Source organism: Agrobacterium burrii, assembly GCF_017313405.1.
Lineage (GTDB): Bacteria > Pseudomonadota > Alphaproteobacteria > Rhizobiales > Rhizobiaceae > Agrobacterium > Agrobacterium burrii.
Map to the genome: position 1 here is coordinate 1 of NZ_JAFLNA010000016.1, position 54,274 is coordinate 54,274.

At 60.1% G+C, this 54,274-nt stretch carries 59 protein-coding genes and 1 pseudogene (1 of these 60 cut by a window edge); 26 read left to right on the top strand and 34 right to left on the bottom strand.

Features of this window, described 5'->3' with window-relative positions; translation table 11 throughout:
* The first annotated feature begins 265 nt into the window (after nt 1-265).
* A complete protein-coding gene (locus JZX89_RS23790) occupies nt 266-580 on the top strand; it encodes a hypothetical protein (protein WP_207135527.1) in 315 nt (104 codons plus the stop codon).
* On the opposite strand, the gene JZX89_RS23795 is transcribed toward JZX89_RS23790, so the two are convergent.
* Together JZX89_RS23795 and JZX89_RS23800 are read right to left on the bottom strand one after the other, a co-directional pair.
* On the bottom strand, nt 581-1,831 hold the full coding sequence (locus JZX89_RS23795; RefSeq protein WP_207135528.1) for a class I SAM-dependent RNA methyltransferase: 1,251 nt from the start codon (nt 1,829-1,831) through the stop codon (nt 581-583).
* Nucleotides 1,828-2,580 carry a TlyA family RNA methyltransferase gene (locus JZX89_RS23800; protein WP_149898704.1) on the bottom strand — a complete coding sequence of 251 codons (753 nt, stop codon included), beginning with the start codon at nt 2,578-2,580 and terminating at the stop codon, nt 1,828-1,830. Before JZX89_RS23800 ends, JZX89_RS23795 begins: the two co-directional genes overlap by 4 nt.
* Before the next feature lie 270 nt (nt 2,581-2,850).
* On the opposite strand from JZX89_RS23800, the gene JZX89_RS23805 reads away from it, so the two are divergent.
* Nucleotides 2,851-4,875 (top strand): methyl-accepting chemotaxis protein, encoded by a 2,025-nt coding sequence (locus JZX89_RS23805; RefSeq protein ID WP_153513279.1) that lies wholly within the window; start codon nt 2,851-2,853, stop codon nt 4,873-4,875.
* Between the two features lie 93 nt (nt 4,876-4,968).
* Here JZX89_RS23805 and JZX89_RS23810 read toward each other — a convergent pair whose 3' ends face one another.
* On the bottom strand, nt 4,969-5,931 hold the full coding sequence (locus JZX89_RS23810; RefSeq protein ID WP_153513280.1) for a nucleoside recognition domain-containing protein: 963 nt from the start codon (nt 5,929-5,931) through the stop codon (nt 4,969-4,971).
* A 119-nt stretch (nt 5,932-6,050) separates the two neighbouring features.
* On the opposite strand from JZX89_RS23810, the gene JZX89_RS23815 reads away from it, so the two are divergent.
* Nucleotides 6,051-6,503 carry an Lrp/AsnC family transcriptional regulator gene (locus tag JZX89_RS23815; RefSeq protein WP_149898707.1) on the top strand — a complete coding sequence of 151 codons (453 nt, stop codon included), beginning with the start codon at nt 6,051-6,053 and terminating at the stop codon, nt 6,501-6,503.
* 31 nt (nt 6,504-6,534) lie between these two features.
* Here JZX89_RS23815 and JZX89_RS23820 read toward each other — a convergent pair whose 3' ends face one another.
* Entirely contained in the window at nt 6,535-6,843 is a 309-nt protein-coding gene (locus JZX89_RS23820; protein WP_149898708.1) for a putative quinol monooxygenase, read from the bottom strand.
* A 5-nt stretch (nt 6,844-6,848) separates the two neighbouring features.
* Nucleotides 6,849-7,643, bottom strand: a complete 795-nt coding sequence (locus JZX89_RS23825; RefSeq protein ID WP_207135529.1) for a helix-turn-helix domain-containing protein — start codon at nt 7,641-7,643, stop codon at nt 6,849-6,851.
* 107 nt (nt 7,644-7,750) lie between these two features.
* Between JZX89_RS23825 and JZX89_RS23830 the strand changes: the two genes are divergently transcribed.
* Complete coding sequence (locus tag JZX89_RS23830) at nt 7,751-8,113, top strand: nuclear transport factor 2 family protein (protein ID WP_207135530.1); 363 nt, start codon at nt 7,751-7,753, stop codon at nt 8,111-8,113.
* 42 nt (nt 8,114-8,155) lie between these two features.
* Here JZX89_RS23830 and dxs read toward each other — a convergent pair whose 3' ends face one another.
* The 7 genes from dxs to JZX89_RS23865 form a co-directional block, all read right to left on the bottom strand.
* On the bottom strand, nt 8,156-10,075 hold the full coding sequence (dxs, locus tag JZX89_RS23835; protein ID WP_207135531.1) for a 1-deoxy-D-xylulose-5-phosphate synthase: 1,920 nt from the start codon (nt 10,073-10,075) through the stop codon (nt 8,156-8,158).
* A gap of 99 nt (nt 10,076-10,174) precedes the next feature.
* Nucleotides 10,175-11,098, bottom strand: a complete 924-nt coding sequence (locus JZX89_RS23840) for a pirin family protein (RefSeq protein WP_207135532.1) — start codon at nt 11,096-11,098, stop codon at nt 10,175-10,177.
* A 312-nt stretch (nt 11,099-11,410) separates the two neighbouring features.
* On the bottom strand, nt 11,411-11,665 hold the full coding sequence (locus tag JZX89_RS23845) for an exodeoxyribonuclease VII small subunit (RefSeq protein ID WP_003503059.1): 255 nt from the start codon (nt 11,663-11,665) through the stop codon (nt 11,411-11,413).
* 2 nt (nt 11,666-11,667) lie between these two features.
* Nucleotides 11,668-12,603 carry a histone deacetylase family protein gene (locus JZX89_RS23850; RefSeq protein ID WP_207135533.1) on the bottom strand — a complete coding sequence of 312 codons (936 nt, stop codon included), beginning with the start codon at nt 12,601-12,603 and terminating at the stop codon, nt 11,668-11,670.
* Between the two features lie 25 nt (nt 12,604-12,628).
* Nucleotides 12,629-13,192, bottom strand: a complete 564-nt coding sequence (locus tag JZX89_RS23855; protein WP_207135534.1) for a biotin transporter BioY — start codon at nt 13,190-13,192, stop codon at nt 12,629-12,631.
* Between the two features lie 5 nt (nt 13,193-13,197).
* On the bottom strand, nt 13,198-13,830 hold the full coding sequence (locus JZX89_RS23860) for a CbiQ family ECF transporter T component (protein ID WP_207135535.1): 633 nt from the start codon (nt 13,828-13,830) through the stop codon (nt 13,198-13,200).
* Nucleotides 13,827-14,507, bottom strand: a complete 681-nt coding sequence (locus JZX89_RS23865) for an energy-coupling factor ABC transporter ATP-binding protein (RefSeq protein ID WP_207135536.1) — start codon at nt 14,505-14,507, stop codon at nt 13,827-13,829. Before JZX89_RS23865 ends, JZX89_RS23860 begins: the two co-directional genes overlap by 4 nt.
* A gap of 113 nt (nt 14,508-14,620) precedes the next feature.
* Here JZX89_RS23865 and JZX89_RS23870 point away from each other — a divergent pair, with 113 nt between their 5' ends.
* Nucleotides 14,621-15,817 (top strand): winged helix-turn-helix domain-containing protein, encoded by a 1,197-nt coding sequence (locus JZX89_RS23870; RefSeq protein WP_207135537.1) that lies wholly within the window; start codon nt 14,621-14,623, stop codon nt 15,815-15,817.
* 263 nt (nt 15,818-16,080) lie between these two features.
* Here JZX89_RS23870 and ribB read toward each other — a convergent pair whose 3' ends face one another.
* Both ribB and aroC read right to left on the bottom strand, forming a co-directional pair.
* Nucleotides 16,081-17,181 carry a 3,4-dihydroxy-2-butanone-4-phosphate synthase gene (ribB, locus tag JZX89_RS23875; RefSeq protein ID WP_149898718.1) on the bottom strand — a complete coding sequence of 367 codons (1,101 nt, stop codon included), beginning with the start codon at nt 17,179-17,181 and terminating at the stop codon, nt 16,081-16,083.
* Between the two features lie 12 nt (nt 17,182-17,193).
* Nucleotides 17,194-18,291 carry a chorismate synthase gene (aroC, locus tag JZX89_RS23880; protein WP_207135538.1) on the bottom strand — a complete coding sequence of 366 codons (1,098 nt, stop codon included), beginning with the start codon at nt 18,289-18,291 and terminating at the stop codon, nt 17,194-17,196.
* 435 nt (nt 18,292-18,726) lie between these two features.
* Here aroC and JZX89_RS23885 point away from each other — a divergent pair, with 435 nt between their 5' ends.
* Nucleotides 18,727-18,987 carry a DUF1344 domain-containing protein gene (locus JZX89_RS23885; RefSeq protein ID WP_006309807.1) on the top strand — a complete coding sequence of 87 codons (261 nt, stop codon included), beginning with the start codon at nt 18,727-18,729 and terminating at the stop codon, nt 18,985-18,987.
* A gap of 257 nt (nt 18,988-19,244) precedes the next feature.
* On the opposite strand, the gene JZX89_RS23890 is transcribed toward JZX89_RS23885, so the two are convergent.
* From JZX89_RS23890 to JZX89_RS23905, 4 genes are all read right to left on the bottom strand, one after another.
* On the bottom strand, nt 19,245-19,838 hold the full coding sequence (locus JZX89_RS23890) for a histidine phosphatase family protein (RefSeq protein ID WP_207135539.1): 594 nt from the start codon (nt 19,836-19,838) through the stop codon (nt 19,245-19,247).
* Between the two features lie 32 nt (nt 19,839-19,870).
* Nucleotides 19,871-20,689, bottom strand: a complete 819-nt coding sequence (fabI, locus tag JZX89_RS23895; RefSeq protein WP_207135540.1) for an enoyl-ACP reductase FabI — start codon at nt 20,687-20,689, stop codon at nt 19,871-19,873.
* Between the two features lie 131 nt (nt 20,690-20,820).
* On the bottom strand, nt 20,821-21,936 hold the full coding sequence (locus tag JZX89_RS23900) for a DnaJ C-terminal domain-containing protein (protein WP_207135541.1): 1,116 nt from the start codon (nt 21,934-21,936) through the stop codon (nt 20,821-20,823).
* Between the two features lie 212 nt (nt 21,937-22,148).
* Nucleotides 22,149-22,598 carry an RT0821/Lpp0805 family surface protein gene (locus JZX89_RS23905; protein WP_246746791.1) on the bottom strand — a complete coding sequence of 150 codons (450 nt, stop codon included), beginning with the start codon at nt 22,596-22,598 and terminating at the stop codon, nt 22,149-22,151.
* Between the two features lie 56 nt (nt 22,599-22,654).
* On the opposite strand from JZX89_RS23905, the gene pdxH reads away from it, so the two are divergent.
* Nucleotides 22,655-23,275 carry a pyridoxamine 5'-phosphate oxidase gene (pdxH, locus tag JZX89_RS23910; protein ID WP_174372981.1) on the top strand — a complete coding sequence of 207 codons (621 nt, stop codon included), beginning with the start codon at nt 22,655-22,657 and terminating at the stop codon, nt 23,273-23,275.
* 30 nt (nt 23,276-23,305) lie between these two features.
* On the opposite strand, the gene JZX89_RS23915 is transcribed toward pdxH, so the two are convergent.
* Complete coding sequence (locus JZX89_RS23915; RefSeq protein ID WP_207135542.1) at nt 23,306-24,085, bottom strand: sulfite exporter TauE/SafE family protein; 780 nt, start codon at nt 24,083-24,085, stop codon at nt 23,306-23,308.
* A gap of 154 nt (nt 24,086-24,239) precedes the next feature.
* Here JZX89_RS23915 and JZX89_RS23920 point away from each other — a divergent pair, with 154 nt between their 5' ends.
* Nucleotides 24,240-24,545 carry a pyrophosphohydrolase domain-containing protein gene (locus JZX89_RS23920; protein ID WP_153513295.1) on the top strand — a complete coding sequence of 102 codons (306 nt, stop codon included), beginning with the start codon at nt 24,240-24,242 and terminating at the stop codon, nt 24,543-24,545.
* A gap of 43 nt (nt 24,546-24,588) precedes the next feature.
* Here JZX89_RS23920 and JZX89_RS23925 read toward each other — a convergent pair whose 3' ends face one another.
* From JZX89_RS23925 to JZX89_RS23945, 5 genes are all read right to left on the bottom strand, one after another.
* Nucleotides 24,589-24,966 carry a hypothetical protein gene (locus JZX89_RS23925; RefSeq protein ID WP_149898725.1) on the bottom strand — a complete coding sequence of 126 codons (378 nt, stop codon included), beginning with the start codon at nt 24,964-24,966 and terminating at the stop codon, nt 24,589-24,591.
* A 129-nt stretch (nt 24,967-25,095) separates the two neighbouring features.
* A complete protein-coding gene (locus JZX89_RS23930; RefSeq protein ID WP_153513296.1) occupies nt 25,096-25,770 on the bottom strand; it encodes an HAD family hydrolase in 675 nt (224 codons plus the stop codon).
* A 5-nt stretch (nt 25,771-25,775) separates the two neighbouring features.
* Nucleotides 25,776-26,261 carry a bleomycin resistance protein gene (locus JZX89_RS23935; protein WP_149898727.1) on the bottom strand — a complete coding sequence of 162 codons (486 nt, stop codon included), beginning with the start codon at nt 26,259-26,261 and terminating at the stop codon, nt 25,776-25,778.
* A gap of 301 nt (nt 26,262-26,562) precedes the next feature.
* Nucleotides 26,563-27,978, bottom strand: a complete 1,416-nt coding sequence (gene tldD, locus JZX89_RS23940; protein ID WP_207135543.1) for a metalloprotease TldD — start codon at nt 27,976-27,978, stop codon at nt 26,563-26,565.
* Between the two features lie 83 nt (nt 27,979-28,061).
* The gene (locus tag JZX89_RS23945) at nt 28,062-28,586 is read right to left on the bottom strand and encodes an invasion associated locus B family protein (RefSeq protein ID WP_003494243.1); all 525 of its coding nucleotides are present in this window, start codon (nt 28,584-28,586) and stop codon (nt 28,062-28,064) included.
* A 446-nt stretch (nt 28,587-29,032) separates the two neighbouring features.
* Here JZX89_RS23945 and coxB point away from each other — a divergent pair, with 446 nt between their 5' ends.
* The 12 genes from coxB (at nt 29,033) to JZX89_RS24000 (ending at nt 39,288) form a co-directional block, all read left to right on the top strand.
* A complete protein-coding gene (coxB, locus tag JZX89_RS23950) occupies nt 29,033-29,896 on the top strand; it encodes a cytochrome c oxidase subunit II (protein WP_210348616.1) in 864 nt (287 codons plus the stop codon).
* Between the two features lie 17 nt (nt 29,897-29,913).
* On the top strand, nt 29,914-31,629 hold the full coding sequence (ctaD, locus tag JZX89_RS23955) for a cytochrome c oxidase subunit I (RefSeq protein ID WP_149898730.1): 1,716 nt from the start codon (nt 29,914-29,916) through the stop codon (nt 31,627-31,629).
* A gap of 391 nt (nt 31,630-32,020) precedes the next feature.
* Nucleotides 32,021-32,974, top strand: coding sequence for a heme o synthase (locus JZX89_RS23960; protein WP_153513299.1), 954 nt, complete (start codon nt 32,021-32,023; stop codon nt 32,972-32,974).
* Nucleotides 32,974-33,105 (top strand): cytochrome c oxidase system small membrane protein, encoded by a 132-nt coding sequence (locus JZX89_RS28800; protein ID WP_149898732.1) that lies wholly within the window; start codon nt 32,974-32,976, stop codon nt 33,103-33,105. Before JZX89_RS23960 ends, JZX89_RS28800 begins: the two co-directional genes overlap by 1 nt.
* Before the next feature lie 29 nt (nt 33,106-33,134).
* Complete coding sequence (locus tag JZX89_RS23965) at nt 33,135-33,767, top strand: cytochrome c oxidase assembly protein (RefSeq protein WP_174372974.1); 633 nt, start codon at nt 33,135-33,137, stop codon at nt 33,765-33,767.
* Between the two features lie 58 nt (nt 33,768-33,825).
* Nucleotides 33,826-34,701 (top strand): cytochrome c oxidase subunit 3, encoded by an 876-nt coding sequence (locus JZX89_RS23970; protein ID WP_174372973.1) that lies wholly within the window; start codon nt 33,826-33,828, stop codon nt 34,699-34,701.
* A gap of 352 nt (nt 34,702-35,053) precedes the next feature.
* Nucleotides 35,054-35,470 (top strand): DUF983 domain-containing protein, encoded by a 417-nt coding sequence (locus JZX89_RS23975; protein ID WP_207135545.1) that lies wholly within the window; start codon nt 35,054-35,056, stop codon nt 35,468-35,470.
* Nucleotides 35,471-35,480: 10 nt separating this feature from the next.
* Complete coding sequence (locus JZX89_RS23980; RefSeq protein ID WP_207135623.1) at nt 35,481-36,215, top strand: SURF1 family protein; 735 nt, start codon at nt 35,481-35,483, stop codon at nt 36,213-36,215.
* 75 nt (nt 36,216-36,290) lie between these two features.
* Nucleotides 36,291-37,337 carry a 4-hydroxy-3-methylbut-2-enyl diphosphate reductase gene (ispH, locus tag JZX89_RS23985; RefSeq protein WP_207135546.1) on the top strand — a complete coding sequence of 349 codons (1,047 nt, stop codon included), beginning with the start codon at nt 36,291-36,293 and terminating at the stop codon, nt 37,335-37,337.
* 93 nt (nt 37,338-37,430) lie between these two features.
* Nucleotides 37,431-38,399 (top strand): homoserine kinase, encoded by a 969-nt coding sequence (locus tag JZX89_RS23990; RefSeq protein WP_149898737.1) that lies wholly within the window; start codon nt 37,431-37,433, stop codon nt 38,397-38,399.
* Nucleotides 38,396-38,836, top strand: coding sequence for a ribonuclease HI (gene rnhA, locus JZX89_RS23995; RefSeq protein WP_003511799.1), 441 nt, complete (start codon nt 38,396-38,398; stop codon nt 38,834-38,836). Before JZX89_RS23990 ends, rnhA begins: the two co-directional genes overlap by 4 nt.
* A 143-nt stretch (nt 38,837-38,979) precedes the next feature.
* A complete protein-coding gene (locus JZX89_RS24000) occupies nt 38,980-39,288 on the top strand; it encodes a Dabb family protein (protein WP_149898738.1) in 309 nt (102 codons plus the stop codon).
* A 147-nt stretch (nt 39,289-39,435) separates the two neighbouring features.
* Here JZX89_RS24000 and JZX89_RS24005 read toward each other — a convergent pair whose 3' ends face one another.
* Nucleotides 39,436-39,921, bottom strand: a complete 486-nt coding sequence (locus JZX89_RS24005; RefSeq protein WP_149898739.1) for a peroxiredoxin — start codon at nt 39,919-39,921, stop codon at nt 39,436-39,438.
* Nucleotides 39,922-40,042: 121 nt separating this feature from the next.
* Entirely contained in the window at nt 40,043-40,891 is an 849-nt protein-coding gene (locus JZX89_RS24010) for a protein-disulfide reductase DsbD domain-containing protein (RefSeq protein WP_207135547.1), read from the bottom strand.
* A 161-nt stretch (nt 40,892-41,052) separates the two neighbouring features.
* Here JZX89_RS24010 and JZX89_RS24015 point away from each other — a divergent pair, with 161 nt between their 5' ends.
* From JZX89_RS24015 to JZX89_RS24025, 3 genes are all read left to right on the top strand, one after another.
* On the top strand, nt 41,053-41,658 hold the full coding sequence (locus tag JZX89_RS24015) for a YqgE/AlgH family protein (RefSeq protein ID WP_149898741.1): 606 nt from the start codon (nt 41,053-41,055) through the stop codon (nt 41,656-41,658).
* A 122-nt stretch (nt 41,659-41,780) separates the two neighbouring features.
* On the top strand, nt 41,781-41,972 hold the full coding sequence (locus JZX89_RS24020; RefSeq protein ID WP_046798516.1) for a CsbD family protein: 192 nt from the start codon (nt 41,781-41,783) through the stop codon (nt 41,970-41,972).
* A 169-nt stretch (nt 41,973-42,141) separates the two neighbouring features.
* Complete coding sequence (locus JZX89_RS24025) at nt 42,142-43,236, top strand: zinc-binding metallopeptidase family protein (RefSeq protein WP_207135548.1); 1,095 nt, start codon at nt 42,142-42,144, stop codon at nt 43,234-43,236.
* Nucleotides 43,237-43,424: 188 nt separating this feature from the next.
* Here JZX89_RS24025 and JZX89_RS24030 read toward each other — a convergent pair whose 3' ends face one another.
* Genes JZX89_RS24030 through thrC form a run of 4 tightly spaced genes read right to left on the bottom strand, consistent with a single transcriptional unit; the run spans nt 43,425 to nt 49,686 of the window.
* Entirely contained in the window at nt 43,425-46,340 is a 2,916-nt protein-coding gene (locus tag JZX89_RS24030) for a sensor domain-containing phosphodiesterase (protein ID WP_174372967.1), read from the bottom strand.
* The gene (locus JZX89_RS24035) at nt 46,337-46,936 is read right to left on the bottom strand and encodes a GNAT family N-acetyltransferase (protein ID WP_149898744.1); all 600 of its coding nucleotides are present in this window, start codon (nt 46,934-46,936) and stop codon (nt 46,337-46,339) included. The genes JZX89_RS24030 and JZX89_RS24035 overlap by 4 nt, the downstream gene beginning before the upstream one ends.
* Nucleotides 46,937-46,968: 32 nt before the next feature.
* A complete protein-coding gene (locus JZX89_RS24040; protein ID WP_149899014.1) occupies nt 46,969-48,267 on the bottom strand; it encodes a M16 family metallopeptidase in 1,299 nt (432 codons plus the stop codon).
* A 21-nt stretch (nt 48,268-48,288) separates the two neighbouring features.
* Nucleotides 48,289-49,686, bottom strand: coding sequence for a threonine synthase (gene thrC / locus JZX89_RS24045; protein ID WP_207135549.1), 1,398 nt, complete (start codon nt 49,684-49,686; stop codon nt 48,289-48,291).
* A 264-nt stretch (nt 49,687-49,950) separates the two neighbouring features.
* Here thrC and JZX89_RS24050 point away from each other — a divergent pair, with 264 nt between their 5' ends.
* Nucleotides 49,951-50,490, top strand: coding sequence for a PilZ domain-containing protein (locus JZX89_RS24050; protein WP_153514139.1), 540 nt, complete (start codon nt 49,951-49,953; stop codon nt 50,488-50,490).
* A gap of 71 nt (nt 50,491-50,561) precedes the next feature.
* Here the strand turns inward: JZX89_RS24050 and JZX89_RS24055 are convergent, their stop codons facing one another.
* The 3 genes and pseudogenes from JZX89_RS24055 to JZX89_RS24065 all read right to left on the bottom strand — a co-directional run bounded on the left by JZX89_RS24055 (nt 50,562) and on the right by JZX89_RS24065 (nt 51,811).
* Nucleotides 50,562-50,876, bottom strand: a complete 315-nt coding sequence (locus JZX89_RS24055) for a BrnA antitoxin family protein (RefSeq protein ID WP_194287589.1) — start codon at nt 50,874-50,876, stop codon at nt 50,562-50,564.
* Nucleotides 50,877-50,888: 12 nt separating this feature from the next.
* Nucleotides 50,889-51,050: pseudogene (locus JZX89_RS28680) on the bottom strand (BrnT family toxin); the annotation flags it as partial.
* A gap of 71 nt (nt 51,051-51,121) precedes the next feature.
* Entirely contained in the window at nt 51,122-51,811 is a 690-nt protein-coding gene (locus JZX89_RS24065; RefSeq protein WP_207135550.1) for an HAD family hydrolase, read from the bottom strand.
* A gap of 221 nt (nt 51,812-52,032) precedes the next feature.
* Between JZX89_RS24065 and JZX89_RS24070 the strand changes: the two genes are divergently transcribed.
* Complete coding sequence (locus JZX89_RS24070; RefSeq protein WP_207135551.1) at nt 52,033-52,713, top strand: GntR family transcriptional regulator; 681 nt, start codon at nt 52,033-52,035, stop codon at nt 52,711-52,713.
* A 46-nt stretch (nt 52,714-52,759) separates the two neighbouring features.
* Nucleotides 52,760-53,221 carry a DUF1284 domain-containing protein gene (locus JZX89_RS24075; RefSeq protein ID WP_207135624.1) on the top strand — a complete coding sequence of 154 codons (462 nt, stop codon included), beginning with the start codon at nt 52,760-52,762 and terminating at the stop codon, nt 53,219-53,221.
* On the opposite strand, the gene JZX89_RS24080 is transcribed toward JZX89_RS24075, so the two are convergent.
* Nucleotides 53,181-54,274 carry the 3' portion of a hypothetical protein gene (locus JZX89_RS24080; RefSeq protein ID WP_207135552.1) on the bottom strand. It continues 7 nt past the right edge of the window, so only the last 1,094 of its 1,101 coding nucleotides appear in the window; its start codon lies off the right edge, out of view; it ends in the stop codon at nt 53,181-53,183. The two genes, JZX89_RS24075 and JZX89_RS24080, sit on opposite strands and share 41 nt — an antisense overlap.

The following is a 54,274-nucleotide window of genomic DNA, read 5'->3' on the forward strand; positions in this document are numbered from 1 at the left end:
GGGTCCCGGTCTTCCATCCGCCACCGCAGCTGGAACAATAGCACAGCGCGGCGAAGGCAAGTTACAAGGGGGCAAGCTCTCCGAAATCCGGCAACGTCACCCCCTCATCCGACCCTTCGGGCCACCTTCTCCCCGGCGGGGAGAAGAAACGAGCGGCATCGTGGAGTTTGGAAGCCTCTGTGCTTTTGAATACGGATTATATATCGTCCATCAAACCGGTCCGGCAAAAACGGATCGCGCAAACTCTCCATCCGAAGGCACCCGCATGCGTCACCTCGTTTTCGCCCTGTCCGTCTTTCTCTCCGCCGCAACTATTGCAGAGGCAGCAGCGATCACGCCATTGCCGGTTTCGAGCAGCAACATCATTCTGGCGCAGTCCAACGACGACGATAGCCCGAACTTCAATTCCGGCAACAGCCGCAGTCACCAGCGCCGCGCGCGTTTCGTCTGCGTCATCACCCCGCCGGAAAGCGCCAATCGCCGCCGCCCTTATATCTGCCCGATCGAGCAGGGCCGCGTCGGCGGTTCCTGCCGTTGCTCCGGCGTGGTCGGCAACGGTACGGTTGATACCGCCTGGTGATTATTTCTCCAGCACCGCCACCGCTTCCACATGCGGCGACCACAGGAACTGGTCGACCGGTGTGACGCGGGTGACGCGATAGCCGCCCTCAACCAGAAGCGCGAGATCGCGGGCCAGCGTCAGCGGATTGCAGCTGACAGCGACGATTTTCTTTACCGTGCTGCGCGCCAGCTCCTTGCACTGGACTTCCGCCCCGGCACGCGGCGGATCGAACACGACAGCGTCGTAATTCTTCAATTCGCTGGTCATCAACGGCCGGCGGAATAGATCGCGTTTTTCGACGCTGACCGGTTTCAGGCCCTGCGTATTGCGGGCAGCAAAATCCAATGCCTTCAGTGCCTTGTCTTCGGCTTCCACCGCATGCACCTTGCCGATGCGGGCGAGTCTCAGCGCAAATGTACCGGAACCGCAGAAGAGATCGGCAATGCGTTTGGATTTGCCGATATGGGCAAGCACCAGTTCCGCCATGGCGTCTTCGGCCTGTTTCGTCGCCTGCGTGAAACCGCCGGCGGGCGGTGAGACCGGAACGCCGCCGAATTCGATGATCGGTTTTTGCGGCTCGATCAGGATTTCACCCGACAGCGAGACGCGGGCGATGCCGCGCATGGCCAGCACCGTTTCCGTCAGCGTCCGCCGCTGCTTGTCGTTGACCGACTTGATGCCCTCGACGGAAATATCGAGACCCGAGAGCGTTTCGAGAACGGTCATGCGGAACGGCTCGGCATTCGCCGCCATCGAAAGCCCGATGGCGCGGATGGCATCGAGGCGCGAGACGATGCCCGGCGATGTGACGGGACATTCCTCGATGGCGACGATGTGATGGCTGCTCGCCTGGCTGAAGCCCAGCAGCAGGCCCTTTTCCGTCCTGCGGGCGGCAAACACCGCGCGGCGGCGCTCGCCGGGGCGACAGATGACGAGATCATCCACGGGCGGTGTCAGACCCTTGGATTTCAGCGCTGAAACCACCAGTTCCCGCTTGAAAACATGGTAGGGCTGGTCGGCCAGATGCTGGAGCGAACAGCCACCGCAGGTGCCGTTGACGCCTTCAAGGCCGAAGTGCCGGCAGACGGGTTCGCGGCGGTCCGCAGAGGCTTCCGCAATCGACATGACCGTGCCGTGGTCCTTCACTTTGGCGATGGCCACCGTCTCGCCGGGCAGGGCGAAGGGCACATAGACCGGGCCGTCGGGACAGTGCGCGATGCCATCGCCCTGCGCACCGAGGCTCTTGATGCTGACGGTCTGGGTGCTCATGGCTTTTCGCCTCCGAGAAGAAATTCAACATTGCCATCGCCGCCGGCAATCGGCGAGGGAATGAGCCCGAGGCTCTTCCAGCCCATGTCTTCGACGAGCCAGCGTTCCAGTTCGGCGGCAACCGCAGGCGCCGTTTCCGGCTCCTTCAACAGCCCGGCCTTGCTGATCGCATCGCGGCCCGCTTCGAATTGCGGCTTCACCAGCAGGATCGCCAGAGCACCCGGTTCCGCAAGCTCAAGTGCCGGGGCAAGCGCCAGCTTGATGGAAATGAACGACACGTCGGAAACGATGAAGCCGATTGCCCGGTCATCGATATCTTCAGTGGTGAGGAACCGCGCATTCAGCCCTTCGAGACTGGTGACGCGCGGATCGTTCTCGATCCTTGGATGGATCTGCCCGTGGCCGACATCGATGGCGACGACATGTTTCGCGCCACGGTGCAGCAGCACCTCGGTGAAACCGCCGGTGGATGCGCCGACATCGAGACACTCAAGGCCCTTGGGATCGAGATTGAAATGATCGAGCGCGGCCGTGAGTTTGAGGGCGGCGCGAGAGACGTAAGCCTGCGCCGGATCGGTAATAGCGATCTTGACGTTTGCAGCGACGGTCTGGCTCGGTTTGGTGACGATTTTGCCGTTCACGCTCACGGTGCCGCGCGAAACCGCGTCGCGCGCACGCGAGCGGCTGGCGAAGTGGCCGAGCGACACGAGAAGCTGGTCAAGCCGTTCATTTTCAGGTGTTTTGGACATGGTTCCGTTCAATGACCGCCAAACCCCGCCGATGCAAGCGATTTATCGCTGAAATGGCCCGGAATGCCGCTGTCGTCGGTCAAGGTTGTGTTGCACCGCAAAGTCAGAATGTTCGATTAATCCAATATAAAGGCTTGTATTGCACTTTGTGCCCAAGGCCCGTGCGGCCACCGGAACCTGCCATGACGGCATCTCCTCCCATTCACAGAATTGCGACCGTTGCAGCGCAGACGCTTGCTCCGAGGCATCGGGTCGCCGAGAGAGTTTGCGATGTCGCTGAAAAATCTCCCCATTAACATAAAGCTCATTGTCACCTTCTGTGCCTTGATGAGCGTGTGCCTGCTCGCCTCTGCGGTCGTATTCTGGCAGACGCTGGGGAGCGAGCGTGTCACGATCGAAAACAACCGGACCAAGGACATCATCCAGGCAGTGGATGGTGCGACGGCCGCCATGCTGGAACAGGCCGTTAACCAGCGCGGCTTCCTGTTGTTTCGCAGCGACAGCACATACAACGATGTTTTCGCCCAGCGCGACATCATGTTGAAGAAGCTTGACGAAGCCCGCGCGCTCGCCGCCGGCCAGCCGGATATCCTGCAATCCATCGATGACATGCAGAAATCCGCCACCGTGTTCTTCAAGGAACTGGCGGAACCGCAGATCGCTGCCCGCAAGACCACGGAAGCGCCGATTTCCGACATCATCGAGATTGGCCGCAATCAGGCCAAGGGCCAGCTCGACGGTTTCCGCGCCGCCGCCGCCAAGATCAAGGAACAGCTGAACGGCCTGTCGACCGCCTATGCGGCTGAACAGCAGGCGGCAGCGCTGAACCTCAAATATGCGCTTCTGGGTGGCGGTGCCGTCGCCGGTCTTCTGGCCGTTGCCCTCATCTGGGCGCTGTCGCGCTCGATCGTCACGCCGATCGTCGGCATGACGGCGGCAATGAGCAGGCTTGCAGATGGTGACATGACTACCGAAGTTCCAGCCGTTGATCGCGGTGACGAAGTCGGCAAGATGGCGAAGGCCGTTCTCGTCTTCAAGCAGGCCGGACTGGAAAAGTCCCGCCTTGCCGGTGAAACCGAGCGCATGCGCTCCGCAACCGAGACCGAGCGCCGCCGGAACGAAGAAGAGAAGGCGCAGGACGAAGCCGCCAACACGCTTGCGCGCGACGAGCTGGGCAAGGGTCTTGCGGCTCTGGCCGAAGGCGATCTCGCCTACCGCATCGAAACACCTTTCGCTTCCTACATCGATCCCATCCGTATCGATTTCAACAGCGCAGTTGAAAAGCTGCAGCAGGCCCTGCGCACCGTTGGTGAGAACGCCGCCGCGATCAATGCAGGCGCTTCGGAAATGCTGTCGGCCGCCGACGATCTGTCGCGCCGCACCGAACAGCAGGCTGCCTCCATCGAAGAAACCGCCGCAGCATTGGAAGAAGTCACCACCACCGTGCGTGACAGTGCGCGCGGTGCGGAAGATGCCGGCAATCTGGTTCAGCGCGCCCGCGCCGGTGCGGAAAAATCAGGTGTTGTCGTGCGCAATGCGGTTTCCGCCATGCGCGAAATCGAGAAGTCCTCGGGCGAAATCGGCAACATTATCGGCGTCATCGACGATATTGCCTTCCAGACCAACCTGCTGGCGCTGAATGCCGGCGTGGAAGCTGCCCGCGCCGGTGATGCCGGCAAGGGTTTTGCGGTCGTCGCGCAGGAAGTCCGCGAACTCGCCCAGCGTTCCGCCAATGCCGCCAAGGAAATCAAGACGCTGATCAGCGCTTCCAGCCGTCAGGTGGAGAACGGTGTCAATCTCGTTGATGAGACGGGCAAGGCGCTGGAACTCATCGTTTCGGAAGTCGAAGAGATCAACGCCCATGTCAGCGCCATCGTCGTCGCGTCACGCGAACAGGCGACCGGCCTTCAGGAAATCAACACGGCCGTAAACACCATGGATCAGGGCACGCAGCAGAATGCCGCCATGGTGGAGCAGCAGACCGCCGCCAGCCATTCGCTCGCCCGTGAAGCGGAAGCCTTGAACAGCCTGCTTGGGCAGTTCCGGGTAGGCGGCGCTCACGGTGCGGTCGCCAGCGCCGGCGGTTATGCCGCCCCGCGCCAGTCTTCCTCCAGGCCCGCTTTCCAGCCTGCACCGCAGGCAGCGATGAAAAGAGCAGCGCCCGTGAAATCGGCGTCCGCCACCGCACGGCCAGTCAAATCACCGGCACGCGCCCTCGGCCAGAGCCTCGCCCGCGCCTTTGGCGGCGCTGCGGAAGCCCCGGCCGCGAAGGATCAGGACTGGACGGAATTCTGAGTCGGTTCTTTTGGATTGAACCCAAGGAAGGGGCCGTGAGGCCCCTTTTTGCATCAGCTTTTCAGATGAGATCGACGGCGTGCGCCGATCCGCCTACGTACTCTGTGGCCTGAATATCCGCTGGAAAAACACCTCATCGGACAGGCGGTGCAGCAAGGCGGCAATAGCTGCGGTTGCCGCGATGGCAAAAACCAGCCGTCCGACCAGGACGCCGTAAATATCGGCCCCCAGCGCCATCACCACAAGGGTGTCTTCGATCACGCTATGGGCAAAACCCATGAACACGCAGGACAGGAAGACCTGACGCGGCGAGATTGCCCCTGATTGCGCTTCGCGGATGAGAAAACCCGCGCCATAAGAAATACCGAGGAATAATCCGATGGCGGTGAGATGTTCGGCCTCGCCGCGAATGCCGGCAAGCCGCAGCAGGGGTGACAGCGCTTTCATCATCAGTGCCAGAAGGCCAGTCAGTCTGAGAATTTCCAGTCCGAGGGACAGCACGAGGAGGATGACAAGCATCCAGATCATGGTTTCACCGAGGCCCAGAAAATAGTCTCCCCATTCAGGCGTGGCGCCCATGGCAATCCAGGCGGGATTCACCGGGGTCGATAGCCACCCGGTCACGTCCAGAAGCTGGTGCAGGAGAAAGGCATAGAGCAATCCACCGCCGATGCGCAGCGCCGTGGTGACGAGCATGCCCGGTCCTGCCTTTTCGATGATTTTCTGCTCGATTGGCAGGCCATGCGCGAAGAGGATGAGCGCCGAAAAGACCGTGATATCGGCGACATCAAGCGAAGACGCGGGAACAAGCGTGAAGATAAGCGGCACCGCACCCCATATGCCGACCAGCATTGCCGTCAGCCATGCCAGACCGAGTTCCGGCGGCAGCCCGACGAGGTTCATCACCGGCGCAAAGGCCGGCGCCACCGCCTCGATCGCACCCATCCTCGACAATAGCTCGGTCAGGATGGCGATCGGAACGGTGATCCGCACCAGCACCCAGTAGATATCAAGCGTTTCCCGGGTTTTCTGCCAGATGGTGACGAAAATGGGCATGTGAGGCTCCTCGAAGGTTGTCCTCCTCCACTAGGCCGAACCCGTTCGCATTTGCGGTCAAAGGTTGCATGTTTGTGCAATTTTATTGCAAATTTATCCGCGAGAGATATGCTTCCAGCATGGATCGGATCGACCGGAAACTTCTGAACCTTTTGCAGGGCGATGCGTCGCGCACCAATGTGGATATGGCCGACGAGGTGGGGCTATCCCCTTCCAGCTGCCTGCGCCGCCTGCAGCGGCTGCGCAAATCGGGGGTGATCGACCGTATCGTCGCGATCCTCAATCCCGCAAAGGCCGGGCGCGTGATCAAGGCTTTGGTGACGGTGGAGCTGAAACTGCATGGCGAGCAGCATATGCGCCGCTTTCTGGATATTGCCAGTGCCGAAGAGGCCGTGTCACATGCCTATGCCGTGACAGGCGCAAGCGATGTCGTGCTGATGCTGCGCCTGCGTGACATGGAGGAATTCGACGCCCTCTGCGACAGGTTGTTCGATGACCAGCACAATGTCGCGCGCTTCTTCACGATGGTCGTCATCAAGACGGCAAAAGAGGAAACGGCCATTCGGCTTTGATCCAATGCTGCTATATTTTCCGCTGTCCCGCCTATGTGGCGTGATCCGCCCGCATGGGGTGCCAGACGGAGATATCCCGTGGGGCCTCCAGAAGGTCGGGCAGGGCATCGTGCCATGCCTGACGATACGGGCGACGTATCTGGACATCGAGCACGTCCTGATGGTCGCTCCAGGTCTCGTGCAGCAGGAAGCGGTTGTCGTTTTCACCGTCCCGATGCAGGGTGGCGTTCACGAACGTCCTTTCATGCCGCATGGCGTCGAGAAGTGCATTCAGCAATTCCAAAAAGCGCTCGCGCTGGCCGTCACGGACCTGGAAGCCGATGAGATAGGTGGTGTGCACGGGGCTTACTCCTTTGTGCCTGTCATCAGGGCGGCGCGGGTTGCCGCATCGGCGGGGTAGAAACATTCCAGCACCAGTTCGGACAGCGTGACATCGGTTGCGGTTCCGAAAACCGTGGTGGTGGAAATGAAACTCAGAACGGCGCCCGATGCCGGATCGCGCAGTTGCAATGGTATGGCCAGCGGATCGGCCTCGGCAGCATGGGGCGAGGCCTTCGGCGCGGGATAGGCGGAAAGCTCCGCATGCAACCGGCAAAGCACCTCGTCTCCCGTTTCCTCGACCTGACGGCGCAGACGCTCCAGCAGATGATGCCGCCATTCGGCGAGGTTGGCGATGCGGGAGCTTAATCCATCAGGATGCAGGCTCAGCCGCAGTGCATTGAGCGGCGCATGCAGCAGTTCCCCGGACACACCGACCAGAAGCGATGTGATCGCCTCATTGGCGAGAACGACGTTCCAGTGCCGGTCGACGGCAAGGGCGGGAAAGGGCATGTGGCCCTGCACCACTGTTTCGACGGCCTGTCGGGCCGCCGCCATGTCGGGCGCATCCAGCGAGCGTTCAGAATGGACGGGCGCATAACCCGCCGCCAGCATCAGCCGGTTGGCGGCGCGGGCGGGCATGGAAAGCTGCTCCGCCAGTTTCGCAAGCATCTCGCGGCTGGGGGATGATCGCCCGCTTTCAACGAAGCTCAGATGGCGTGCGGATATTTCCGCCTCCATCGCCAGATCGAGCTGGCTCAGCCTGCGGCGGGCACGCCATTCCTTCAGCACCTGGCCGACGTGTTCTCGATGATGTGTCATGCCCCGCAGCCTAGCAGAACATATCGGCAATGCGATTACCTCGCAGGTAATTGTTTCGCCTATCGACCCCCGGCATGTTTGGGCCGTCAACCAGAAGGAGCGCAATCATGACGCAACATCTCGCAATCGCCCGGACCTATCTCGCAGCCTGGAACGAAGAAGACAATGAACGCCGCAGGCATCTCGTCGGTCAGGCGTGGGCAGAAAACACACGCTACGTCGACCCGCTGATGCAAGGCGAAGGACAGCAGGGGATTGCCGCGATGATCGAGGCGGCGCGGCAGAAATTTCCGGGATATCGCTTCGCTCTTGCCGGCACCCCTGACGGACACGGCAACTTCACCCGGTTCTCATGGCGTCTCATTTCACCTGACGGAGACGATGTCGCTGGTGGCACAGACGTCGTCAGCCGTGATGCCGAGGGGCGGATCGACAATGTCGTCGGTTTTCTCGATGGCGCTGCATCCTGAGACAGAGGCGGGATAGTCCCGCCTCCTGTCCCGGCAATCTTGTCAGCCGGCGAAACCGACGCCGGCCTGACGCTGGCCGAGCGCATTGAACACGGTGGAAACGATGCCGGCACGGTCGAGGCCGGCATTGGCATACATGGTCTCGGGCTTGGCCTGCTCCACCCACTGGTCGGGCAGCGTCAGCGTCCGGACCTTCGGGCCATGGTCGAGCAGGCCGGCGCTTGCCATGAAATGCAGCACATGCGCGCCAAAACCGCCAACAGAGCCTTCCTCGATCGTCACCAGAACCTCGTGATGGCTGGCCAGCTGGCGGATGAGATCGAGATCGAGCGGCTTGGCGAAGCGTGCGTCGGCAACCGTGGTGGAAAGTCCGGCCGCTTCAAGGTCTTCGGCCGCCGCCAGGCATTCCGCAAGACGCGTACCGAAGGAGAGGAGCGCAACTTTGGTGCCTTCCTTGATGATGCGGCCTTTGCCGATTGCAAGAATCTCACCACGCGCGGGCATCTCGACGCCCACGCCTTCACCGCGCGGGTAGCGGAAGGAAATCGGGCCTTCATCATAGGCCGCCGCCGTGCGCACCATATGTTTCAGCTCCGCCTCGTCAGCTGCCGCCATCACCACCATGCCGGGCAGGGTAGCAAGGAAGGTGGTGTCGAAGGAGCCGGCATGGGTCGGCCCGTCCGCGCCGACAAAACCGGCGCGGTCGATCGGGAAACGCACGGGCAGGCTCTGGATCGCCACATCATGCACCAGCTGGTCGTAACCGCGTTGCAGGAAGGTGGAATAAAGCGCGCAGAACGGCTTGTACCCGTCAGCCGCAAGCCCCGCCGCAAAGGTGACGGCATGCTGCTCGGCAATGCCGACATCGAAGGTGCGGGACGGGAAAAGCTCGGCCATCTTGTCGAGGCCTGTACCGTTCGGCATGGCGGCGGTGACGCCAATGATCTTGTCGTCGAGCGTCGCTTCCTGGATCAGGGCTTCGGCGAAGACGCTGGTATAGCTCGGCGCATTCGGCTTGGCTTTCGCCTGCGCGCCGGTGATGACGTCGAACTTGTTGACGCCGTGATATTTGTCCGCAGCGGCCTCCGCCGGCGCATAACCCTTGCCCTTCTGCGTCACCACATGAATGAGAACAGGGCCTTTCTGGTTGTCGCGCACATTGCGCAGCACCGGCAAAAGGTGATCGAAGGAATGACCGTCGATCGGGCCGATGTGGTAGAAGCCAAGCTCCTCGAACAGCGTGCCGCCGGTCACATAGCCGCGCGCATGGGTGACTGCGCGGGTAATGGCGCGGTCGATGGTCTTGCCGAGATAGGCCGTGAGTTTCTTGCCGAAATCGCGAAAGCCCATATAGGTGCGGCCGGAGGCCAGCCGTGCCAGATAGGCGCTCATAGCGCCCGTCGGCGGCGCAATCGACATGTCGTTGTCGTTGAGGATGACGATCAGCCGCGCGTCGAGCGCACCGGCATTGTTCAGCGCCTCAAACGCCATACCCGCCGACATGGAACCGTCGCCGATGACGGAAATGACCTTGCGGTCGCTGCCGTCAAGACCCGCCGCAACCGCCATGCCGAGGCCGGCGGAAATGGAGGTGGAGGAATGGCCGGCGCCAAAATCGTCATATTCGCTTTCGGCCCGTCTTGTGAAGCCGGAAAGCCCGTCTTCCTGGCGCAGCGTGCGGATACGGTCGCGCCGACCAGTCAGGATCTTGTGCGGATAACATTGGTGGCCGACATCGAAGATCAGCCGGTCTTCCGGCGTGTTGAACACCTTGTGAATGGCAATCGTCAGTTCCACCACACCGAGGCCGGCACCCAGATGGCCACCGGTTTTCGACACCGCGTCGATCATCTCGTCGCGCAGTTCCCGTGCCAGTTCCGGCAGGTCGCGATCATCGATCTCCTTGAGATCGGAGGGAAAATTCACCCGGTCGAGCAATGGTGTCTGTGGCATTCCGGTCAATCGTTCGGCCTTTTCTTGTCGTCAGCAGGGCGTGCCAGAGCGTCTTTCATGTCGAAAGCCGACGGTGCAGCCATGCATGTCGTACACTTCTATAGAATTTCAACCTTCCGGCAAAGGGACAAACTCTTCTTCGTCGCCGGGAACGATGTCGAAGCGTCCGGTTCTCCACTCCTGTTTGGCCTGTTCTATGCGTTCTTTTGATGACGAAACGAAGTTCCACCAGATGTAGCGGCGTTGATTAAGTGCCGCCCCGCCGAAGATCATGATGTGACAGCCATTGCTGCCGGCCTGCAGCGTGATGTCATCGCCGGGCCGGAAGACGAGCAGCTGGTCGGCGGCAAAGATATCGCCCGCCACATCCAGCGAACCGGACAGAATATAGATCGCCCGCTCCTCATGATCAGCGGAGAAGGGGAATTTTACCCCCGGCTCCAGCGAAAGATCGACATAAAGCGTATCGGTAAAGGCCGAAACGGGGGAGGTGAGGCCTTCGAATTCGCCGATCACCACCCGGCCGGTCGCGCCCTTGAGGTCGATCAGCGGCATGTCTTCTTTCGCCGTGTGGGCAAAGGCGGGGGCGATTTCTTCCATGTTGTCGGGCAGCGCCAGCCAGGTCTGCAGGCCGGACATGGAAAGCGGATGGCCACGCAGATTTTCCGGCGTGCGTTCCGAATGCACGATACCACGCCCGGCCGTCATCAGGTTGATATCGCCGGGGCGAATGACGAGTTCGGTGCCGAGACTGTCTCGGTGCTTGATTTCGCCGTCGAACAGATAGGTAACGGTGGAAAGCCCGATATGCGGATGCGGTTTGACGTCGAGCGCCTCACCCGCCTTCAGGATCGCCGGTCCCATACGGTCGAAAAAGATGAACGGCCCCACAAGCCGCCGCTGCCGCGTCGGCAGCGCCCGCCGCACGGCAAAACCGCCGATGTCGCTGGTACGCGGGATGATGAGGTTTTCGATGGCGTCGCAGGCAAAGGCATCACCCGCATCGGGATCGTTGCCGGGAAAGAAGGACATTGCAAGCTCCTCGTATCGTCTGCGTGGAGTTTAGCATAACCGAGGGTGAGGGGGAGCACGGCGATATCGAACGCAGTGTTATCGAACCGTTGAAACACGGAATTGTGAGAAGGCCAACTCCATGCGGTCACTGCTGACAGAGGGTTTCAAACCTCTCCTCCGTCATCCTCGGGCTTGTCCCGAGGATCTAAACACGTTCGAAAAATCAATGCGTTGTGGATCCTCGGGACAAGCCCGAGGATGACGTCGAGTGTTTGAAGCGGGAGGTGACTACTCTATCGAATCACGTCCAAACGCTCCCGCTAAACGCAATCATTCCCCGTCGAGCGGCTCCACGCCCTGCGGTTTTCCGGCCCGGTCGAGACGGATTTTTTCGATTCGCTTTTCGGCGGCGTTCAACAGCGTCTCGCAGTGCTTCTTCAGGGCTTCGCCGCGCTCATAGATGGCAATTGATTCGTCCAGCGCAACGTCTCCGCGTTCCAGGCGTGCGACAATGCTTTCCAGCTCGGCGACGGCCTTTTCGAAGGAATAACCGCTGACATCGGCTGTGTTGGCATTTTCCGTCATGTTCAACCCTTCATCATTCTCAAAATATGCATGGCTGCCGATTCCGCCAGCCCTTCCAGATCATAACCACCTTCAAGCAGGCTGACGACCCGGTTCGATGCGTATTTGTCGGCCATTTCCAGAAGCCGGCCCGTCGCCCAGTCGAAATCTTCGCCGACCAGATTGATCTGTGCCAGCGGATCGCGGTGATGCGCGTCGAACCCGGCGGAGATGAGGATGAGATCAGGCGAAAAATCGGCAATTGCCGGCAGCACGCGGGATTTGAAGGCCTCACGAAAATGGTCGCTGCCGGTATTGGGCGAAAGCGGGGCGTTGACGACGTTGTTCTTGACGCCGGTTTCGTTCTTGTCGCCGCTCCACGGGTAAAGCGGCATCTGGTGGGTGGAACAGAACAGCACGGAAGTATCGTTCCAGAAGATGTCCTGCGTGCCGTTGCCGTGATGCACGTCCCAGTCGATGATGGCGATGCGCTCCGCTCCATGTTTTCTCTGAGCATGGCGGGCGGCGATTGCCACATTGTTGAAAAGACAGAAACCCATGGCCTTGGCGGTTTCCGCATGGTGGCCCGGCGGGCGGGCAGCGACGAAGACATTATCGGCAGCACCGGTAAACACGTCGTCCACCGCAGCCATTGCCGCACCGATGCCGGTCAGCGCCGCCTGCAGGCTTTTCGGCGAGACGTAAGTGTCGGCCTCGATACGGTTGATCTCGCCATCCTCTTGCGGGATCTGGCGCATGACGGCAAGCAGATGCTCTTCCGGATGCGCCAGCAGCACCGCATCCTCATTGGCCTGCGGCGCTTCTTTCCGTTCCAGCCGCTCGAAATTCGGATGTTCGAGCGCGATGTTCAGCGACCGCAGGCGGTCCGGCCGCTCCGGGTGACCTTCGGGCGTGATATGCTCGAGGAAGATCGGGTGTTCGTATAAACGCGTCGCCATGCTTTTCCTCCTGAAGAAAGTCTGTTCAGGCGCGCTGCGGCAGAAGCGGATAACCCGCCATCACGGCACGGCCGGCCAGTGCGGCAAGCACGGCCTTCAGCGCATCGCCGGGAATGAAGGCGAGCGAACCCATAAAGGCCTTTTCGAAACCGAGCCCGACAACCAGCGCCAGATAGGTGATGCCGAAAGCATAAAGCACGACCACGCCGCCGATGAGGCTGGCGACGAAGAAACCAACGCCCTGCGCCAGAGCGGATTGGCTGCGATTGACGAGTTTTTCCGAGAGCGTGCCGGTGACGAAGACAGCTGCGATCCAGCCGATCAGGAAGCCCGTCGTCGGCGTGGTGAAAATCGAAAGACCACCGCGTCCGCCCGAGAGGACCGGCAGGCCGATGGCGGCAATCAGGATCGTCAGCAGCACCGCGAGCATGCCGCGCTTCGCACCCAGCACGACGCCGGCCAGCATGACGCCGAGCGACTGCGCGGTGATCGGCACGGGGATGAAACCGAGCGTGATCGGCGGCAAAAGCCCGAGTGCGATGATGATAGCGGAAAACAGCGAAATCAGCACAAGGTCGCGGGTCGTCATGGCACTCAAAACTCCGGATGGTTATCTGGTGCCAAGCTTTGGCCTCTGAAACCGCGCGCGTCAATGGCGTCGGCAATGGCGTCGGCATCCTTCAACGTCATAATGACGAGTGGCACGATGATGGTGGCCATGCGCACGGGCAGGCCGCGCGCGCGGTGGGCATCGCGCACCGCATGATACCGGTTGACGATCTCAGGCACGAACCGCACGACGAGCCCGACCGCAAGCCCGATATCGGCAGCCTTGACCAGCCCGAGCCGTTCCAGAGGTGCGGCGGCAAGCGTGATCTCGTCCATGAACTGCGAAATGCTGACGGTGATGGTGACGGCGGTGGCGAGCAGCGCCAGCGCTGTCAGCCGCAAAAGGTTGACACTCGCATCATGGGCCGGAAGCAGCAGGTAGCTGAAGGCTGCGACGAGGAAAATGGTCAGCATCACCGGCCGCAGCCGCAGGCCGATCTCTCGCAAGGGCAACCGCGTCTCGCGCAAGATGACGGCCGCCAAAGTCACGGCGCATCCCAGCAACAACAGATCGCGGGTAAGGAACAGCGCGATGCTGAAGACCATGAGCGTCAGGAGCTTGAGGCGCGGCGAGACGCGGTAGAGCCAGCCCGTGCCTTCAACGTGCAGCGATTTCATCGCGCCACCGCCGCGAGATATTGCGACACTGCCTCTTCTGGCGCTGCGTCCGCAATCAGCGCGCCGCCGTGGAAAACCAGCACACGGTCGAAGCCTTCAAGCAGCGGCAGATCATGGGTGATGACGATGAGTGACTGCGACAGCGTCGCCATGGTCTTTTCCACGACAGCCCGGTTTTTGAGATCAAGCTGGTTGGTCGGCTCGTCGAGAATAAGGATGTCCGGTTCGGTAACCAGAAGCGCGGCCAGCGCCGCAAGCTGCAGCTCCCCGCCGGAAAGCTCATGCGCGCGTCTCTCTTCAAGATGGGAAATGCCTAGCCGGGCAAGAATGGCTTTGACCTTGGCGTCGGTTTCCGCCTTGCCGAGACCGAGCCGTTTCAGCCCGAAGGCGACATCGTCGCGCACGATCGGCAGGATGATCTGGTTCTGCGGATTCTGGAAGATGAAACCAACTGTCTGCAAGACCGCCTTGGCATCCGTCACGGTGTCGAGACCGTTGACATTGACCTTGCCCTCGCTCGGCTTGTTCAGCCCGTTGATCAGCCGCGCAAAGGTGGTCTTTCCCGAGCCGTTGAGGCCGATCACGCCGATGCGCCGTTCCGTCAATGTCAGAGACAGGGGCTGCAGAGCCTGCCGGCCCTCGAAAGCGACCCCGGCGGCGTCGAAACGGATTTCCAAGCTTACATCCTCGCGCTCGTTTTCCGGTTCTATACCCTGTCATCAACAGAAGTGAAACAAGGAACAAAAAAAGAACATTGCAATCCTGAAAAAGCCGTCATACCTTCTGCGCCATGGTGATCAAGGTTTCAAACGAAGCGGCAAGACGAATTTTTCTGGCGCGGCAGGGGCTTTCCTCGCCGCCCGGCAAGGCGCTTTCCAAGAGCGACCTGCTGCAACTCATAACCGAACTCGGTTTTGTGCAGGTGGACAGCATCGGCACGGTAGAGCGCGCCCATCACCAGATTATCTTCTCCCGCAACCAGACCTACCGGCGCGACCATCTGACCACGCTGCTGGAAAAGGACCGCGCGCTTTTCGAGCACTGGACGCATGACGCTTCCATCGTGCCGACGGAATTTTATCCCTATTGGAAGCACCGCTTCCGCCGTCGTGAACCGATCATTCAGGAGCGCTGGCGCAAATGGCATGGCGAGGGCTTCGATGCCGCTTTCGGTGAAACGCTGGAGCGCATTGCCGCGACAGGTCCGGTTCTGGCGCGGGAGCTGAAGGAAGAGGGGCACCAGTCCGGGGGCTGGTGGAACTGGCATCCGTCCAAGACCGCGCTCGAATATCTCTGGCACACCGGCAAGCTCGCGATTGCCGGCCGCGTGAATTTCCAGAAGGTCTATGATCTGGCCGAACGGGTCATTCCCGGCGAGCATCACGAAAGCGAAGTGGAGCATGCGGAATTCGTCGACTGGGCCTGCCGGCAGGCGCTGAAGCGGCTGGGTTTCGCCACCCACGGCGAAATCGCCGCTTTTTTTGATCTCGTCAACCCACAGGAGGCGAGGGATTGGGTCAAAAGCCACCGCGACGAACTCTGCGAGGTCTCGCTTCTTGCAAGCGGCGGCGACACTGCCCGCCCGTCCTACGCCTTTGCCGATTTCACCGCCGACCTGACCGACGTGCCGGAACCCTCATCCCGCGTCCGCGTCCTCAGCCCCTTCGATCCGCTGTTGCGTGACCGCAACCGCACGGAGCGGCTGTTCGGCTTCTATTACCGCATCGAGGTCTTCGTGCCGGAGCCGAAGCGGCAATATGGCTATTATGTCTTCCCGCTTCTGGAGGGCGACCGCGTGATCGGTCGCATCGACATGAAGGCGGATCGCAAGCGTGGTACGCTGGATGTTCGTCGTCTCTGGCTGGAACCGCGCGTGCGCGCCTCGGCCGGTCGGCTGGAGAAGCTCGACGCGGAACTGGCGCGGCTTGCCCGGTTTACGGGGGTCGAGAGTGTGAATTATCTGGACGGCTGGCGGGAGGAAAACTGAGGTTTTTCGCTCGCGACACTGTGAGGCTGACATCCCCGCGCGACGCCGTTTTCGCCTCTGAGGTAGCACGGCGTTGCCGCCTATTTCTTCTCGCCGCCGGGGAGAAGGTGGCCCGAAGGGTCGGATGAGGGGGCAAGCTCTCCGTATATCGACAACGTGGCCCCCTCAACCCGCTGCCGCGACCTTCTCCCCGGCGGGGAGAAGGCGAGGATGCACCCACTCGCGTCACAATTGCCCTGGAAAACCAAGGCAAACCCCAAAAATCAGCAGATATCCGTCGCCGAAATCTGGATGCCGAAGCCTTCAAGCCCGACATAATGGCGTTCACGGGTGGTCAGCAGCTTGATGGAGCTGATGCCGAGGTCTTTCAGAATCTGCGCGCCGAGGCCAATTTCCAGCCATTCATTCTCGCGCGACCGGGCCTGGGCATGTGCTTCGTCCGGGTCACGCGCCTTGCGCCGCCCGGCCACCTGGCCGACACCGACGGAGCCTTCGCGCAGATAGACGATGACGCCGCGGCCTTCCTCGGCGATCTTCTGCATATAATGCCGCACTGGCTGGCGGTCGCCGAACACGTCGTCTGCGACGTTTTCCGGGTGAAGACGGACGGGAATGTCGACGCCGTCCCTGATGTCGCCGAAAATCACCGCCATATGCTGCATCGGATCCCAGGGCAGGGAATAGGTCTGCGCCTTGGCCGGCCCGAAGGGTGTTTCGATGGTGAAGGAGGATTCCATCTCCACCAGCGTTTCCTTGCGCTGGCGATAGGCGATGAGATCGGCGACCGACACATGTTTCATGCCGTGCCTGTCGGCGAAATCCAGAACCTGCGGGCCGCGCATTACGCTGCCATCATCATTCACCAGCTCGCTGATGACGCCGATGGGCGGCAGGCCGGCGAGCCGGCAGAGATCGACCGCCGCTTCGGTATGGCCGGAGCGCATCAAGACGCCGCCCTCGCGGGAAATCAGCGGGAAGATATGGCCCGGCCGTGTGAAATCGGAAGCGCCAACATTGGGGTTTGCAAGGTTGCGCACCGTCAAAGTGCGGTCGTCGGCGGAAATGCCCGTCGTGGTGCCGTGCTTGAAATCGACGCTGACGGTGAAGGCCGTCGTATGCGCGCTGTCGTTTTCCGCCACCATGGCGTTGAGGTTCAGCCGCTTGGCTTCCTCGCGCGGCATGGGGGCGCAGACGATGCCGGAGGTATGGCGCACGATCAGCGCCATTTTTTCCGGCGTGCAGTGAACCGCCGAAATGATCAGATCGCCTTCGTTCTCGCGGTCGTCATCATCGGTCACGACAACGATTTCACCGGCTTCGAAAGCGCGAATGGCATCGACAACACGTTTCTGATCATAGGCCATGGCGATATCCCCTCACTTCAACCGGCCGGTCTGGCCGCGGTCCCTCAGATAATGGTCGGCAACGGTGCAGGCCACCATCGCCTCGCCGATAGGCACAGCGCGGATGCCGACGCAGGGGTCGTGACGACCCTTGGTGCGCACATCCACATTATTGCCGTCGGTATCGATGGACAGACGCTCCGTCAGAATGGAGGAGGTGGGCTTGATGGCGAAGCGGGCGATCACGGGCTCGCCGGTCGCGATGCCGCCAAGAATGCCGCCGGCATGGTTGGACAGGAAAATCGGCTTGCCGTCATTGCCCATGCGCATCTGGTCGGCATTCTCTTCGCCGGAAAGCTCGGCAGAGGCGAAACCTTCGCCGATCTCCACGCCCTTGACGGCGTTGATCGACATCAGGCTGGAGGTGATATCCTGATCGAGCTTGGCATAGATCGGTGCGCCGATACCGGCGGGAACGCCTTCCGCCACCACTTCGACGACAGCACCGATGGAAGAGCCCGCCTTGCGGATGCCGTCCAGATACTCTTCCCAGACAGGCACCATGGCCGCATCGGGGCAGAAGAACGGGTTCTGGTCCACCTGGTCCCAATCCCAATTGTCGCGGTTGATCTTGTGTTTGCCGATCTGCACCAGCGCGCCGCGCACATTGAGATCAGGCACCACCTTGCGCGCAATCGCGCCCGCCGCTACCCGCGCTGCGGTTTCGCGCGCCGAGGAGCGTCCGCCGCCGCGATAGTCGCGAATGCCGTATTTCAGGTCATAGGTAAAATCCGCATGGCCGGGGCGGAAACGTTTGGCGATCTCGCCATAATCCTTGGAACGCTGGTCGGTATTTTCGATCAGCATGGAAATCGGCGTGCCTGTTGTGATCATCGTTTCACCGTCCTCGTCCAGCATCACGCCGGAGAGAACTTTCACGATATCGTCTTCGCGACGCTGGGTGACGAAACGGCTCTGGCCGGGTTTGCGCTTGTCCATCCAGTGCTGCACTTCGGCAAGGGTAAAACGCAGGCCGGGCGGGCAGCCATCCACCACGCAGCCAAGTGCCGGCCCATGGCTTTCTCCCCAGGTGGTAACGCGAAAAAGATGACCGAAGCTGTTATGCGACATAGTTCTCAAAACCGGAAAACAGGGCGCCTGCGGGTAGCGCCGTTTAAAACAAGCGGATTTGTCTTAGTGTAAATCCGGACAAGGCAAAAGCCTTTCTTTCGCTGCGGCGGGATAAGTGCCGAACACGACATCAACAGGCGTCTTCCCCATCCCGCAGGCAAGCGCCGGGATGAGAGTGGGCGGCGATTCGTGCCGGCCGACGAGATTTTTCGAGATGACGGAAATGTAAAAGCGCCGTCGTTTTCCACGTTTATACGGAGTTTTCCAATATTGCCGCGAAATGCGGTGTAAAAATCACTAACGGCTTGAACACGATCCCAAATCCGTTCATCAATTGGGCCGAAAATGTCATGGTTGCGGGCGATTTCCGCCACATTCGAAAGGCAATTCTTCATGCATGTAAGGTTTTCACGCAAATCCACGAAAGCTAGATCGATGCGTATGATGATTGCCGCCCTTCTGGCCACCGCCAACCTCCTGATGCCGATCAACAGCTTCGCCCAGAGCGTCGATGTGGAAGGCACGATCAGCAAGATCGATGCGAACGGGCTGAGCATTACGCTCAACGACGGCAAGACCTATCGTGTGCCGGAAGAGTTCAACTTCGAAGGTTTGAAGGCGGGCGTGAAGGTCGTGGTTTTCTATACGGAAGTGGATGGGAAACGCGTGGTCGACGATCTTCAGGTCGTTGAGTAAGGCGGCTCGGGTTTACGTATCATCATCCTAAAACCGCCGTTGTGAAATGAGCGTTTGCACCTTGTTTCTTCTCCCCGCCGGGGAGAAGTCCGCGGCAGCGGGATGAGGGGGCAAGCTCTCCGAAATCCGGCAACGTCACCCCCTCATCTGACCCTTCGGGCCATCTTCTCCCCGGCGGGGAGAAGAAATATGCGGCACCGTCCTGCGAATATACAAGCGTCTCAAAGACGCCGCCGAGGGCTATTCCCGGTGATCCCTCACGACACCCACTCCGCACTGTTCCTGTCCATCTCCACCTTCAAAATCCGGTCCTGCGGGATTTGCGTTCGTGAAGCCTCGTCCTTGTCCATGCCGGAGACCAGCCGGAAGATCGAGCGGATGACGCCGCCGTGGCAGACGCAGACGGTTGGCACCTCGACGGAGGAGAGCCATGCGCCGATGCGCCAGGAGAGGATTTCATAGCTTTCGGCATCCTGGCCGGGGGGAATGAAATCCCACTTGTTGGCCTTGCGCGCCTTCACCCGGTCAGGAAATTCCTTTTTCAGATCGGGCAGGGTGTGGCCTTCCCAGTCGCCGAAGGAAACTTCGATCAGGCGGTCATCGGTGCGGTAGGCAAAGGGGTCGAGACCCATCGCGCCGCGCATCAGTTCCATGGTTTCGCGCGTGCGCCCCAGCGGGCTTGCCACATAGTCAAAATCCGTGGCCTGCTCGCCGAGTAAATGGGCTAGCAGCCTGCCATTGCCGACCGCCTGCTGGCGGCCGAAATCATTGAGCGGAATGTCTTTCTGGCCCTGAAGCCGGCGTATCGCATTCCAGTCCGTTTGTCCGTGCCGGATCACATAGACGAGCAAGGCGATACCCCTGTTTCAAGCATTCCTGATGGTTAGTCCTTGACCACCGAAATGTCAGGCGCATCCACCGCCTTCATGCCGATGGTGTGGTAACCGGAATCGACATGGTGGATTTCGCCGGTCACGGCGGTCGAAAGGTCGGACAGCAGGTAAAGCGCCGACTTGCCGACTTCCTCGATCGACACCGTGCGCTTCAGCGGCGCATTATATTCATTCCACTTCAGAATATAACGGAAGTCGCCGATGCCGGAGGCGGCAAGCGTCTTGATCGGACCGGCGGAAACGGCGTTGACGCGGATGCCGCGATTGCCGAGGTCGACGGCGAGATAACGCACGCTGGCCTCAAGTGCGGCCTTGGCCACACCCATGACGTTGTAGTTCGGCATGACCTTCTCTGCGCCGTAATAGGTCAGCGTGACGATCGAGCCGCCATCATTCATGATCGGCTCTGCGCGCTTGGCGACAGCGGCCAGCGAAAAGACGGAAATGTCCATGGTGCGGTTGAAATTGTCACGGCTGGTATCGAGGTAACGGCCGGTCAGCTCGTCCTTGTCGGAAAAGGCGATGGCGTGCACGACGAAGTCGATCTTGCCCCAGTGCTTTTCCAGCGCGGCAAAAACCGCGTCGATCGTCCCGAGGTCCGTCACGTCGCAATGGCCGGCCATGAAGGCGCCAAGTTCCTGCGCCAGCGGCTCGACACGCTTCTTCAGCGCGTCACCCTGCCAGGTGAGTGCGAGTTCCGCGCCTGCGTCGGCGCAGGCCTTTGCAATGCCCCAAGCGATTGAACGATTATTTGCGACGCCCATGATAAGGCCGCGTTTGCCAGCCATGAGGCCGGATGCCTGAGCCATTTTATGCTCCCTGATACTTTCGATTGATCCTGCCTATGGCATAGGCTGCAATCCTGTTCAAGATTACCAAAGATCATCAACTGTTAGGGAGCGTAACAAAGGGTGCGTTGTCCCGGCTATTCGCAAAACTTTCACAAATAAAGGCCTTCGCGCATGTGGCGCATCAGGTCGGTCACCTTTTCATCCGGCTTTTCGAGCAGGACGATGCGCAATTCGATGACGAGATCGCCATATCCACCCTTGCCATCGGCAAGGCCCTTACCGGCGAGCCGCAGCTCGCGATCGGAACCCGACCAGGCGGGAATGCTGAGATTTTCCTCGCCAAGCGGGGTGCGGACTTTCGTTTCGCAGCCCAGAACCGCATCCCCGAGCGAGATCGGCAACGTCGTGTGAATATCGAAGCCGCGAACGGAAAAGGCGTCGTCGCGTGCGGCAAGCAACGTCACGGCAAGATCGCCGCGCGCCATGCCGGGAAGTTTCAGCCCCTGTCCTTTGAGCCTCACCACATGGCCGTCAGTCATGCCCGGCTCAAGCTGGAAGCGGGCTTCCCGCTCCTCGGCAAGCCCAACGGTGATCCATTTGCGCTCCAAAAGGTCGGTGACCGTGACGGTGGCTTCGGCCGTAATGTCGGGCGCTTTTTCCGGAACCGGCTGCGGTGTGCGGAACCGGCGCACGAGAGCGCTGAAAAGATTGGCGGCAAGCGAGGCAGGCGCGGATTTATCGTCGCCTGCGCCGGGCTGCGTGGTCTCGCCGGCGCCCGGCATATCGCCTCTCGCGCCGCTGGCCGCAGCCTTCGCCGCTTCGGCCGCCTGTTGCACCTTGGGATCGTTCTGCGCATCGGCGCCGAAAATCCGCTCGACGATATCCTCGGCCGTTTCGGCCTTACCGTCGGTTTTCTGGCCGGTCTGCGCCCGGTTTCGGGCATCGGCGCGGGCCAGTTCCTCCATCAGCTTCTCAGCGGCCTTGGCGCGTTCCTCTGCCTCGCGGGCCGACGCCCGCTGCTGCATGATTGTTTCGCCGCGCTGCTTCTTCTCGGCCGCCTTGCGGGCCTGATCGTAAAGATCGCGTTTTTTGGGGTCTTTCAAAAGGTCATAGGCCTGGCCGATCTCGGCGAATCGCGCCGAAGCGTCGGGGTCGTCGCGATTGGCGTCGGGATGCACGGTTTTCGCCTTCGTGCGCCAGGCGGTCTTGATTTCCTCGTGGCGGGCATCACGCTTAACGCCGAGGATCGAATATGGATCGCGCATCCGAAACACCAGTTACGTTGGCTCAGGCGCCTGCTGCCCATCATGGCGCAATCCTGAAACTAACCCCTCCGAAAAGGGATGCCCGCGATCATTCGCGGTCACGCCCTCGGTTTAATCAACGTCGACTGTTGCAATAAGTTGCTAATCACTCCTTTACGCGCGAAGCGCGGCGCGGGGTGGCCGGCTTTATTCCATGCGCCAAGGTAAACAGATTATTTCTGCTCGAAGCGGGTCATCAACCATTCGCCGGTTTCCGAAAGGCAGGCCTGTCCGGAGTAAGCGGCTACGCCTTCGAAGGAGTGGCGTGTCGTCCTGAAATCGCGGCAGACGAAACCGCTGGATTTGTCTTCATGAATGGCGGTGACGACACCCGCGCTGCCGGTTGCGGCATTGGCCCAGGGCAACGGCTGGTCGGCCAGTTTGGCAAGATCGGCGGATGTTACCGCATTGCGAATGGTCGCATCATCCGTCTGCTGGCCGTTATTCGGCTGGTTGCGAACGGAGGCTGTGGAAAGCGTGCGGTCGACTTTGTCGCCGCCGAACAGATCGAGGCTGACGCAGCCGCTCAGCACCACGAGCATTGACACGACGGCGGAAACTTCCGCGATCGACGAAAGGAGGCCCTTTGTTCGACTGTTCGACTTTGCTATGACGGTCACCATCTTTCGCCAGAAATCATCTCTGGGGTCCAAATCAGCTCGGGAGCATTTTAGTCAATATGTCGGAAACGGGGTTAACATCCAGTGACTTCACGGAAGAAAATGAACCTTTCGCGCTTTTTGCCGAGTGGCTGAAGGATGCGACGGCTTCCGAGATCAACGATCCAAACGCGGTAGCGCTCGCAACCGTCGATGAAAACGGCCTGCCGAATGTGCGCATGGTGCTGTTGAAAGACGTCGATGATCGCGGCTTCGTTTTTTATACGAATTTCGAAAGCCAGAAGGGCCGCGAGATTTTGGGCCAGAAAAAAGCGGCCATGTGTTTCCACTGGAAAAGCCTGCGCCGGCAGGTGCGTCTGCGCGGCGAGGTGGAGATCGTCAGCGATGCCGAGGCGGACGCCTATTACGCGTCGCGTCCGCGTGGAAGCCGCATTGGCGCATGGGCGTCCAAGCAGTCGCGGCCGCTGGAAGGCCGTTTCGCGCTGGAGAAGGCGGTGGCTGAATATACCGCCAAATATGCCATCGGCGATATTCCGCGCCCGGCCCACTGGTCCGGTTTTCGCATTCGCCCGGTCAGCATCGAATTCTGGCACGACCGCAAGTTCCGCCTGCATGACCGGGTCGAATTCCGCCGCGAGACGCCGGATGCGCCGTGGTCGAAGGTTCGTATGTATCCTTGAAGGCGGCAAGGGCAGGCCGGTGCGGCCTGCCTATTTCAACAGCGAATCGAACAGTGGCAGGCCGATGACGGCGGAAATGGCGATCAGGCCGTAACAGATGCGTCTGAATGCGGCCTCATTGGCAAATCCGTGCAGGCGCGCGCCGGCGTAAAGACCCGCCCCGTAAAACGGCAGGGCCAGCAGGAAAAAGACGAAGACATCGGCGGTGAAAAGACCACTGAGGAAATAGCTTGCCGTGGAAATCACGGTCGAAATGGCGAAATAAACAATGACATTGGCGCGCACGAAGGCGCCTTTGAGCGCCCCGCCAAGCCAATAGGCGACCACGGGCGGGCCGCCCAATTGCGCCGCACCCGAAAACAGCCCGGCCAGAAACCCGGTAAACAGGGTCAGAGGCGTCTTCGGCCGCCCGCTATAACGCCAGCCGGACAACAGAAACAATAAAAGCACGACGACCACGGTGGAAATGATCCAGCGCAGGGTCAGCGGATCGCCATGGGAAAGCAGGATGGTCCCGAGCGGCACGCCGACAAGGGCGCCTGCCGCCATGGTGAAGACCTCGCGCCGGTCCGCCATGCGAAAGGCGGGCGGTATCATGCCAAGCGTCAACACGCCGTCCACCACCAGCAGAACCGCTGATGCGATGCGCGGCCCGACGATGGCGCTGGCCAGCGGAATGAAGATCAGTGCTGCGCCGAAACCGGAAAAGCCGCGGGCAAGACCGGCGAGAAACGCCGCACCCGCAAACATGGCCAGCAGCGTCGAACTATGCGCGGTGATAAGCGATGAGAAAAAATCGAGATGGGACATGGGCGATGGCACGGTTGTTCGAATACCTTTTCTCTATCTCGCTTGCAGGCGCATGTCGCGGAGATTTCAGTTCATGGCTGCATGACGCACTGACGGGTCGACGGCGTCAGAGAATCATGATTAGAGTTGTAGTGCATGAACAAAGGATGAACAAATGCTTGCTGACATGATGCGTCGGTTTGAAGAGGCCTCGCAAAAATATGCCGCTGAAAACGGAATATTCCGCGACCCGGACTGGTACATGCTGAAGCTTCAGGAAGAGGTTGGCGAGGTCACGCAGGCCTGGAACCGGCTGACGGGGCGGGGCCGCATAAAGGGCAGGAACAAAGAGGAGATGAAACGGGATCTGGCCGACGAAACCGCCGATCTCCTCGGCCATGTGCTGTTGCTGGCCCACTATAATGGTCTCGATATGGAAGGGGCGATCGAGCGCAAGTGGCGTTTTACGCCGTCGAGATGATGGGTTGCGGCGGGCGGCGGCTATGCCCTGTCCATCGCTGCGGTTACAAGCGCGAGACGACAAAGAACAGAGTTGCCAGAAATCCGGATAACGGCGTCATGACCAGGCGTTCTGGGCGGCTTCGCGATATAGAGTTCAACCCGGCGATCACCGAGAGAGTACAGGCCATGGTCCAGATGACGGGTTCGATCCAGCCCGCCGGCCAGAGGCCGACGAAGCCAGCCTTTTGCAGCAGGAAAGACGCGGCGAGAGAATAGATCGGGACAGAGGCCACGCTGGCAATGCGTTGCGTGGCTGGAAGGACGCTGTATTCGCCGCCCCAGGCGAAACGGCCGAACGGCGCACCCGCCGCAAGGGCAATTTGAAATATCGAAAGAAAAAGCAAAATCAGCGTCGCGAGTGACACGGCAATAAGCTGCATGACCGCCTCGATTTATGGATGCGCCGACAGAGGAACCCTGACAAAATCGGCGCGTCAATCAATATGACATTCACTATAGAGGCAAATGGCAAAGACCATGTGACATGGTCTCGCGCTTGTAGCCTGCTTTCACGCCCCTGATGGCTGTGTTTCCTGCAAAAGCCTTGCCACCGCATGCAGATCACTCGAAACGGCGATGCATTTTTCCCGCATTTCCTCGGTCGGCGGCGCCACATCCGGCACCATGATCGTCATCATGCCCGCCGATGAGGCAGAGCGGACGCCGGAATAGGAATCCTCGAGCGCAAGGCAGCGGCCCGGATCGATATCGAGACGCTGTGCGGCGGTGAGATAAGGCATGGGCGCGGGCTTCGGCTCGGTATAATCGCCGCGTGCGACGATGGTGTCGAAACGCCTGAGCAGATCGTAAGGACCGAGATGGCGTGTGACCGAATCGTGTCGCGAGGATGTCGCGATGGCGCGGCGGATATCGAGCCGGTCGAGGAGATCGAGGATTTCGACGACACCCGGCTTCAACGCCACGCCCTCCGCCATCATCACGGCAAGGTGCCGGAGCCATGCGTCGCGAAAAGCGTCTATGGGGAAATCCGCGCCGTAATCGGCAAAGATGGTGCCGGTGATGACATCCCACGGACTGCCGCAGACCTTCTGATAGGTCTCGACCTGCATTCCATGGCCGCCTTCCTGCGAAGCCGCCAGGAATGAATCGCGATAAAGCACCTCGCTTTCGATCAGCAATCCGTCCATGTCGAAAACTACCGCATGCGGGAAAAAGGGCAGCATGGCGTTTACCCGAACCGGAAGGGGCGTTCGCCCAGGCTCTCGAACGGGCGGATCAGATAACCGTCCGGATCGGCGACGATGAATTGCCGGTTGCCGACCTCGACGGTGCCGCGCCTGTACCATTTTTCTTCCGCGGGCAGGACGAGGTCGATCGAAGAGCGCTCCAGCCGGGTGAGAATGGGCTGCAGGGAGGGGACGGCGAGCTGCAGGTTCATGCCCCGGCCCATCGGAAACTCAAGGGCTGCATTCTCGGCCACGAAGGTTCGGGTTGCGCCGATCTGGTCGATCATCAGCTGCGCCTCATCGAGCGCAAGATAGGCGAAACCTTCTTCGGCGCGTTCATAGACCACATGAAAACCGATCAGGTCGCAATAAAAGGCGCGGCTTTTCAGCCAGTCGGTGACGGCAAGTTCGGGGACGAGGGCATTGCGTATGATGGTCGGGGTCTCCTTATGCCACGCAGGCCGGGCGGTGGGAGGAGGGCCTGCCATGAGGGGTGATCTTATCGTCTTCTCGGTGAGGTGCCAGAGGAAACCTCATCATGGCAGCCATGTGCGAGGTTATTGGCTGCCCGGCTGCAAGACTGCTGGTTGAGCTTGTCGCGGCAGGCTCAACGTTTCGCGTGATTGCAACTCTCTCTGCGTCATGCCGGACCAGATCCGGCATCCAGCCAGTCCAAGTCCTTGGGCGGACAAGACCCCTCTCGCCGCGCAGACGCGTCGGCTGGATACCGGCTCAGGGCCGGTATGGCGGAAGTTGGGACAGACCGCAGTCCCCCACACTCGGAATGCCCTATGCCTTCGTACCGCCAACGGTGATCTGGTCCATGCGCAGATGTGGCTGGCCGACGCCGACCGGCACCCATTGCCCGGCCTTGCCGCAATTGCCAATGCCCGTATCGAGTTTGGAATCATTGCCGATCATCGAGACGCGCTTCATCGCATCCGGTCCGTTACCAATCAGCATTGCGCCCTTCACCGGCGCGCCGATCTTGCCGTTTTCGATGAGGTAGGCCTCGGTACAGCCGAACACGAACTTGCCCGAGGTGATATCCACCTGTCCGCCACCGAAGGAAACGGCATAGATGCCCTTTTTGACGGAGGAAATGATTTCTTCCGGCGTTTTGTCGCCGGACAGCATGTAGGTATTGGTCATGCGCGGCATCGGCACATGCGAATAGCCCTGCCGGCGACCGTTGCCGGTGGCCTTTGCGCCCATCAGCCGGGCATTCTGGCGGTCCTGCATATAGCCCACCAGCCTGCCATTCTCGATCAGCACATTATAAGCGGATGGCGTTCCCTCATCGTCGATGGTGAGTGAGCCGCGACGGCTGTCGATGGTGCCGTCATCCACCACAGTCACGCCGGGGGCGGCAACCATCTCGCCCATCAGCCCGGCAAAGGCCGAAGTCTTCTTGCGGTTGAAATCGCCTTCCAGGCCGTGGCCGACGGCCTCGTGCAGCATCACGCCGGGCCAGCCGGAGCCGAGCACCACATCCATGGTGCCGGCCGGTGCATCGATGGCGGTCAGGTTGACCAGCGCCTGACGCAGCGCTTCATCCGCGCCGCGCTGCCAGTTTTCGGTGGTGATGAAGTCGCCAAAACCGACGCGGCCGCCAATGCCGTAGGAGCCGCTTTCCTGCCGGTCGCCTTCGCCGGCCACAACGGAAATACTGATGCGGGTCATGGGGCGGATATCGCTGACGCGATGGCCATCGGCGCGCAGAATATCCACCACCTGCCAGCTTGCGGAAATCGTCGCCGTCACCTGCCGGACGTTAGAGTCCTTGTCGCGCAGATAGGCATCGATGTCGGTGAGGAGCTTCACCTTCTCTTCGAAGCTCGGGCTGCCGATCGGGTTCTCGTCGCCGTAAAGTTTCTTGTTGGTGCGCTGGGGTGCGGCGGCATAGGAGCCGGAATAACCGCGGGTGACAGCACCCACCGCATCCGAAGCGCGCTTCAGCGCACCTTCAGAAAGCTCGCCGGCATGGGCGTAACCCACTGTCTCGCCGGCAACGGCGCGCAGGCCAAAACCCTGATCGGTGTTGAAGGAGCCGCCCTTGAGCCGGCCATTGTCGAAGGTCAGCGATTCGGCCTGCGCATGTTCGATGAACAGCTCACCGTCGTCAGCACCGGCCAGCGCCTCTCCGACAAGCTTGCGCAATTGCGTTTCATCGCAATCGAAGAGTTTTACAAGATCGTCGGTCATGGGAGGCTCCAGTCAATATCGTTCAATGACCGATTTAGGCACTGGAGCGGGCAGACGCAAGGCTGCCCGTTGACGACGAGGCGTTACGGCAGTGCGTCGTAGCCCTCGGCAAAGCCGGTCAGCTCGATCGGAATGCCGACACGATCCTGATCGACCGATTCACGCAGCGCAAAAACGGCGGCCTTGCCGGCGCGCAGAACCTTCAGCAGCTCGTCGTCGATATCCACCTCGACATAGCAGCCTTCGGAGAAGCAGCGGGTGAAATAGGCGCGGCCGATATTGTTGTTGTCGATATAAAGCTCCATGCCGTCCTTCAGCAGAACGCCAAGCGGCGCGAGGATACGCAGGATGCGCGACTTGCGGTCAGCGGTCTTCAGCACCACCACTGAAAGCCCCACTTCCGGGCGGTCGTCGGCAATCACGTTCTGCATCAGGGCGCATTGCTCTTCCGACGCGCCGGCCGGCTTGTCGCAGATGACAGACCATGCGCCATGCGTCGATTTCGGCGTGCCGGGCGGCTGCTGTTGCGCCAGCGCCGCAGCAGCGGGGGCGATGATGGCAAGACCGGCGGCGGCAAGAAAAGTGCGCGCGAGCGGGGAAAGACGCATGGATACCTCTGGGATTCGAATCAGTGCGGCTATTTTGACGCCATAATCCGGAAAAAAAAGCCTACAGCCTTCAATTCCAGCGGAGTTGGGCGGAAATAGGACCTTTCCGCTTTGTTCATGTATGTAATTTCTGCGCCCGCCACCCCGTGTCCGGCCTGCGCTGGCAGGCAGCAAAACCCTCTGAAAGAAGGGCCTGTGCCGCATTTTGACTGTTTGAAAGCGGTTGCGGCCTACCCATGCTGGTGCGGAGTGCGGGAAAGTCGACCGTCAATTGACCAATGGCAAAATTGGCGGGCATCCGTGTCCCGACGCATATTGCGGCAGAGGGCAAACTGTGGTTTTAAGTTAGTACCATTAGCATGGATTCTGCGTCTGTGATTGATCAAGATCAGACGCGTGAGGGAGAGGGTACCGTGAGGAATAGGATTTACGCAGCATTGGCGGGGATGACCTGTCTGCTCACGGCTGTCGGCGCCCACGCCGATCAGCCGGTGCATTGGCAAATGGGCATGCAGGAGGCCGCCACGCCGATCATGCACGAAATACGCTGGTTCGAACAATATACGCTCTGGTTCATTGTTCCGGTTACGCTTTTCGTACTTGTGCTGCTCATCATCGTCGCCCTGAAATTCCGCGCCGCGAAAAATCCGGTGGCTTCCAAGACCAGCCACAACACGGCGATCGAGGTGGTATGGACGCTGGCGCCTGTGCTCATACTCATGTTCCTTGCCATTCCCTCGTTCAATCTTCTGAACGCGCAGCTGACCCAGCCGGAAAACCCGGACCTGACGCTGAAGGCGACCGCCACGCAGTGGCTGTGGAATTATGAATACAAGGCCGCTGAGGGCGCCGAGCCGCTCGCCTTCGACAGCTATCTGCTGAAGGAGCAGGATCGCGCTGCTGCGGGCAAGGAGGACAAGGCCCGCTATCCGCGTCTTCTTGCTGTCGACAATGAAATGGTCGTTCCGGTCGGCAAGACCGTTCGCCTTCTGGTGACGGCGGCTCCGACCGATGTCATTCACGCCTTCGCCATGCCCGCTTTCGGCGTCAAGATCGACGCTGTTCCGGGCCGCCTCAACGAAACATGGTTCAAGCCGGAGAAGGAAGGCCTTTATTACGGCCAATGTTCCGAGCTTTGCGGCAAGGACCACGCCTTCATGCCGATCGCCATTCGGGTGGTTTCCGAACAGCAGTACAATGCCTGGCACGCCGCCGCCGCTTCTGATCTGAACGGCGCGAACCGGGCGCTGATGGCCTCCGTCGACGGCGCTCCGCGCGCGGTCGATGTTGCCGCCAACGAAACCAACTGAGACCTGGAGTGACGACAATGGCTGGACCTTCCGCACACGACGATCATCACTCGCATGGTCAATCCGCAAATGAAGCGCACGCGCATGACGATCATTCGCATGATGCGCATCATTCCCATAAGCCGGGCTTTTTCGCCCGCTGGTTCCTGTCCACCAACCATAAGGACATTGGCACGCTCTACCTGATCTTCGCCATCATCGCGGGCATCATCGGCGGCGGGCTGTCGGTTGTCATGCGCATGGAACTGCAGGAGCCGGGCATCCAGATCTTCCACGGTCTGGCCGCCATGGTTTACGGCTTCGAGGGCGACGCCGCCATCGACGGCGGCAAGCACATGTTCAACGTGTTCACGACAGCGCATGCGCTTATCATGATCTTCTTCATGGTCATGCCGGCGATGATCGGCGGTTTTGCCAACTGGATGATCCCGATCATGATCGGCGCTCCTGACATGGCTTTCCCGCGCCTCAACAACATTTCCTTCTGGTTGATCGTTCCAGCCTTCATCATGCTGCTCCTGTCGCTCTTCGTCGAAGGTCCGGCGGGCGGTTACGGCGTGGGCGGCGGCTGGACCATGTATCCGCCGCTATCGACCAGCGGCATGCCCGGACCGGCGGTGGATCTGGCGATCTTCTCGCTGCATATCGCCGGCGCATCCTCGATCCTCGGCGCGATCAACTTCATCACCACCATTCTCAACATGCGCGCCCCGGGCATGACGCTGCACAAGATGCCGCTGTTTGCCTGGTCGGTTCTGGTCACCGCATTCCTGCTTCTGCTGTCGCTGCCGGTTCTGGCGGGTGGTATCACCATGCTTCTGACCGACCGTAACTTCGGCACGGCATTCTTCTCGCCGGAAGGCGGCGGTGATCCGATCCTTTACCAGCACCTGTTCTGGTTCTTCGGTCATCCGGAAGTGTACATCCTGATCCTGCCCGGCTTCGGCATCATCAGCCACATCATTTCCACCTTCTCCAAGAAGCCGGTCTTCGGTTATCTCGGCATGGCCTATGCCATGGTCGCCATCGGCGCAGTCGGCTTCATCGTCTGGGCGCACCACATGTATACGGTCGGCCTGTCACTTGAAGCGCAGCGTTATTTCGTTTTCGCCACCATGGTCATCGCGGTGCCGACGGGCATCAAGATTTTCTCGTGGATCGCCACCATGTGGGGCGGTTCGCTGACCTTCTCGACCCCGATGATCTGGGCGATCGGCTTCATCTTCCTGTTCACGGTCGGTGGCGTCACCGGCGTGCAGCTCGCCAATGCCGGTCTCGACCGCTCGCTGCATGACACCTATTACGTCGTAGCCCACTTCCACTACGTGCTGTCGCTCGGCGCGGTCTTTGCGATCTTCGCCGGCTGGTATTACTGGTTCCCGAAGATCACCGGCTACATGTATAACGAGTTCATCGGCAAGCTGCATTTCTGGGTCATGTTCGTCGGCGTGAACCTGATCTTCTTCCCGCAGCACTTCCTGGGTCTCGCCGGCATGCCGCGCCGCTACATCGATTATCCCGATGCCTATGCCGGCTGGAACCTGGTGTCTTCTTACGGTTCCTACATCTCGGCCGTTGCCGTGGGCATCTTCCTCTTCGGCGTCTGGGAAGCCTTCGCCAAAAAGCGGATCGCCGGCAACAATCCCTGGGGTGAGGGTGCGACGACGCTCGAATGGCAGCTGTCTTCGCCGCCGCCTTACCACCAGTGGGAACAGCTTCCGCGCATTCGCTGAATGCCGGACCGGAAGGCGCGGGCGTGGCTCGCGCATTCCGGTTGCTGAAAAGAGGGGACGGCGTGGTTGCGTCCGTGCCGTTTCCGAAGGTGGATGGGTCCGCCGCCCGCGTGACATTTTGTCCAAGCGAAGCTTATCGTCCGACGTGATACATGCCTGAATGTGATAAATGCCAAGTTTGGCCTTTATGAATAAGCGGGCGCAGACGAATGGCGGGGCGGGCGCGGCGACAGGCCAGGCGAATGGCATCGGTTTTTCCCGATGCGGCCCATGCCGAAACGTTCGGACCCAATGAATTGACGCATCGCGCATGCCGGAAATCACATTCGTTTTTCGGGCCGGTGCAGGGGATGCCGCGACAAGTGGCATCTGAAGGAAAACAGGACAGGAAATGACCGTTATCGACAATCGCGATATGCTGGGTGTTGAAAGCTCCGAACTCTCGGAAGCCGGCGCGCGCGATTATTTCGAATTGCTGAAGCCGCGCGTCATGTCGCTGGTCGTCTTCACGGCCTTTGCCGGCCTCGTGCTGGCGCCGGGCGAAATCAATCCGGTGCTTGGGCTGATCGCCATTCTCTGTATCGCCGTCGGCGCTGGCGCATCCGGCGCGCTTAACATGTGGTACGATGCCGATATCGACGCCGTGATGAGCCGCACCGCCAAGCGGCCGATCCCGTCCGGCCGCATCGCGCCGCGTGAGGCATTGGCCTTCGGGCTGACGCTGTCGGCCTTTTCGGTGGTCATCCTCGGCCTTGCGGTCAACTGGTTCTCCGCCGGCCTGCTTGCCTTCACCATCTTCTTTTACGCTGTCGTTTATACGATGTGGCTGAAGCGCTCGACGCCGCAGAACATCGTCATCGGCGGTGCTGCCGGCGCTTTTCCGCCCATGCTTGGCTGGGCCTGCGTTACCGGCGGCGTGTCGCTGGACAGCATCATCCTGTTCCTCATCATCTTTTTGTGGACGCCGGCGCATTTCTGGGCGCTGGCGCTGTTCAAGATGCGCGATTACGGCTCCGTCGGCATTCCGATGATGCCGAATGTGGCGGGCGAGCGCTCCACCAAGAACCAGATGATCGTTTATGCCGTGCTGACGGCGGCGGCTGCCGTCGCACCTTATTTCACGGGTCTGGCGAGCGCCGGTTACGGCATTTTCGCCGCCGTGCTGAGCGCTATCTTCGTTTACTGTTCGCTCGTTGTCCGGCGCATGCCTGAGGGTGACGAGAAGATGCTGCCGGCCAAGAAGATGTTCGCCTATTCGGTGCTGTACCTCTTCGCTATTTTCTCCGGCCTTCTGGCCGATCATTTTGCGCCGGCCCTGAAGGCCGTGATGACGGGAGTTCTGTGATGGAAACTGTGGAACTGAGCGCGGCGCAGAAAAAATCGCGACGCGGGCGCAACATCGCGCTCGGCGTATTGCTGGCGGGTCTGGTGGTGCTGTTTTACGTCATCACCATCATCAAGATCGGCGCGAATTGACGGTCTGATCTGAGGGAGCGGAAGAGGACATGGCGAATACCGGGGGGGCGAATATGGGAACAGACACGACAACGGCCGGCACGCAGCGGGTGAGCAACCGCTCGATCCTGGTGCTCTGTCTGGTATTTTTCTGCGCCATGATCGGCATGGCTTACGCCGCCGTTCCGCTCTACAGCCTGTTCTGCCGCGTCACCGGCTATAACGGCACGACCCAGCGCGTTGAGCAATATTCCGACGTCATTCTCGACAAGACCATCAATGTCACTTTTGACGCCAATACGTCGAACGGCCTCAACTGGGATTTCCGCCCGGTCGACAAGATGGTCAAGCCGAAGATTGGCGAGACGATACAGGTCACCTTCAAGGCGACCAACCGTTCGCCCGTGGCGACCACGGGCACGGCGGTATTCAATGTCACGCCGATGGAAGCCGGTGCCTATTTTAACAAGGTGGAGTGTTTCTGCTTCACCGAAACGACGCTGCAGCCGGGCGAAACACTGGAAATGCCGGTGGTTTTCTTCGTCGATCCTGATATCGCCACGGCGCGCGAAACCAAGAGCATTCATACTTTGACGCTGTCCTATACGTTTTATCCGGCCAAAACCGAAAAACCGGTTGCGTCCTTGCCGGTAAAGACTTCATCTGGCGAAAGCAAATTGTGAGAGGAGACCTGGCCTCTTTGAGGCCGGGTCAGGGAAGAGACATTCGGGGATTGTCGCAATGGCAGATACGCATCAGAAGAACCACGATTACCACATCATAGACCCAAGCCCATGGCCTATCCTGGCCTCGATCGGCGCCTTCATTCTGACCTTCGGCGGCGTCTGTTACATGCGTTACCTGTCGGCCGGCTCCTTCAAGCTGTTCGGCATGGAACTGGCCAATCCCTGGCTGTTTTATATCGGCCTCGTCATCGTGCTCTACACGATGTACGCCTGGTGGGCGGACACGATCAAGGAGGCCAATGAGGGCAGCCATACCCGCGTCGTTTCGCTTCACCTGCGTTATGGCATGATCATGTTCATCGCCTCGGAGGTGATGTTCTTCGTCGCGTGGTTCTGGGCCTATTTCGATGCCAGCCTTTATCCGCACGAAGCAATTCAGGCGTCCCGCCTCGAATATACCGGCGGACAATGGCCCCCCAAGGGTATCGAGGTCATCGACCCCTGGCACCTGCCGCTCTACAACACCGTCATCCTGCTTCTGTCGGGCACCTGCGTCACCTGGGCGCATCATGCCCTGCTGCACAATGATCGCAAGGGCCTGATCAGCGGCCTCGCGCTCACCGTGGCACTTGGCGTGTTGTTCTCCACCGTGCAGGTTTACGAATACATACACGCCCCGTTCGACTTCAAGAACTCGATCTATGGCGCGACCTTCTTCATGGCCACCGGTTTCCACGGTTTCCACGTCTTCGTCGGCACGGTCTTCCTGCTGGTCTGCCTGTTCCGCGCCATTGCCGGTGGTTTCACGCCCAAGCAGCATTTTGGTTTCGAAGCGGCCGCCTGGTACTGGCATTTCGTTGACGTCGTCTGGCTGTTCCTGTTCTTCGCCATCTATATCTGGGGTGGCTGGGGTGCGCCGGTTCACGGTTAATCGGGCCGGGTAGCAGCCACATTGCTTCTTGATCGAGCGGGTGCCGCGTATTTCTTCTCCCCGAGGGGGAGAAGGTCGCGGCAGCGGGATGAGGGGGCAAGGTCGGCGGTATGCGGCAACGTTGCCCCCTCATCCGACCCTTCGGGCCACCTTCTCCCCGGCGGGGAGAAGAAACCAAAGGGCAACGCCGAGCGATAAGTGATTGCTCTGGTTTCGAGGCGGCTTCCTGCAGACACGACGTCATCCTCGGGCTTGACCCGAGGATCCATAGGCCCGCTGAAAGCGTGGATCCCTGGGCCAAGCTCAGGGATGACGGATGCGGGTGTTGGGAAACTTCGCGGGAGTTCTCTCCATGTCTGAACCATCAAAGTCTGAACAATCGAAATCCGAACCATCAAACGGCGATTTCGCACCCGTTGATCCCATCAAGGTGGGCTGGAGAGGCTGCTGCCCGCGTTGCGGTAACGGCCGACTGTTCGACGGTTTCCTGACCCCGAAACCGGCCTGCACCGCCTGCGGACTGGACTATGGTTTCGCCGATGCGGGTGACGGTCCGGCGGTCTTCGTCATGCTGATTGTCGGTTTTCTAGTGGTCGGGCTGGCGCTCTGGTTCGATCAGCGTTTTGCGCCGCCCGTCTGGGTGCATGTCATGCTCTGGTTGCCGTTTACGGTGATCATCTCGCTCGTGCTTTTGCGCAAGCTGAAGGGGATTATGATTGCGCTGCAATACCGCAACAATGCAAGCGAAGGCAGGCTTGATCGTGAATGAGGTTTCCCACATGAAGGCGGCGGACAGACGGGTCTGGTTCGCCGCACCGCTCGTCCTGCTGGCGCTTGCCATTCTTCTCGGGCTCGGTACATGGCAGGTGAAGCGGCTTTACTGGAAAGAGGCGCTGATGGCCGATATCGAGCAGCGGCTGAGCGCAAGCCCGGTTCCGCTTGCCGATATCGAAGCACTGGCAAAAAGCGGCGGCGAGATAGAATATCGCAGGGTCAGGCTGTCAGGCACTTTCGACCACGCCCGCGAGCGGCATTTCTTCGCTACCCATCAGGGCCGAACCGGTTATTACATCTATACGCCGCTGACGCTTGACGATGGCCGCATTCTCTTCGTTAATCGCGGTTTCGTGCCCTTCGAGATGAAGGAACAAGCCAAACGGACGGAAGGACAGGTAACCGGCGAGGTCGCGATAACAGGGCTGGCGCGCGCGCCACTGGTTGCCAAACCCTCCTCGCTGCTGCCGGATAACGATATCGCCAAGAACATCTTCTACTGGAAGGATCTGGCGGTCATGGCCTCGAGCGTCGATATCCCCTCCAGTCGGCTGGTCAATCTCTTCGTTGATGCCGACACGGCGCGCAACCCCGGCGGCTGGCCTCAGGGCGGGGTGACGCTGATAGATTTGCCCAACAATCACCTGCAATATGCGATAACGTGGTATGGCTTGGCGCTGGCCCTTGTCATCGTCGTTGGTTTTGCCTATTTCCGAAACCATAAGGCGCGCGACGAATAACGTGCGCCCCGCCCGGCAAGGGCAGGCTATCGGGCAAGGCATGGAGCAAGCCAAGAAGCAGGCCAAGGAGCACGAATGAACATCGCCGTTTCCAAACCCCCTTTGACGATAAGGCTGTGCGGACCGCGCGGCTTTTGCGCGGGCGTGGACCGGGCGATCCAGATCGTCGTGCTGGCGCTGAAGGCCTATGGCGCACCGGTCTATGTCCGCCACGAAATCGTGCATAACCGTTATGTGGTGGAAGGGCTGGAAGCCAAGGGCGCGATTTTCGTCGAGGAACTGCATGAAATCCCCGCCGAGCATCGCGAGCAGCCGGTGGTGTTTTCCGCCCATGGCGTGCCGAAATCCGTGCCTGAAGATGCGCAGGCGCGCAACCTGTTTTATCTCGACGCCACATGCCCGCTGGTCTCCAAGGTTCACAAGCAGGCCATGCGCCACCAGCGCCTTGGTCGCCACGTGGTGCTGATCGGCCATGCCGGTCACCCTGAAGTCATCGGCACCATGGGCCAGCTGCCTGAAGGCACCGTGTCGCTGATCGAGACGGTGGAAGATGCGGGTGTCTACGAACCCGTAGACCGTGAAAACCTCGGTTTCGTCACCCAGACGACGCTTTCGGTCGATGATACCGCCGGCGTCATCGCCAGACTTCAGGAACGCTTCCCCGCCATTCAGTCGCCCGCCGCCGATAGTATCTGTTACGCAACCACCAACCGTCAGGATGCGGTGAAGCAGGCAGCGCCCGGCTGCGACCTGTTCATTGTGGTCGGCGCGCCCAATTCCTCCAATTCTAAGCGGTTGGTGGAGGTGGCGTTGCGCGCTGGCGCCAAACACTCGGTGCTGGTGCAGCGGGCCTCGGAAATCGATTGGGACACGATCGGCGATATCCGCACTGTCGGACTTTCGGCCGGCGCATCCGCCCCTGAAGTTATCGTCGATGAGATCATCGAAGCCTTCAAGGCGCGTTTCGACACCACGCTCGATCTTGCCGTGACGGTTGAGGAAACGGAACATTTCCTCGTCAATCGTGAACTGCGCAGCATCGAGCTGACGACGGACGACATGGCTTTCGTCAACGGCAATGCCAGCAATGCGCTGCCGCCGAAAGCCACCGCCGGTGCCTAGAACGGGATGATGACGAGGTGAGGGGTTCTCCCCTTGCATCCGTCATCTCCACCACCGAGATTTTCATTCCATCCTTCATCAAGAGATTTGAAATTGGCAGTTTACACGGACATCACCGAAGATGATCTGAGGAATTTCCTCACGCAATATGACACCGGCAGCCTTACCTCCTATAAGGGCATTGCCGAAGGCGTCGAAAACACCAATTTCCTGCTGCACACCACCAAGGACCCGCTGATCCTGACGCTTTATGAAAAGCGGGTGGAAAAAAACGATTTGCCGTTCTTCCTCGGCCTCATGCAGCATCTGGCTGCCAAGGGCCTGTCATGCCCCTTGCCCCTGCCGCGCAGGGACGGGGAATTGCTGGGCGAATTGTCGGGCCGCCCGGCGGCGCTGATCTCCTTCCTCGAAGGCATGTGGCTGCGAAAGCCGGAAGCCAAACATTGCCGCGAAGTCGGCAAGGCGCTGGCCGCCATGCATCTGGCCGGCGAGGGGTTCGAGATAAAGCGGCCGAATGCGCTCTCCATCGAAGGCTGGAAGGTGCTGTGGGACAAGTCGGAAGACCGCGCCGATGAGGTGGAGAAGGGTTTGAGGGACGAGATTCGCCCTGAGCTCGATTATCTCGCCGCCCATTGGCCGAAGGATCTGCCGGCCGGCGTCATCCATGCGGATCTGTTTCAGGACAACGTGTTTTTCCTCGGCGATGAGCTGTCCGGCCTTATCGACTTTTATTTCGCCTGCAACGATCTGCTCGCTTATGACGTGTCGATCTGCCTCAATGCCTGGTGCTTCGAAAAGGATGGCGCATATAACGTCACCAAGGGCAAGGCGCTCTTGGAAGGTTATCAGTCGGTGCGCCCGATGAGCGAGGCGGAACTGGATGCCCTGCCGCTTCTGGCGCGCGGCTCGGCGCTGCGTTTCTTCCTGACGCGGCTCTACGACTGGCTGACGACGCCGGAGGGCGCGCTGGTGGTCAAGAAAGACCCGCTGGAATATCTGCGCAAGCTGCGGTTCCACCGCGCGATCGCCAATGTCGCCGAATATGGGCTGGTAGGCGAATGAAACATGTCGATATTTTTACCGATGGCGCCTGCTCGGGTAATCCCGGTCCCGGCGGTTGGGGCGCTGTGCTGCGATATGGCGAGACCGAAAAGGAACTCTCCGGCGGCGAGGCGGACACCACCAATAACCGCATGGAACTGCTGGCAGCGATTTCCGCGCTCAATGCGCTGAAAAGCCCCTGCGAGGTCGATCTTTATACCGACAGCGCTTACGTCAAGGACGGCATTACCAAGTGGATTTTCGGCTGGAAAAAGAAGGGCTGGAAAACCGCCGATAATAAGCCGGTCAAAAATGTCGAGCTATGGCAGGCGCTTGAAGCGGCGCAGGAGCGCCACAAGGTTACCCTGCACTGGGTCAAGGGCCATGCCGGCCACCCGGAAAATGAGCGCGCCGATGAATTGGCACGCAAAGGTATGGAACCCTTCAAACGCCGGTAACGCAAGCCTGCTTTATGTCCGCTCGGTTCAGTCCGAGCCGATTTAACCCGGCCCGCCTTTATCGGGGTTGTGAAAACCGAAACCCGACCTATCTTGTCGTCAAGGGCGGCCTGCATGGTGCCCAACGGAGGAGAGGAATCCGGATGATCCTGCATTGTGTATTTCTACGCTTCAAGGCTGCGACGGCATCCTCTGAAAAACACGCCGCGTTCGAGGCGATCGCCGCCCTGAAGGACGTGATACCCGGCATCATCGATGTGAAATACGGCCAGAATGTATCGCCCGAAGGCCTGAACGGCGGCTTCGTCGACGGCTTCATCGTGACGCTGGAAAGTCCCGAGGCCCGCGACGACTATCTCGCCCATCCGCAGCATGTGGAGGCGGGGGAACGTCTGGTGTCGCTCACCGATGGCGGTCTCGCCGGTCTGCTTGTGTTTGATATGAATGTTTGAGAGGGCGGCTTCTCGCCGCTCTCTTCCGTCATGCTCGGGCTTGTCCCGAGCATCTGCAACGTCTCGATTGAATTGGACGTGATTAGATCCTCGGCACAGGGCCGAGGATGACGTCAGATCCAGGGCCAAGAGGCCATCTTCTTAATGTCAAAGCTGCTCGATCATCGCCGCAGCAGCGGAAACAGTCGCCTGACCGGGGTTCTCTTCCACGTTGAGTGACTTCACAACGCCGTCTTCCACCAGCATCGAATAACGCTTGGAGCGCACGCCAAGCCCGCCGCCGGAAAGGTCGGCATCGAGGCCAAGCGCCTTGGTGAAGGCGGCGTCCCAGTCGGCGAGGAAGTGGATCTTGCCCTGGCCGCCGGAGGATTGTGCCCATGCGCCCATGACGTGCCAATCATTGACGGCGATCACGGCAATGTCATCCACGCCCTTGGCGAGAATGGCGTCGCGGTTTTCGAGGTAGCCTGGCAGGTGGTTCAGCGAGCAGGTGGGGGTGAAAGCGCCGGGTACGGCGAAAAGAACGACCTTCTTGCCGCCGAAAAGCGCATCCGTGGTGGTTTCCACCGGGCCGTCGGCCGTCTTTTCCTTGAAGGTTGCGGAAGGCAGTTTTTCGCCGATCTTGATGGTCATGTCAGTGCTCCTGTGGTCGTTCGGTTGGCGCGACTATAGAGCACGAAAATGAAATCTGTCATGCGGTTTTCGAGTTAAATTTCTTCACTGAAAAGGCCGCTCCGCTCCCCGCGAAAATCGCTCAGGGCTTCGGAAAATTCAGCATCGTCTCCATGGCCCGGTCGCCGGATTTGACCAGAATGGGCCAGCTGTTGCCGGGCACCTGATAGGTTTTCGGCAGGCCCTTGATGTTCATGTAGAAGGATAGCTTGCGCTTGTCTCGCACCATGTTCTGCGGTTCGTAATAGGCAAAGCCGGAGGGGCCGGCGATGAATATCTCGGTTTCCTTCGGCGCGTTTTCCGGCAATTGCAACTGCACGCCGAGCATGGTCTTGTCCGGCGTGATGTGGAAATCGATGACCTTGAAATCGTCGGAGGCGGCTTCGGGCAGTGTTTCGCGGGCTTCCTCCAGCAGACGCCGTTCCTCGCCATCGTCATCACCCGCATTGCCGCGGTCGATCGAGAATGTTGCTTCGAAGGGAATACAGATATTCTGGCACACGCCGATAAAGGCGGTGAGATCGATCTTTCCGCTGGCCGCCGGGTCGGTGGCTTTCAGCTGAAAAGGCAGGCTGACGGCATGGTCGTAGCCGATATCGGTGATGTCGCCATTTTCGATGAGCTTGGGAACGGGATAGGCCATGGTGGTGAGGCTCATGCCGCTTTCCGGATCAAGCGTGATCTTTGGCGGAATGCCGGCCTCGCCCGGCTCGCGCCAATAGGTGATCCAGCCGTCTTTCGGCTCGATCTGTAACACACCGCGCACCACGCCGTCCGCATCCATGGCAAGGCTTGCCACGCGCATCTGGCCGCCTTCGCTCCTGGCCCAATCGGTAATTTCGGCCCGGGCGGCTTGCGCGCCGCCGAGGAGAGCGGCAAACAGGGCCGCGAAACGAAGATGTGAAAATCGGAAGAATGTCCTGGCGCTCATTCTTCCCGTCTAACCCAACATTGCCCGGTCGACCAGTTACGAATTCGTGGGGTTTATCATTTTCGGTTGATTGATCGGGCGCGATGCCGCATCCTGTCCCTTGTCGAAGTGCGAACGCCGTTTCCCGTTCAATCACGGAATTCGGTCTGCTGGAGGCGCCGGTGAGCTTTTCAACCCTGATGGACAAACGCGAACGTGGCTTTCTCGATGGTCAGTTCATCATGGCGATGCCGGGGCTGGACGACGGTAATTTTGCCCGTGCGGTGATCTATATCTGCGCCCATTCGGATGCCGGCGCCATGGGCTTCATCATCAACCGGCCGCAGCAGATCACGTTTACGGACATTCTGCTGCACCTGAAACTGGTGGACAGCAATGACGCCATCATGCTGCCCAACCGCACCCGCGAATTTCCGATCCAGTGTGGTGGCCCGGTCGAATCAGGCCGTGGCTTCGTGCTGCATTCGGATGATTATTTGAGCGAATCCAGCATTCCGGTCAGCGACGATATTTCGCTGACGGCGACGTTGGATATTGTCCGCGCCATTTCCAACGGCCGTGGCCCGCAAAGGGCCACCATGCTGCTCGGTTATGCCGGCTGGGGACCCGGCCAGCTGGAAAACGAGATCGCCAATAATGGCTGGCTGAACTGCCCGGCGGCGGAAGATTTGATCTTCGATCGCGGGCTGGACAATAAATATGAGCGGGCGCTGGCCCTGATGGGCGTTGATGCGCGCATGCTCTCCACCGATGCCGGCCATGCCTGAATTGATACGCGTAAATTTTCCGTCGCCCGCCTATAATTATAGGTGGGAACCAAATCCTGCCCCCTCACGTTAGTCACCCGGAAAGCCGCACAGACAGTACGGCTCAACCAGGGAGCAGTAAGATGGGTAGCACATCAGACAAGATTTCCGGTACGGCAAACGAAGTTGCCGGTAAGGTCAAGAAGAGCGTCGGTGAAGCCACCGGCAATAACGAGCTGCGCGCCAAGGGTGCCGCCCAGGAAACCAAGGGCAAGGTGCAGAAGAGCGTCGGCAAGGCCAAGGATGCCGTCAAGGGCGCTGTCGACCGGATGTAATGCCGGCTGACGGTCTTCCGCCTCTGAAACGATGCGGCGCTTGGAGCGCATGTGTTATCGCACATGCGCTCTTGTCGTATGGGGGCCGGAACGATGGGTTTGTTACCTCGTTCACAGTGACACCGTATGTTTGTTCTCACCCATCTGATCCATCGCAAGGGTTTCATCAATGAGACTTTTCTCCTGCGCATCCTGCGGCCAGCCGGTTCATTTCGACAATCGTTTCTGCGTCGCCTGCGGCCATCGCCTTGCCTTCGTGCCGGAGCGCCTTTCCATGGAAGCGCTGGCGCCGGCTGGCGAACCGAACTGGCAGATTGTCGCGGAGCCGCAAAAACAGGTGCGTTTCTGCGCTAATGAAGTGAACGACATCTGCAATTGGGCGGTGCCGGCGCAAAGCGACAGCGCCTTCTGCCCGGCCTGCAGCCATAATCGTCTGGTGCCGGACATTGCGACAGAGCAGGGGATCGAACAGTGGCGTCGCATCAGCCAGGCGCAGCGGCATCTGTTTTATTCGATCCTGCGGCTCGGCCTGCCACATCCCAACCGTGATGTTGATCCAGCCGGTGGACTTGTCTTCGACTTTCTGGTCGATGAGGTGGCGCCTGATGGCTCCGTCATTCCGGCGATGACCGGGCATGATGAGGGCCTGATCGCCATCCGCGCCGCGGAAGCCGACGATGTGACGCGCGAGCAGGTGCGTGCCAACATGAATGAGCCGTATCGGACCCTGCTTGGCCACTTCCGCCATGAGGTGGGGCATTTCATCTGGAACAAGCTGGTGCGTGATGCGAACCGGCTGGAGGCCTGCCGAGCGGTGTTTGGTGATGACCGCGAGGACTACGGCGCGGCGTTGCACCGCAATTACGAACAGGGGCCGCGCCCCGACTGGCAGGAGACGTTCATAAGCTCCTATGCCTCCGTCCACCCTTGGGAAGATTTTGCCGAATGTTTCGCCCACTACCTTCATATCGTTGATACGCTCGAGACCGCCCGCGCCTTCGGCGTCGCGATCGATCCTGACGGGCATGAGGAAATGGCAGCCGAGGTGACGTTCGACCCCTATAAGGCCCGCAGCGCCGCGCAACTGGTCAAGGCATGGATCCCGCTCAGCGTCGCCATCAATTCCATCCAGCGCAGCATGGGGGAGGCGGACCTCTACCCGTTCGTGCTGACGCCGCCGGTGGTGGCAAAGATGGAATTCATTCATGACCTCCTGCATGGGAAGGTGGCCGCGGATGCGCAGTATGGGGCGATGGTTCAGTGAAGATTTGGCGCGTGGCTATAAAAATCCAAGACTTTTGAGGAGAAGGAATAATCTTTCCTCCGTCATCCTCGGGCTTGTCCCGAGGATCTGCCAACGGTCATTTTAGGATGCGTGATTAGATCCTCGGGACAAGCCCGAGGATGACGTCGCGTTCGTCTAAAGCAGGTCGCATTGCCCCTGCTATCCCCTCACGAAGCCCGTTTCGTCGGCTGGAAACGCTCGCGAAGCTGCTTCAGCGCCGCATCGCCGGAAACGGGCGTGCCGAACATGAAGCTTTGCCCAAAATGGCAATTCATGCGTGCCAGTTCCGCCGCATCCTCAGGCGTTTCAATGCCTTCCGCCACGACCTGCATGTCGAGCGCCCGCGCCATGGCGATGACCGAGCGCAGCAGCACGTTGCGCTTGTCGCTGGTATTGGCCACCAGCGCCTTGTCGAGCTTGATGGTGTCAAAGGGGAAACGGGTGAGATAGGCAAGCGACGAATAGCCGGTGCCGAAATCGTCCATGGCAAGGCTGAGGCCGGTTTCCTTCAGCTTGGAAAGCACCAGCCGCGCCTGTTCCGGGTTCTCCATCACAACGGATTCCGTCAGTTCCAGCTTCAGCTGCTGCGGATTGCAGCGGGTGCGCGTCAGCATGCTGCGCACGTCGTTGTACAATTCGTTGTTCAGCAATTGCGCGCTGGAAATATTGACGGAAATGAAGATCGGCATCTTCTCGATGGCGTGTTGCCAGTCCATCAGATCGGTCGCTGCCCGTTCCAGAGCGAACATGCCGAGCGGTTCGATCAGGCCGGAGGCTTCCGCGATGGGAATGAATTCGCTCGGCGGAATATTGCCGCGCTTGGGGTGCTCCCAGCGCATCAACGCTTCGAAACCGGCCAACTCGCCATCATCAAGCTTGACGATCGGCTGGTAGGCCAGCGACAACTCCTTGCGCTCGATGGCGCGGCGCAGGTCGCTTTCCATCTGCAGGCGGTCGGTGCCTGATGTGCGGAAAGCGGGGCGGAACGGCTCGACGCGGTTGCCGCCGGCGCGCTTGGCGCGGTACATGGCCAGTTCGGCGTCGCTGAGCAGACCGGCCGCACTTTCCTGCTGGTCGATCCACGAGACGAGGCCGATGGAGGCGGTGAGGATGATTTCGCGATTGGCGAAATTGATCGGCACCATGATTGCCTTGTTCACCGCATCGGCAAAATCGGCCACACGCTGCGGATCACGTTCGGAGGTCAGGATCAGACCGAATTCATCGCCGCCGAGACGCGCCAGCGTATCCTGCGGTTTCAGCAGCCGACGCAGACGCCGTGTCAGCGCAATAAGAATATTGTCGCCGGCAGCAATACCCAGCGTATCATTGACCAGCTTGTAACGGTCGATATCGATGGCCATCACGGTCGGGCGCACGGCCTCGCTATCGGGCGAGAGGTTGAGGATCGATTGCAGGCGGTCGAGGAACACCTGCCGGTTCGGAAGCCCGGTCAGATTGTCGTTCATCGCATCCTGCAACAGCCGCTCGACCGAATTCTTCTGCTCGGTAATATCAGTGATAGTGCCGACGCAGCGGATGATTTCGCCGTTGGAGCCGAGAACCGGGCGGGCGCGGATTTGCAACCAGTGGAAATGCCCGTCTTCGGCGCGAATGCGGAATTCGTGGTTGAGCCGACCCTTGCGATGGTCGAGCAGCACGTCGAGCGTCGCCTTGAACCGGTCGCGATCGTCAGGATGCAGGCGCGGCAGCCAGTTGCGCGCGGCGCCATGCATGGTGCCGGGCTCCAGCCCCAGCCGGTTGGAAATGTCAGGCGTGGTGACGATGCGGTCGCGCGTCACATCCCAGTCCCACACCGTATCGCCGCTGCCCGTCAGCGCCAGCGATTGCCGCTCAAGGTCTGAAAACAGGCCCTGCTGATAGGCGCTGCCGGCAAAGGCGTGCTGGATAACGGTAAAGCCGATCAGAAGCACGATCAGCACCAGCCCGCCGCCAAGCGCCGGCTGCACGATGTCATTGTCCAGCTGCCCCGTCACCGTCAGCCAACCGCCGAACAGCCAGACGAGGATCAACGCCCATGATGGAACCAGGAGAATGGCCCGGTCATATTTGTTGAAACCGAGATAGATGATGAGTGCGATGCCGGCCGTTGCGGTCAGTGCAAAGGACACGCGGGCGATGCCGGAGGCAACCGAAGGATCGTAGATGGCGACGCCGAACAGGAGCGCCAGACCCACTACCCAGGCAAATGTCGCATAACCCAGATGTGCATGCCAGCGGTTAAGGTTGAGATAGGTGAAGAGGAAGACCACGAAGCTGGAGGCGAGCGCGACTTCCGCGCCCGCCCTCCATATTCGCTGATCGCTCGAGGTGACGGTGATGAGCTTTTCGAGAAAGCCGAAATCGACGCAGATATAGGCGAGAACCGCCCAGGCGAGTGCGGCCGACGCCGGCAGAACCGAGGTTCCCTTGACGACGAACAGGATGGTCAAAAGCACGGCCAACAGGCCGGCGATGCCAAGCACGATACCGCGATAAAGCGTAAAGGCGTTGATCGTGTCCTTGTAGGCTTCCGGCTCCCACAGATAGATCTGCGGCAGCTGCGGCGTCGAAAGCTCGGCGACGAAGGTGATGACGGAGCCGGGGTTGAGCGTGATGCGGAACACGTCGGCATCCGGGCTTGGCTGCCGGTCGAGCGCGAAGCCCTCGCTCGGCGTAATCGCGATGATGCGCTGCGAGCCGAGATCGGGCCAGAACAGCTTGGAGTTCACCAGACGGAAATGCGGTGCGACGATGACGCGCTCCAGCTGCTCCTCGGAGACGTTGGCAAGCGCAAACACCGCCCAGTCGCCCTGGTGGTCGGTGGAGCTGGCGCGCACCTCGATGCGGCGGCGGATGCCGTCGGGGCCGGGCGCGGTCGAGACCTGAAAGGCCTCACCCTGATTGGCGTAGATATCGGTGGTGGCGGTGAGATCAAGCGCCGTGTCGTCGCGGGAAATCTTCACCGGCTCGAAGGCGTAGGAATAGGAAGAGAAAAGCAGGAACAGCAGGAAAAACGGTACAGCCAGCGCAATTGCCGCCAGACGTTTCGTGAGGCATTGCTCAGGATGAATGTAGGTCATGTATCGTACTTCGTTCCGCCGGAGCTTTGCTGGTCGGCAAGAAGGGAAAACATCATATGATCCCGCCATTGGCCATTGATTTTCAGATATTCCCGCAAGAGGCCTTCCCGCTGGAAACCGGCATTTTCGAGAAGCCGGATGCTTTTGAAGTTTTCCGGAATACAGGCTGCCTCGATACGGTGCAACTGAAGTCCGTTAAAGATGTATGGTATTACCAATTTTAATGCGGCAGACATATGGCCTCGTGCCGCGTGGCGCTCGCCCACCCAGTAGCCGATCATGCAGCTCTGCGCAGCGCCCCGGCGAATGTATCCGATGGTGATGCCGCCGACGAGCAGCGTCTCTTTTTCGAACAGCAGAAACGAGACGGCGGTGCCGGAGGAAAATTCCTGCCCGTTGCGCACCACGCGCGTGCGGTAGGAGCCTTCCGTCAGTTCATCCGGCCGCCAGGTGGGTTCCCACGGCTGGAGAAACTGCCGGCTTTCGGAGCGCAGCACGTGCCATTGCCTGAAATCGCTGTAGCGCGGCAGTCTGAGAAGATAGTCGGCGCTGCGCAGTTCGGGCGTGTCGCTATGTCGGGAAAGAAAACGCAGCATTCACCATCCCTGTGCGGAAGAAACCGCCATTCTCAGCCGTTCGCCTTTATCCTTGCAGGCTGCTGCGCGGAAAGCGCGGCAGTGATGTCTGAAAGAGGCGGCAGATGTTCGAGCGGGCCAATTGCGGACAATGTCGGAACTGTATCGAAAAACAGCCGTCCCGCAAGATCGGTCAGGCGTTCGCGCGTGATGTCGTTCAGGCGCTCCATCATCTCCTCATTGGGGATGGGCCGGCCGTAAAGCATCATCTGCCGGGCCATCTGGCCGGCGCGGGCGGCGGGGCTTTCCTGCCCCATCAGCAATTGTGCACGGATTTGCGCGCGGGCGCGGTCGATTTCTTCCTGATGGATGGTTTGGGAAGACTTGCGCAACTCGTCAACGATGACGGGCATCAGTTCCGGCAGGTCGTTGCCGCCGGTCGCCGCATGCACGCCGAATATGCCGGTATCGGAAAAACCCCAATGGAAGGCATAAACGGAATAACAAAGGCCGCGCGCCTCGCGCACTTCCTGGAAGAGGCGCGATGACATGCCGCCGCCGAGAATATTGGCCAGAATCTGCGAACAATAAAAATCACGGGCGTGATAGGCCTTGCCCTCGAAACCGAGCAGCACCTGGGCGTCCATCAGGTCTCGGGTCTCGCGGATTTCGCCGCCGGTATAGATCGCCTTTTCCATGACGGGTGTTGCTGCCGGAACGAGCGGCAGCGAGGCAAAACGCTCTTCCACCTGCTTCACGAAGCTTTCGTGATCGACAGCGCCTGCCGCGACAACGAAGATGCGGTCCGTCGTATAATTGCGGGCAAGATAATGCCGGATCTGACCACTGGTGAAGGATTGAACGGTTTCCGGCGTGCCGAGGATCGGCCGGCCAATGGTCTGGTCGCGATAGGCGACACCGGAGAAATTATCGAAGATCACGTCATCAGGCGTATCGGTCGCAGCGCCGATTTCCTGGAGGATGACGTTTTTCTCGCGCTCCAGCTCGTCTTCGTCGAAGAGCGATTCCGTCAGGATATCGGCAAGGATATCAACGGCGAGCGGGACGTGGTCTTTCAGGACCCGGGCGTAGTAGGAGGTTGTTTCCGTCGATGTCGCCGCGTTGACTTCGCCGCCGACATTTTCGATTTCTTCGGCGATCTGCCTTGCGGTGCGGCGTGCCGTGCCCTTGAAGGCCATATGTTCGAGAAGATGGGCGATGCCGTGTTCGGCAGTCGTCTCGTTGCGGGACCCGGATTTGATCCACACCCCAAGAGCAACGCTTTCGAGATGCGGCATTCTCTCCGTCACAACGGTCAACCCGGACGAAAGCCGGGTCACATTAACTCTCATACTCAACGTCTTTCCGCGTCTCTATTTGCCGGCGCGTGCATGTTGGCCGATGAAGGTTTCCACGGCTTTCAGCTCTGCGTCCAGAATGTCGAAACGCTCCTCCCGGTTCATAATGTCAGCTAGCCATACTGGAAGCGCAGGCTCGATTGCGCAAGCGGATTTTACAGCGGCCGGGAATTTAGCCGGGTGGGCGGTAGACAGAACTACCATCGGGCTTGCGGCCTTTTCGTGCTTTTCCGCCAAGAAAACGCCGGTCGCCGTATGCGGGTCGATGAGATAGCCGGTTTTCTCAAGTGTCTCGCGAATGGTCGCCGCCACCTGCTTTTCGGTGGCGCGGCCGGCGCGGAAGTCCTTCTTGATGAATTTCAGGGCCGCCGGCGGAATTTCAAACGCACCGGACTGCTTCAGGCCGTCCATCGATGCCTTCACCGCAGCGGAATCACGGCCATAGGCCTCAAACAGCAGACGTTCGAAGTTGGACGAGATCTGGATGTCCATCGAGGGCGAGGTGGTGGGCTGCACACCGCGCATCTCGTAACGGCCTGTTTTCAGCGTGCGCGCCAGAATGTCGTTGTCATTGGTGGCGATGACGAGCTTGTCGATCGGCAGGCCCATCTTCTTGGCGACGTAACCGGCGAAGATATCGCCGAAATTGCCGGTCGGAACGGTGAAGGAAACCTTCCGGTCCGGCCCACCGAGCGACAGCGACGCGGTGAAATAATAAACCACCTGCGCCATGATGCGCGCCCAGTTGATGGAGTTGACGCCGGAAAGCTTCACGCCGTCGCGGAACTTCACGTCGTTGAACATGTCTTTGACCAGCGTCTGGCAATCGTCGAAATTACCGTTGATCGCCAGCGCATGCACGTTGGAAGCGGTGGACGTCGTCATCTGGCGCTGCTGCACCGGCGAGACCTTGCCGTTCGGGAAAAGGATGAAAATGTCGGTGCGCTCACGGCCGGCAAAGGCGTCGATCGCCGCGCCGCCGGTATCGCCGGAGGTTGCGCCGACAATGGTGGCACGCTCGCCGCGTTCAGTCAGCGTGTAATCCATCAACCGGGCGAGAAGCTGCATCGCCACGTCCTTGAAGGCGAGCGTGGTGCCGTGGAAAAGCTCCAGCACGAAGGTGTTCGGGCCGGTCTGCGTCAGCGGCACGACGGCCGGGTGGCGGAACGTCGAATAGGCATCGTCGATCATCGCCTTGAACTTGTCTGCCGGAATTTCGCCGCCGGTGAAACGGTAGAGAACCTCGAAGGCGACGTCCTGATAGGACTTGCCGCGCAGGTTGCGGATTTCCTTTTTCGACATGGAGGGCCATTCGCGCGGCACGTAAAGCCCGCCGTCACGGCCAAGGCCCGCCAGAAGCGCGTCGCAGAAACCAAGCGAAGGGGCCGCACCCCGGGTCGATACATATTTCACGAGATAGTCCCTTGTCCTTACCGTTCTTACCGGCGTCTTTATCGGCAGCGTCTCACGGAAATGAGGCGATTGGCGAGGTCATGAACGGCTTTTTTGAAAATTCAAGCAAAACCGAACATGCCAATCGATTTTTTCCGGCGTCGCTGCTATAGACCATCGCCAACCTGCGTGAAAGGTCAATAAACAGCGTCTCCGGTTCGGTTCCGGGACAATGGAGAGGGAATTAGAAGAGTGTCAGGGAATTTCTTGCGTTTGTCCGCCGCGATGTCGCTTCTCGCCGTCGTTGCAGGGTGCAATTCCTCCAATCCAGCGGACTCGCTTGCCATCAACCCTCCGGCGGCGCAGGCCAATGCCGTTGCCCCGGTGGTGCAGGCCAATTGCCCGACGGTTACAGTTCTCGACGCCAGCGCCGTCCACCGCGTTTATGCCGGCGGCGCCAAGGACGATCCGCAGAAACTCGTCTATCAGGTTTCGCTCTCCGACACGACGCGTTCGTGCAGCGCCAACGAATCGACGCTGACGGTCAACGTGCTGGCGCAGGGTCGCCTCGTTCCCGGCCCCATGGCCAAGCCCGGCCGCGTGACGGTTCCCATCCGCGTGACGGTGAAAGATGGTGACGGCGAAATCTACGGCGAAACGACCAATTTTGCCATCGATGTCCCGGCAGGTCAGGCCGGCACTCAGTTCATCTTCAACAATGACCACGTTGCCATTCCCAATGGCCCGGGCGGCGCGCCGAAGTCGGTCAGCGTCTATATCGGCTTCGGCGGCGAGAGCGCCAAGGCAAAGACCAAGCGCCGGTGATTTGACGGGCTAGATGAAAAAACCGGAGGCTGCTTCTGCAGGCTCCGGTTTTCTGTTGAGTGGCAACGAATTTAAATGCCTGCTGCCTTTCGTAAGGCCTCATTGATGCGGCTTTGCCATCCTTTGCCACTGTTACGAAAACGCTCCACCACGTCTTCATCGAGGCGCAGCGTCACCTGTTTCTTTGGTTTATCTACCGGCGGGCGGCCACGTGTCTTTCGGTATTCATTAATTGCTTCAAAAAAAGCGGGCGGCAAAACGTCCCGGGCAGGACGCGTATTGGCGAGTTCCTCTTCCGTCATTTCCGGAAAATCGACCGCGTTCCAGTCCGCTTCGGTATAGCCGTGTCCGGGTTTGAATTCTTTCAGTTTTGCAGCTTTGGCCATGGCAACAGTCCCGTTCCGGAAATGTCCTATCGCTTTGAAGCGCGAACTTCCCGATTCGGCCAAGCTTTTCTCGATGATGGCGTTCTCCCAGTCAAAGCCATCGATATCTGCAAAGTCGAAGCCGTGCTTCTCGATATTGGCGAGCCTCTTGGGCTCGTCCCATATGATTTTCATGAATTAATGTAGCTACATTTATTGAAAGATCAATGTAGCCATTCAGATCATGAAAGAATCGATTTCACAACTCAAAAAGCGCCTTCCCACTCGGCCATCGCCGCAATCACGGCGGGCAGGTCCTGCATGCGCGAAATCACCGTTTCCGCGCCCGCATCGGTCAGCCGGTCGGCATGGCTCGGATAGGTGTGGGATGCGCCGGTAAAGCCGATGACGCGCATGCCGGCGGCTTTCGCACCGTGGATGCCGTGGACGGAATCCTCGATGACGACGACGCGGTCGGGGGAGACGCCGAACTGGGCCGCGCCATGCAGGAAGATGTCCGGCTTCGGCTTCACACGATCAGCGCCGAGGTCCTTGGCGGAATAGATATGCGGCGCGAAATAGGGCTTCAGGCCCACTTTCGTCAGCATCATGTCGAGGCGGGCGCTGGAGGAATTCGAGCAGATGCAGCGCGGCGTGGTCAGGCGCGACAGCGCGAACTTGACGCCCTCAATGACCTTCACATCGCGTTCCAGCCGCGCATCGAGCAGCTTTTCCGACTTGTCGAGCAGGGAGGCGGATAGCGGAATACTGGCTTCCTTTTCCACCTGCAAAAGGATGTTTTTCCAGGTCATGCCGGCAAAGCGCTCGCCCATTTCCTCGACGGAGATCGGATAACCGGCCTCGGTCAAAAGGCGGGATTCCACCTGTGCTGCAATGATTTCGGAATCGACCAGAACGCCGTCACAGTCGAAAATAATGAGGTCGAAGCCGCTCATGGGCGCTCCCTTGATCGAATTTGCCTGGAAAAGTGATGCCGGGCTTTTAGACCATGTCCGCGCCAAGCTCAACCGGCTCACCCGCAAGGGTCGGTCCCATCAGGCTCATAGCTTGATCCGGCTTCAGCAAGTGCCTGTACGGCTTTAAATATTCGCTGTTGCTTATTTCCGGCGTGCAAAAACCGCTACACAGTCTCGCGCCATATGAGTTATGGGATATTATGCCCAAGCCAGTGAAAACCACACCTGAAGACACCATTGCCGCACGCATCAGCCGCACGCTCGCCGAGCGCATCGTTCGCGGTGAACTGTCGCCGGGCGAACGCCTGCGGCAGGATCATATCGCCGCCGAATTCGGCGCGTCGCATGTGCCGGTGCGCGAAGCGTTCCGCAGGCTGGAAGCGCAGGGTCTGGCCGCCAGCATTCCGCGCCGGGGTGTCAGGGTCGCGGATTTCGGCCTTGACGACGTGCGCGAGGTGGCGGAAATGCGCGCAGCCCTTGAGGTTCTGGCGCTGCGCCACGCCATTCCCAACATGACTTCAGCCATTCTCGATCAGGCCGAGGCCGCAACGCTGGAAGGCGACAGCGCCGTCGATGTGCAGCACTGGGAAGAGGCCAACCGCCGCTTCCACCGTCTCATCACCGCGCCATGCAACATGCCGCGCCTGATGGAGGCGATAGACGGCCTGCACGCCGCAAGCGCCCGCTTCCTCTTTTCCGCCTGGCGGGCCGGCTGGGAGCGCCGCACCGATACCGACCACCGCGCAATCATCGACGCGCTGCGCGGTGGCAGGGCGGAGGAGGCGGTGCGCATTCTCGACGGACATGTGCAATGGATCGGCCGCAAGGCGATCCGCACCTCCTCCGGCTCGGTGCGCGACGCCTTCGCGATTGTCGGATAGGCGGCGGCGCGTGACTGTCCGGCTCCGCCCCCACCACCTTCTCTGTATGCTGACCTATGTGGGCAAGGGCTACACCTCCGGCTTCGTCGAAAATTACGACCGTGTCGCCGCTCGCCTGAATGCGGGCGAAGAGGATATCGAACTGGTGGACGGTCCCGATGATATCTGCGTCGGCCTGTTGTGCGAAAGCCATGCCCACTGTTTCAACGAGGGTGTGGTGCAGCGGGACGAGGCGGCCCGGCTTTCGGTTTCGACGCTTCTGGGCGAGACGCTCGCCCCCGGAAAACGGCTGCGGGCGACACCGGACTTTCTGGCGAAAATGCGTCTCGCTTTCGCCGCCGGAGATATACGGCAGGCCTGTCGCGGTTGCCAGTGGATCAGATTGTGCGACCGCATCGCGGCGTCAGGGTTCGGCGGCGTAAAAATCGGCAAGCCGCCAGCGCGCCCGGCCGGGAAGCGGCTTGCACCTACTCCGCCACATTCGTCTCGGTTCTCTCGGCGGCCTTGACCGTCGCCTTGATTTCCTTGGGGTCGCGGCCGGATTTCTTGTCGTAGCTCACCTTTACCGAATAGTCGCCGGGATGCAGGGTTTCCTGATGCTGTGTGCCGTAGCGGCCGGAAATTTCCTTCTGCGTGCCCTGAAGGTCTTTGGTCGTCTCGACGATATCGATCCGCTCCGCGCCCGGAGCCGTGATCGCCAGAACGCCCGCATCGAGGTTGATGGTGATCTCGGACCGCTTTCCGGCGGTCACGGTAAACGGTTGCTCCACCGTCACCTTGCCGAGACGGGCGCGCATCACGAAATCGCCGGCGGGCATTTCCATCATCTTACCGGTGCCGTAAGTCCCGTTGATGGTCTGGCGCGTGCCATCAAGCGTTTCCTTGGCCGACATCGCCTCAAAACGGATGTCGTCCGTTTCAACAGCTTTGCCTTCCTGCGCATAAACCGCCCTGGCGACCACCACGCCACTCGGGATCACAAGCTCGTGGCTGATCGTCTCGCCCGCCTTGATGGCAAGTGTTTCCTGCACCTTTGCCGGGCCGATGCTGCCGGTGAGGACAATCTCGCCCGCCGGCACGAACACCGCATTCTGGCCGTAGACGCTATCCCTAAAATCACCCTGGGTGATCTCTGTTTTCGCCTGGCTTTCCACATCGCCATCGGGGCTGCGTTTCGGCACGACAGTCAGTTCCGCCGCATCGAAATTAACCTTCGGTCTTGCAATGCTCCCGTCCTTCACCTCGAAGGCAATTTCGCGGGTGACATTGCCCAGCGCCGCCACGCCGACATATTTGCCGGTCGGCAGCTTCGCCTCGAAGGTGGCGTCATAGGAGCCGCCGGCATTCTCGTCGGTTCGCACTCCGGCTCGGTCCGCTTTGTAGAAATCCCAACGCACCTTGTTGCTGTTTCCAAGCGAAGGGCCGCCATCGAACAGTACCGCATCCGTCACCACGTTAAATTGCGCCGTCGGCGCCTGCGCCCGCAATGGCGACGGCAGCGCCGCAACGACAAGCGCAGCGCATACGATATGTGCGGAAAAAGAAGCCATTTTCATCATCG

What these genes read in the sequence shown, in the direction of transcription:
- JZX89_RS23790 (WP_207135527.1), top strand. Translation starts at nt 266, where the DNA reads ATGCGTCACCTCGTTTTCGCCCTGTCCGTCTTTCTCTCCGCCGCAACT.
- JZX89_RS23795 (WP_207135528.1), bottom strand. Translation starts at nt 1,831, where the DNA reads ATGAGCACCCAGACCGTCAGCATCAAGAGCCTCGGTGCGCAGGGCGAT.
- JZX89_RS23800 (WP_149898704.1), bottom strand. Translation starts at nt 2,580, where the DNA reads ATGTCCAAAACACCTGAAAATGAACGGCTTGACCAGCTTCTCGTGTCG.
- JZX89_RS23805 (WP_153513279.1), top strand. Translation starts at nt 2,851, where the DNA reads ATGTCGCTGAAAAATCTCCCCATTAACATAAAGCTCATTGTCACCTTC.
- JZX89_RS23810 (WP_153513280.1), bottom strand. Translation starts at nt 5,931, where the DNA reads ATGCCCATTTTCGTCACCATCTGGCAGAAAACCCGGGAAACGCTTGAT.
- JZX89_RS23815 (WP_149898707.1), top strand. Translation starts at nt 6,051, where the DNA reads ATGGATCGGATCGACCGGAAACTTCTGAACCTTTTGCAGGGCGATGCG.
- JZX89_RS23825 (WP_207135529.1), bottom strand. Translation starts at nt 7,643, where the DNA reads ATGACACATCATCGAGAACACGTCGGCCAGGTGCTGAAGGAATGGCGT.
- JZX89_RS23830 (WP_207135530.1), top strand. Translation starts at nt 7,751, where the DNA reads ATGACGCAACATCTCGCAATCGCCCGGACCTATCTCGCAGCCTGGAAC.
- JZX89_RS23840 (WP_207135532.1), bottom strand. Translation starts at nt 11,098, where the DNA reads ATGTCCTTCTTTCCCGGCAACGATCCCGATGCGGGTGATGCCTTTGCC.
- JZX89_RS23845 (WP_003503059.1), bottom strand. Translation starts at nt 11,665, where the DNA reads ATGACGGAAAATGCCAACACAGCCGATGTCAGCGGTTATTCCTTCGAA.
- JZX89_RS23850 (WP_207135533.1), bottom strand. Translation starts at nt 12,603, where the DNA reads ATGGCGACGCGTTTATACGAACACCCGATCTTCCTCGAGCATATCACG.
- JZX89_RS23855 (WP_207135534.1), bottom strand. Translation starts at nt 13,192, where the DNA reads ATGACGACCCGCGACCTTGTGCTGATTTCGCTGTTTTCCGCTATCATC.
- JZX89_RS23860 (WP_207135535.1), bottom strand. Translation starts at nt 13,830, where the DNA reads ATGAAATCGCTGCACGTTGAAGGCACGGGCTGGCTCTACCGCGTCTCG.
- JZX89_RS23870 (WP_207135537.1), top strand. Translation starts at nt 14,621, where the DNA reads ATGGTGATCAAGGTTTCAAACGAAGCGGCAAGACGAATTTTTCTGGCG.
- ribB (WP_149898718.1), bottom strand. Translation starts at nt 17,181, where the DNA reads ATGGCCTATGATCAGAAACGTGTTGTCGATGCCATTCGCGCTTTCGAA.
- aroC (WP_207135538.1), bottom strand. Translation starts at nt 18,291, where the DNA reads ATGTCGCATAACAGCTTCGGTCATCTTTTTCGCGTTACCACCTGGGGA.
- JZX89_RS23885 (WP_006309807.1), top strand. Translation starts at nt 18,727, where the DNA reads ATGCGTATGATGATTGCCGCCCTTCTGGCCACCGCCAACCTCCTGATG.
- fabI (WP_207135540.1), bottom strand. Translation starts at nt 20,689, where the DNA reads ATGGCTCAGGCATCCGGCCTCATGGCTGGCAAACGCGGCCTTATCATG.
- JZX89_RS23900 (WP_207135541.1), bottom strand. Translation starts at nt 21,936, where the DNA reads ATGCGCGATCCATATTCGATCCTCGGCGTTAAGCGTGATGCCCGCCAC.
- JZX89_RS23905 (WP_246746791.1), bottom strand. Translation starts at nt 22,598, where the DNA reads ATGGTGACCGTCATAGCAAAGTCGAACAGTCGAACAAAGGGCCTCCTT.
- pdxH (WP_174372981.1), top strand. Translation starts at nt 22,655, where the DNA reads ATGTCGGAAACGGGGTTAACATCCAGTGACTTCACGGAAGAAAATGAA.
- JZX89_RS23915 (WP_207135542.1), bottom strand. Translation starts at nt 24,085, where the DNA reads ATGTCCCATCTCGATTTTTTCTCATCGCTTATCACCGCGCATAGTTCG.
- JZX89_RS23920 (WP_153513295.1), top strand. Translation starts at nt 24,240, where the DNA reads ATGCTTGCTGACATGATGCGTCGGTTTGAAGAGGCCTCGCAAAAATAT.
- JZX89_RS23925 (WP_149898725.1), bottom strand. Translation starts at nt 24,966, where the DNA reads ATGCAGCTTATTGCCGTGTCACTCGCGACGCTGATTTTGCTTTTTCTT.
- JZX89_RS23930 (WP_153513296.1), bottom strand. Translation starts at nt 25,770, where the DNA reads ATGCTGCCCTTTTTCCCGCATGCGGTAGTTTTCGACATGGACGGATTG.
- JZX89_RS23935 (WP_149898727.1), bottom strand. Translation starts at nt 26,261, where the DNA reads ATGGCAGGCCCTCCTCCCACCGCCCGGCCTGCGTGGCATAAGGAGACC.
- tldD (WP_207135543.1), bottom strand. Translation starts at nt 27,978, where the DNA reads ATGACCGACGATCTTGTAAAACTCTTCGATTGCGATGAAACGCAATTG.
- JZX89_RS23945 (WP_003494243.1), bottom strand. Translation starts at nt 28,586, where the DNA reads ATGCGTCTTTCCCCGCTCGCGCGCACTTTTCTTGCCGCCGCCGGTCTT.
- coxB (WP_210348616.1), top strand. Translation starts at nt 29,033, where the DNA reads ATGACCTGTCTGCTCACGGCTGTCGGCGCCCACGCCGATCAGCCGGTG.
- ctaD (WP_149898730.1), top strand. Translation starts at nt 29,914, where the DNA reads ATGGCTGGACCTTCCGCACACGACGATCATCACTCGCATGGTCAATCC.
- JZX89_RS23960 (WP_153513299.1), top strand. Translation starts at nt 32,021, where the DNA reads ATGACCGTTATCGACAATCGCGATATGCTGGGTGTTGAAAGCTCCGAA.
- JZX89_RS28800 (WP_149898732.1), top strand. Translation starts at nt 32,974, where the DNA reads ATGGAAACTGTGGAACTGAGCGCGGCGCAGAAAAAATCGCGACGCGGG.
- JZX89_RS23965 (WP_174372974.1), top strand. Translation starts at nt 33,135, where the DNA reads ATGGCGAATACCGGGGGGGCGAATATGGGAACAGACACGACAACGGCC.
- JZX89_RS23970 (WP_174372973.1), top strand. Translation starts at nt 33,826, where the DNA reads ATGGCAGATACGCATCAGAAGAACCACGATTACCACATCATAGACCCA.
- JZX89_RS23975 (WP_207135545.1), top strand. Translation starts at nt 35,054, where the DNA reads ATGTCTGAACCATCAAAGTCTGAACAATCGAAATCCGAACCATCAAAC.
- JZX89_RS23980 (WP_207135623.1), top strand. Translation starts at nt 35,481, where the DNA reads ATGAAGGCGGCGGACAGACGGGTCTGGTTCGCCGCACCGCTCGTCCTG.
- ispH (WP_207135546.1), top strand. Translation starts at nt 36,291, where the DNA reads ATGAACATCGCCGTTTCCAAACCCCCTTTGACGATAAGGCTGTGCGGA.
- rnhA (WP_003511799.1), top strand. Translation starts at nt 38,396, where the DNA reads ATGAAACATGTCGATATTTTTACCGATGGCGCCTGCTCGGGTAATCCC.
- JZX89_RS24000 (WP_149898738.1), top strand. Translation starts at nt 38,980, where the DNA reads ATGATCCTGCATTGTGTATTTCTACGCTTCAAGGCTGCGACGGCATCC.
- JZX89_RS24005 (WP_149898739.1), bottom strand. Translation starts at nt 39,921, where the DNA reads ATGACCATCAAGATCGGCGAAAAACTGCCTTCCGCAACCTTCAAGGAA.
- JZX89_RS24010 (WP_207135547.1), bottom strand. Translation starts at nt 40,891, where the DNA reads ATGAGCGCCAGGACATTCTTCCGATTTTCACATCTTCGTTTCGCGGCC.
- JZX89_RS24020 (WP_046798516.1), top strand. Translation starts at nt 41,781, where the DNA reads ATGGGTAGCACATCAGACAAGATTTCCGGTACGGCAAACGAAGTTGCC.
- JZX89_RS24025 (WP_207135548.1), top strand. Translation starts at nt 42,142, where the DNA reads ATGAGACTTTTCTCCTGCGCATCCTGCGGCCAGCCGGTTCATTTCGAC.
- JZX89_RS24030 (WP_174372967.1), bottom strand. Translation starts at nt 46,340, where the DNA reads ATGACCTACATTCATCCTGAGCAATGCCTCACGAAACGTCTGGCGGCA.
- JZX89_RS24035 (WP_149898744.1), bottom strand. Translation starts at nt 46,936, where the DNA reads ATGCTGCGTTTTCTTTCCCGACATAGCGACACGCCCGAACTGCGCAGC.
- JZX89_RS24040 (WP_149899014.1), bottom strand. Translation starts at nt 48,267, where the DNA reads ATGAGAGTTAATGTGACCCGGCTTTCGTCCGGGTTGACCGTTGTGACG.
- JZX89_RS24050 (WP_153514139.1), top strand. Translation starts at nt 49,951, where the DNA reads ATGTCGCTTCTCGCCGTCGTTGCAGGGTGCAATTCCTCCAATCCAGCG.
- JZX89_RS24055 (WP_194287589.1), bottom strand. Translation starts at nt 50,876, where the DNA reads ATGGCCAAAGCTGCAAAACTGAAAGAATTCAAACCCGGACACGGCTAT.
- JZX89_RS24065 (WP_207135550.1), bottom strand. Translation starts at nt 51,811, where the DNA reads ATGAGCGGCTTCGACCTCATTATTTTCGACTGTGACGGCGTTCTGGTC.
- JZX89_RS24070 (WP_207135551.1), top strand. Translation starts at nt 52,033, where the DNA reads ATGCCCAAGCCAGTGAAAACCACACCTGAAGACACCATTGCCGCACGC.
- JZX89_RS24075 (WP_207135624.1), top strand. Translation starts at nt 52,760, where the DNA reads ATGCTGACCTATGTGGGCAAGGGCTACACCTCCGGCTTCGTCGAAAAT.